Here is a 45,197-nt window from a genome sequence, read left to right on the forward strand (position 1 = left end):
GATGCCCGTGGACTCGACGAGGATCGTGTCGAAGCGGTTCGATCGCGCCAGCTCACCGACGCTGTCGAGCAGGTCCTCCCGCAACGTGCAGCAGATGCAGCCGTTGGTGAGCTCGACCAGCCGCTCGGTGGTGCGGTCGAGCGTGCCCTGGCCGGCGACCAGCGCGGCGTCGATGTTCACCTCGCTCATGTCGTTCACGATCACCGCCACCCGCCTGCCTTGGCGGTTGGCGAGCACGTGGTTGAGCAGGGTGGTCTTGCCCGAGCCGAGAAAGCCGGACAGCACGGTCACCGGGGTGCGCATCAGAGTTCCATCTCCTCGTGCCAGTCGGCGAAGGGGTCGGCGAAGTCGAGCTCGGCGATCAGCGCCAGCTCCTCGTCGGTCACGAGCGCGGTGCGCAGGGCGTCGGTGATCCGGCCGGGGTCGGCCGAGCTGGTGATCACGACGAGCTCCTGGTTGCGGTCTCCGTAGTACGGGTCCCACATCAGCGACGCGGCCGCACACCGGTTCGCGCCGGCCTCTGTCCAGTCGTCGGTCGCCGCGAGCCAGGGCCCGAGGTTGCCCACCCGCAGGCCGCCGCCCGCGGACTCGAGCCACAGCGCCGCATCGGGCTGGCTCGCGACCCACACCCGGCCGCGCGTGCGCACCACGCCGTCGAGCAGGACGTCGATCGCCTGGTGCAGGCGCGCGGGGTGGAACGGGCGTCGTTCGGTGAAGTGGACGACCGACACCCCGTGCGCCGGCTCCAGCGGGGGCTGCCCGTGCAACAGGGGTTCGAAGCCGTCGTCGATCCGGCCGCGACGAGAGCCGGCCGGCACCGCCGCGAGCAACGCCGTCACGTCCAGCCCGGCCAGTTCCTGGCGTGGCGCAAGGGGAGTGAGCCGGTCGAGCACGGCCGCGAGCTCCGGGTCCGCCCCGATCAGCACCAGTGCGTCGGCGACCTCCGCCTGGCCGACCACCACTTGCGCGACGGTCCGCTCGTCTCCCTCGGCAGCGCCCATTCCCCGGTCGGCCAGCGAGTCCGCGCCGGTCGCGTCGCTCAGCCAGGTGGCGCTGTCGATCACCGTGACGACCGCCTCGACCCGCACCTCGGTCTCGCTCAGCGCGAAGCAGACGGCCTCCGGTTCGAGCACGGGATCCAGGTGCACGATCACCCGGCCGTCCAGCCGTTCGAGCAGGGGGATGAGATCCAGGCGCAGGGTGCAGGACACACAACCGTGCGCCAGTTCGAGCACGGTGAGGACGCCGTCCGTCCAGCGCCGCACCACGCCGTCGGCCAGACTGCTCAGATCATGCCTGACCAGCACCGACTCCGGTGACGCACGCCAGAGCTCGTCGGCCACCTCGTGGTGGGTGAACCCCGCTACCAACACGACCCGCGCTGCCATGGCTCGCAGCCTACATGACAACGATTATCGTTTTAGGAGGTGGCCCCGGTGAGCACCGGGGCCACCTCGTCCGGTCAGGCTCCCGCCGGTTTGCCCGACCAGGCCTCCTGCGACGTCAACGGCCGCATGGTGATCGTGTATTCGTAGGTGCTGTCGGGACGGACCTGGTTGCGCTGCCGCACCGGGTTCGGCGTGTCACCGACACCGGTCACCGCGTGGTCGGCGTGCAGCGTGAAGTAGCCCTTGTTGCGCTGCAGCATGAACGGGTACGCGGCGCGCTCGATGTCGTCGTACTGCGTCACGCTGACCTCGGGGGCGCCCGACACCAGCAGGCCGGACGTGCGGCCGTCGGTGAGCAACGCCCACCGGGTGTCGGTGTGGTTGCCGTGGTCCTGCGGGCGGTGGTACTCGACGTACTGGTCGGCCACCGAGCTGGAGTGGACCCCGATCGGCGTGCCGTCCTTGCGGTCGACGTAACTCTCCGCCTTCCGGCCGTACCAGGAGAACTCGGAGTAACGGTCGGGCACGGACAGCTGGACGCCGATGCGCGGCAGGTACGGCAGCGTCCGCATCGAGCCCTGCGGCGTCACCCGATGCCCGAGCCGCAGCACACCGGACGAGTCCACGGCGTAGACCATCGTCTGGTCGAACCACGCCCCGCTGACACCGGGCGCGGCGACCTTGCTGTCGACGACGATCCGCGTGGCCTTCAGGCCGTCCTTCTCCATCCGCACACCGGTGACGGTCGTCTCCAGCCGGTCGAGGCCCGCCTTGCGCCAGTCCTCGCCCTCGGCGCGGCCCCACGTGTAGGTCTCGTTGCTGATCGGCGCTCGCCACGCGTCGAGCTTCGGCCCGCCGGCGAGCAGTTCCCGGCCCCACGACTTGATCGACGTCAGCACACCGCTCTTCTTGTCGACCGTGTAGGTGGCGCCGGCCGCGGTCGCCGTGACCTTGGCGGCGTCCTCCTGGGTGAAGACCAGACCCCAGTCGAGCGGCGCCTTGTCCAGTCCGGGAACCCGCTCGCCGCCCAGCGAGAACTGGTCGTGGGCGAGCACGTGGTCAGACGTAACCGCTTCGACGGTCAGGAACCGTTCGCGGCCGGCCTCGTTGGCCGGCACGGGCAGGGTGATCTGCGCAGTCGAAGCGCTTCCGACCCGCAGGGGCTGCTCACCGCTCCTGACCGTCCGCGAACCCTCGGTGACCCGCCATCGCAGCGTGAGGTCGTCGGTGCCGGTGAACTGCCGCTCGTTGGTCACCGACAGCACACCACCGGCGTAGGCGTACCGGATCGGCTGGTGCACCCACGCCAGCTGCGTGGTCTCGGGCTGGAGCGTCCGGTCGGTGCTGATCAGACCGTCCACACCGGACAGGGTCGACCCGTACGCGAAGTGCGTGCCCTTCTCCTGCACGCGGTCGAAGTCCAGCGCCAGCACCGCACCACCGGCCGGCGTCGAAGCGGTCAGCTCGGCGGCCGACAGCGCCCGGTCGTAGATCCGCACGTCGTCGACATCACCGCTGGCGAGCCGCCCGACGGTCGACGGGTCGTTCCACGACATCTCGAAGTCGCGGCCGATGTTCACGTCGGCCGCCGAGTAGTCGATCGCGCCGGTGAAAGGCAGGCTGCCGACCTCGGCGCCGTCGATGTACAGCTTCACCGCGGTGCCGTCGTAGGTGCCGCTGACCCGGTGCCAGTTGCCGTAGAAGTCGGCGGGCACCTTCGCCTGCACCGCGCGCCACGTGCCGCTGTGGATGAAGAACTCGAGCGTCGTCTCGTTCTTCATCTTGAGCGTCCACTGGTGGTCGCCCTTGGCGATGATCGGGAACTGCCCGGTCCACCTGCCCGGCTTCACCCAGGCGTCCAGCGTGAGCGCCGTGCCGGTGATGTCGAGCTTGCGGTCGCGGTAGACCTCCACGAAGTCGTCCAGTCCCGACAACGACAACGCCTTGCCGCGATGCCCGTCGACGAGTTTCGGCGCACCGGAGAGCAGCGCGGCGATGTCGTTGCCCGACGAGTCGGGGGTGAGGCGCGTCTTCCGCTTGATGTTCTGCTCGGCCCAGTCCCAGATGAACCCGCCCTGCGTCTGCGGGTTGGCGCGGATGATCTCCCAGAACTCGCGGAAGTTGCCGAGGCTGTTGCCCATCGCGTGCGCGTACTCACCGAAGATCAACGGTTTGGTCGTGCTCTTCGCCTGCTCCGCGAACCGCTCCGGCGACGGGTAGCGCGGCCCCCACACGTCGGCGAACGGCGCGTCGCCGTCCGGATTGTTCGACTGGTGGTAGACCGGGCGGGACGGGTCGTCGGCCTTGACCCACTTCGCCATCTCGTAGTGGTGCGCGCCGAGCCCGGCCTCGTTGCCGGTGTCCCACATGAAGACGCTCGGGTGGTTCTTGTCGCGCTCGACCATGGCGATCATGCGGTCCATGAACGCGTCGCGCCACTCCGGCTGGTTCGCCTCGCACCACCGGCCGCAGTTCTCGTGGTTGTGCGTCTCGATGTCGACCTCGTCGTCGATCCAGATGCCGTGCTCGTCCGCGAGGTCGTAGAAGTACGGGTCGCTCGGGTAGTGCGAGGTGCGGACGGCGTTGACGTTGAGCTGCTCCATCAGCGCGACGTCGCGTTCCTGCGCCTCGCGGGGCACGTGCCGGCCGTGCTCGGGGTCGGTCTCGGCGCGGTTGACGCCCTTGAACAGCACGCGTTTCCCGTTGACGAGCAAGGTCCTGTCCTTGATCTCGATCTTCCGGAAGCCGGTGGTGTCGCTGACGACGTGCTTGGTGCCGTCGGGCGCGGTGAGCGTCAGCACGACGGTGTAGAGGTTCGGCGTCTCGTCGGTCCACTTGGCCGGGTTGCGCACCGGCAGCGTCAGACGTGCCGTGCTGCCAGTGGTTTCCGTGCTCGTCGAACCGGCTTCCCCGCCCCTCGCGTCACGCAGGATGGCGTTGATCCGCTGGGTGCCTTGAGGGTTGTGGCCGAGCTCGACGTCCGCGGTCAGCGTCGCGTCGGTGTAGGTCGCGTCGAGGTCGGTCTTCAGCGTTACGTCCTGGATGAACGTCGTGGGCGTCGAGTACAGCGAGACCGAGCGGAAGATGCCCGAGTACCGCCACTGGTCGTAGTCCTCCAGGTAGGAACCGGCGCTCCAGCGGTGCACCTGCACGGCGATCTTGTTGCGGCCGGGCCGGAGCGCGGGGGAGATGTCGAACTCGGCCGGCGTGTAACCGCCCTGGTCGTAACCGATGTACTTCCCGTTGACCCACACGAAGTACGCGGACGTCACACCCTCGAAGCGCAGGAACGTCTCGCGCTTCGCCCAGCTGGCCGGTACGTCGAAGTCGCGGACGTACGCACCGGTCGGGTTGATGTCGCGCGGGACGTGGGGCGGGTCGTCCGGCTGCACCTCGGTCGCGATGTTGCGGAAGATCGGGTGGTCCAGTCCGTCGGTCTGCCAGGTGTGCGGCACGTTCACCGTGCGCCAGCTCGAAGTGTCGTAGTCCTCGGCGTAGAACCGCGCGGGCACCTCGGAAGGCTTGTCCGCCATGGCGATGCGCCACTTGCCGTCGAGCGTCTTCGTGAAGCCCGGCTGCTGGTCGAGCAACGCGTGGTGCGGCTCCTGCCCTTCTTCGACCCGGCGCGGATCTTCGAGGTACGTGTGAACGTCAGGCGGGGGATCGACGGCGGCGGCGATCGGTGTCATCGAACCTGCCGCAACCAACAGGACTGTCGCAAGAACAATCGCGCGCCGCACGCTGAACCTCCATGTTCAGACAGAAGTGCACACAAGTGAACAGTTGGTGCAGGAGAGCGACAAGGGGCCACGAGGTCCGACCCGTTCACACCCCGGCGCTGTTATCGAATGATCTGTCCCTTGCGTTCGATTTTGTTCGACAGCACGCTCCCCGGTCATGGCCAGGACGTTCGCTCATCTGCTGACCGCGGCAGTCGCCGCCGCTTCTCTGTCCGTGCCGGGGACCGCGCAGGCGGCACCGGGCGTGAGCCTCGTGGGCGACTCGCTGCTCGATCCGTCGGCGCTGTACTTCGTCTCCTACGACGGGTTGGTGAACAACAACTCGTTCCAGCAGGACGCGATCGTGACCTACCAGGGACATCAGTACGCCACGTGGTACACCGCGAGCCGCAACGCCGTGATCGCGCGCCGCAGCATCGGCAGCACCAAGTGGGAGACCGTGGTCCTGCCGCACCAGCTCGGCGTCGACGACTCGCACAACGTGATCTCGCTGGGGATTTCCCCGCAGGACAACACGATCCACGTCGCGATGGACACGCACAACACGCGCTTGTTCTACTTCCGCTCCAAGCCGGGCCTCGCGATCGGCGCGCAACGGTGGAACGCCGAGTCGTTCGGCGAGGTGCAGCGGACGCTCGGGAGCGTCGAGCTCGGATCCATGACCTACCCGCAGTTCCTGGTGACGCCGGAGGGCAGGCTCCAGTTCAGCTATCGCACCGGCGGTTCCGGCAACGGCGTCAACGAGCTCGCCGAGTACACAGGCGGCTCGTGGCGCAAGCTCGGCGGCTGGTCGTCCGCGACGGGTGAGTACACGGGACCGAACGGGGTCGTGTCGACCACGCGGAACATGTACCTGCACGGGCTCAGCTATGACCGAAGTGGACGGTTGCACGCCGCTTTCACCTGGCGTGAAGGCAACTCCGGCGTGCTCTGCAACTCGGGCGGGCTCACCAACCACGACACCGGCTACGTCTACAGCGACGATCGCGGCCGGACGTGGCGCAACGGTGCGGGAACCGTTGTCGGCACGACCGGTGGCATGCCGGTCGGCGTCACGTCACCGGGACTGGTGGCGGATCCGCTCGACCCGAACCACGGCCTGATGAACCAGGAGAGCCAGGCGGTGGACACGAACGGCCGGCCGCACGTGGTGATCAGCTACGTGCCCGGCCGCTTCACCCAGTGCGTCTCGAACTACGCCCAGCAGCGCGCGCAGTACGGCCGCACGTTCCACGTCTTCCGGGGCGCGGACGGCAAGTGGACCAAGATGGAGGTCCCGGTCGCGCCGAACCACACGCAGCGCACCAAGATCGTGCTCGACCGCAACGACAACGCGTACCTGGTGATGCCGCGCGGCAAGATCGTGGCGGCGAGCAGGGCAAGTGGGTGGACCGACTGGACGACGGTGTTCGACCGTCCGTCGCTGCAGGCGTTCGGCGAGGTCAACGTCGACACGTCCCGTGTTGCGTCGCAAGGGATTCTGTCGGTGCAGTACCAGCAGACCTCGACCGGCAGCACGCCGTCGCCGATCCGCGTCGCCGACTTCCGGCTGGGGGGCTGACGTGGCGAGACTCCTGCTGGCACTTGTCCTCGTCGTGGCCGGGCTCACCACCGCGAGAACGGCGAGCGCGGATCCTCCGCCGCACAACGGGGTCACGGTCCGCGTCGACCCGTCCTACCGGCAGCCCGAGTTCGAGGGCTGGGGCACGAGCCTGGTGTGGATGGCCAACGTCACCGGCGGCTATCCGGATCCCATCCGCCGACGGCTCGTCGACATGCTGTTCGGTGAGGACGGGCTGCGGCTGAACATCGCGCGCTACAACATCGGCGGCGGCAACGCGCCGGACGTCCGCAAGGACTACATGAAGGTCGGCGCGACGATGGAGGGCTTCTGGAAGGCTCCGCCCGGCACGACGCACGCCGACGTGGACTGGTGGAACGCTGAGAACCCCGACCACTGGAACTTCGGCGCGGACGCCAACCAGCGCTGGTGGGTCGACCAGGTCAAGCGCAAGGTCACGAAGTGGGAGGCGTTCAGCAACTCACCTCCGTGGTTCCAGACCGTCAGCGGGTACGTCTCGGGCGGGTTCGACGCGAACACCGACCAGATCCGCCGGGACCGCGTCGACGACTTCGCCACCTACCTCGCACGCGTGACGCAGCAGCTGGAACGCGCGCACGGCATCAAGTTCGACACGCTCGCGCCCCTGAACGAGCCCAACACGAACTACTGGGGCACGCAGCTCGGCGCCGACGGCCAGCCGACCGGTGGACGGCAGGAGGGCGCCCACGCCGGGCCGGAGCTGCAGCAGGAGGTTCTGCTCGCGGCGCGGCGGGCACTCGACCGGTTGAAGTCGAAGACCAAAGTGTCCGCAATGGACGAAACCAACCCGGGTACGTTCGTGCGCAACTGGAACGGCTACGGACCGGCGCGGGACGTGATCGACCAGCTCAACGTCCACACCTACGGCACCGGCCAGCGGACCAGCGCCCGTGACATCGCCAAGGGTGCCGGCGAGAAGCTCTGGATGAGCGAGGTCGAGGGCACCTGGGGCAACGGCACCACCGACTACACGGGCATGGAACCCGGCCTGGGCATGGCGACCAGGATGCTGGAGGACATCCGCGAGCTCGAACCGTCGGCGTGGGTGTTCTGGCAGCCGATCGAGGACGCGATCCCGCAGCAGGCCGCGGGCAAGAACTGGGGCAGCATCCACATCCCGTTCAACTGCAAGGCGACCGACACCGCCGAGACCTGTCCGATCAAGACCAACTCCAAGTTCGACACCATCCGCAACTTCACCCACTTCGTCCGGCCGGGAGACAGGTTCGTCAAGACCGACGACCCGTCGACGGTGGCCGCGGTGAAGCGTTTCGACCAGGGGGTCAGCGTCGTGCACGTCAACAACGGCTCAGCGGCCCGCGCGGTCACCCTCGACCTCACCCGGTTCCGAAACGTTTCGACGAACGCGCGGGTCACGCCGGTGGTGACCAGCGCGGATGGCGCTCTGGTGCGCGGTAAGCCGGTCAGGGTCTCCAGTGGGGCGGCGACGCTCGCCGTACCGGCGAAGTCGGTCACCACGTTCGAGGTCAGCGGTGTGTCCGGGGTTTCCCAGGACGCTGCCCTGGTCCAGTCCGGTCACGTGTACCGGCTGGCCATGGGCGAGAAGTCGCTGCAACCGTCCGACGACTGGTCCCGCGCGGTCGCCCGCACGACCGATGTCACCAGTGGACGGCAGCTGTGGTCCGTGCGCAAGCTCAGCCGTGGCAACGGGAACCGCGAGCGCTACGAGATCGTCAACGCGGTGTCCGGCACCAGGCTCGCCGCCAGTGGTGAGGCGGTGGTGTTGCAGTCCGCCGAGGACACCGCTGCGGAGTGGATCATGTCCACGACCGGTGACGGCAGCTGGACGTTCGTCAACGCGGCCACGGGTGCGTTGATCGACGCGACCGGCGAGGCCGTCCAGGCGAAGACTCCGACATCGGGGGCGAGCCAGCGGTGGACCGTGACCGACGAGACCGTGCTGCGGACCCGAGACGCCGCTGTCTTCACGGTTCCGAAGCTGCGTCCCGTGCTGCCGAACACCGTGACGCCGGTCTACCGCGATGGCCCGCGAGGCACTCTGCCGGTGGTGTGGGACCTGCCGGCCGACTCGCGGTGGAACCAGCCCGGCACGGTCCGGGTGCGCGGCACCGCGACGGATCCGCTGGGGCACAAGCTGGACGCGCTGGCCGTGGTCACCGTCGACACGATCACCTCGACGATTCCGGCACGTGCCGGCACCTACGTCGGCGGACGGCCGGATCTTCCCGCCACCGTCACGGGGATCGGCAAACGCGGTGGCACAGCCCAACTACCGGTCACGTGGGACGCCGGGGTGTTCGACCGGATCGGCACGGTGACCGTGAGCGGACGCGCCCAGGTCGTCGACGGCAGCACGGTCGCGGCCACGGCGGTCGTGGAGGTCACCGAGCCCGTCGAGGTCAACGTGGCGGCGGACGCGGCGGTCGCCGCGACCTACACCGAGCCCGGCTACTCCGCGGAACGACTGCGCAACGGCGTCACCGACGAAAAGGCGTGGTCGAACTGGAAGTCCGGCACCAAGAACCCGTCCGACACGATCACGTTCACCTTCCCGAAAGCCCGTGATCTCACGAAGATCGCCGTGCATTCCCACCGCGATGGCGACGGAGGAATCGCCCAGAGCGTCAAGGTGCAGGTGCGCGGGATCGACGGCACGTGGGTCGATTCGAGCGCCGAGATCGAGGTGACCGCACCGAGGACCGAAGTCGTGCTGAACCCGGCACCTCCGGCGACCGCGGTCCGCGTCGTGCTGACCGCGAAACCGTCCGGCTATCTGACGCTCGGCGAAATAGAGGTGTTCGCGAAGTCGAATCGAGTCGAAACCTGAGCCCTGTTTGAACTTCTGCGCGCGTGAGGGCGACCATCGCGGAAATCGGCGTGAAGGGATTCTCATGCGGAGAGCTCTCGCAGGCGCATTGGCAGTGGTGACGACGGCTGCGCTCGTCGTGGTGGCACACACGACGAGCGCGAGTCCGGCGGCGGCCGAGACCTACTCGTGGGGCAACGTCGAGATCGCCGGTGGCGGGTTCGTGCCCGGCATCGTGTTCAACCAGAGCGAACCGAACCTGGTCTACGCGCGCACGGACATCGGCGGCGCGTACCGGCTGAACCCGCAGACCAGCAGATGGATCCCGCTGCTCGACCACGTGGGCCTCGACAACTGGGGGCTGAACGGCGTCGCGAGCCTCGCGACCGACGCCGTCGACCCGAACCGCGTGTACGTCGCGGCGGGCATGTACACCAACAGCTGGGACCCCAACAACGGCGCGATCCTGCGTTCCACCGACCGCGGCACCACCTGGCAGACCACGCCGCTGCCGTTCAAGATCGGCGGCAACATGCCCGGCCGCGGCATGGGGGAGCGGCTCGCGATCGACCCGAACCGCGACAACGTCCTGTACTTCGGCGCGCCGAGCGGCAACGGCCTGTGGCGCAGCACCGACTTCGGTGCCACGTGGAGCAGGGTCACCGCGTTCCCGAACCCCGGCAACTACGCCCAGGATCCCAACGACCCCAACGGGTATCTCAACGACAACCAGGGAGTGTTGTGGGTGACGTTCGACCCGCGCACCGGAAACGCTTCGACGGCCACCCAGACGATCTACGTGGGCGTCGCGGACAAGGAGAACAACGTCTACCGCAGCAGCAACGGCGGCACGACGTGGGAACGCGTGGCCGGGCAACCAACAGGTTTCCTGCCGCACAAGGGAGTTCTCCAGGGTGACACGCTCTACCTCGCCACCAGCGACACCGGCGGCCCGTACGACGGCGCCAAGGGTGACGTCTGGAAGCTGAACACCGCGACGGGCGCCTGGACGCGGATCAGCCCGGTGCCGTCGACCAGCACCGACAACACGTTCGGCTACAGCGGCCTGACCGTCGACCGCAAGAAGCCCGGCACGCTCATGGTCGCCACGCAGATCGCGTGGTGGCCGGACGTGGTCTTCTTCCGCAGCACCGACTACGGCGCCACCTGGACGCGCGTCTGGGACTGGGCGAGCTACCCGAACCGCAGCTTCCGCTACCGGATGGACATCAGCGCGTCGCCGTGGCTCGACCTCGGCGCGAACCCCGCGCCGCCGGAGGTCTCCCCGAAGCTCGGCTGGATGACCGAGTCGATAGAGATCGACCCGTTCAACTCCGACCGGCTGATGTACGGCACGGGCGCCACGCTCTACGGCACCATGGACCTCACCGCGTGGGACCGCGGCACCCAGTTCACGATCAGGCCGATGGCCGCGGGACTGGAGGAAACCGCCGTGACGGACCTGATCAGCCCACCGTCCGGGCCGCCGTTGATCAGCGCACTCGGTGACATCGGCGGCTTCCGGCACGACCGGCTGGACGCGGTACCGGCCAGGACCTTCAACCAGCCGTACTTCACGTCGACGCGCGGCCTGGACTACGCCGAGCTCAGCCCCGCGACGATCGTGCGGGTCGGTGACTTCGACAGGACCAGCAGGCCCAACGACAACCGCGTGGCGTTCTCGACCGACGGCGGCGCGAACTGGTTCCAGGGCCAGGAACCGGGCGGTGTCACCGGCGGCGGCACGGTGGCCGCGGCAGCCGACGGCGGCAGGTTCGTCTGGAGCCCGGCGGGTACCGGGGTGCACCACGCGACCGGCTTCGGCAACTCGTGGACGGCGTCGACCGGCATTCCGGCGGGCGCGGTCGTCGAGTCGGACCGCGTCAACCCGATGAAGTTCTACGGGTTCTCCGCCGGGAAGTTCTACGTGAGCGCCAACGGCGGCGCGAGCTTCACCGCGACGGCCGCGACCGGCCTGCCCGATTCCGCGCACTTCAAAGCCGTGGCAGGCAAGGAAGGCGACATCTGGCTCGCGGGCACGGGCGGGCTGTGGCACTCCACGGACTCCGGTGCGAGCTTCGCGAAGGTCACCGGCGTGGCGAACTCGCTCAACATCGGGTTCGGCAAGGCAGCCGCGGGACGGACCTACCCGGCGCTGTACCTGATCGGCGAAACCGGTGGTGTCAAAGGCGTCTTCCGGTCCGACGACGCGGGAGCGAGCTGGGTGCGGATCAACGACGACCGCCACCAGTACGGCAACATCGGCGACGCCATCACCGGAGACCCGCGCGTGTACGGCCGCGTCTACCTCGGCACCAACGGACGCGGCATCGTGCTCGGCGAGATGACCGGAACCCCGCCCACCACCACGACCACAACGACCACGACCACGACGACCACCACGAACCAGCCCGGAACCGGGTGTTCGGTGAAGTACACCGTGCAGAACCAGTGGCAGGGCGGGTTCCAGGCAGCCGTCGACGTGACCAACACCGGTTCGACGGCGGTCAACGGCTGGACGGTGAAGTGGTCGTTCGCCAACGGCCAGGTGATCAACCAGCTGTGGAACGGCAAGCTCACCCAGACCGGTGCGGCGGTGACCGTCACCGACCAGGGCTACAACAAGGAGATCAAGCCGAACACCACCGTCGGTTTCGGGTTCACCGGGAGCTGGACTGGGACGAACGCGAACCCCGTGTCGTTCATGCTCAACGATCGGCCGTGCTCGGTGCCGTGACCGTGCTGCCCCGATCGGTGAGCTGAGGGGCGAGCAGCCTGACCTCGGCCGGCTGCTCGCCCGCCAGCCCGCGCATCAGCATCTCCACCGCGATCACGCCGACCTCGTCCGCCGGGATCGCGATCGACGTGAGAGGCACCGCCTGGGCGGCGGCGAGGGTGTCCGGGCACAGCGCGATGACGGAGATGTCCTCCGGCACCCGCTTGTCCCGCCGCTGCAGCTCCAGCACCACGTCGGCGAGGACGGCCTCGTTGTGCACCACCAGCCCGGTGATGCCGAGCTCGGGCCGCAGCAGAGCGTCCAGGCTCGCGCTGAGGGCTGTGTAGGACGGGGCGCACGGATGTACGTGGACGGTCACGCGGCGCTTGCGCGCGGTCTTGGTGATGCCGGACAGGAACCGCGTCGCATAGCCGGTCTTGCGTTCGTACACGGACGGCGGTGAGCCGATGAACCCGATCGAGCGATGCCCCAGGTCGGCCAGGTGCGTGACGGTGCTCGCGCCGCTCGTGGTGAAGTCGAGGTCGACACAGCTGAGCCCGGCCGGGTCGGCCGGCACGCCGATCAGCACCACCGGCACGTCCAGCTCGCGCAGCGCCGGCAGGCGCGGGTCGCGTGCCTCGACGTCCATCACGATCACCGCGTCCGCCCGCGCGGACGCGATCACCCGGTGGACCTCGTCGGCGCCGGACTCCTTGGTGAGCAACAGGACGTCGTGGTCGTGCTCGCGTGCCTCCGCGACGATCGACGACACGAACCGCATGATCACCGGCAGGTTCAGGTCCGTCCGGAGTGGAACGACGAGCGCCAGGACGTTCGTGCGGCTGCTCGCCAGTGCTCTCGCCCCGGCGTTGGGGTGGAAGCCCAGCTCGTGGATGCTGCGGCGCACGCGCTGCGAGGTCGTCGTCGAGATCGGCCTCTTGCCGCTGAGCACGTAGGACACCGTGCTGACGGAGACGCCCGCGTGCTTGGCGACGTCCTTGATGGTGATCAACCGGCCTCCCGGGCACCCGTCGTGGTGCCTGCGACTTTAGCGGCGGGGTCTGACAGTCCCTGGCGCCCACGTCGAACACAGGTCGAAGAATTGTGCGCGCCGCATTCGATTAATTCGACGCTAATGTTCTTGGAGTTGAAACGTTTCGATTTCCAGGAAGGAAAGCTCCATGAACAAGTTCACGCGAGCTGTCGGTGGTGGCGAGAACTTCACCACCAACAGCTGCTCGGTCTCGGGCGGGTGATGCGCGATGAAGCGGACAACGATGTCGGCACTCCTCGCGGCGATCCTGGTCGCGGGCGGCGTTCCCGCGGTCGCGCAACCGGCGGCCACCGCGGACCGCGGGCTCGTCAGCATCCGGTCGGTCCACGGCGACGGCAACTTCGTGTCGTGGCGGCTGCTCGGCTCCGATGCTCCTGACGTGGCGTTCGACGTCTACCGCGACGGGGTGAAGGTCAACCGCGCGCCGGTGACGACGGCGACGAGCTATCTCGACGCGGGTGCGCCCGCGACGGCGTCCTACTCGGTGCGCCAGGTGGGCGGAGGCGTGGAATCGGCGGCCACGCGATCCGTCGGCACCCTGGCGACGAGCAAGGACGTGCCGATCCAGAGCCCGGGATCCGGTTACGTGGCGAACGACGCGTCGGTCGGCGACCTGGACGGCGACGGTGAGTACGAGATCGTCCTGAAGTGGGATCCCGCGGACGCCAAGGACAACTCGCAGGCGGGCCGCACCGGCAACGTGTACCTGGACGCGTACGAACTCAACGGCACCCGGTTGTGGCGCATCGACCTCGGCCGCAACATCCGAGCGGGCGCGCACTACACCCAGTTCCAGGTCTTCGACTACGACGGTGACGGCAGGGCCGAGATCGCCGTGAAGACCGCGGACGGCACGCGGTCGGGCACCGGGCAGGTGATCGGCAACGCGAACGCCGACCACCGCAACGCCGACGGTTATGTGCTGGCCGGTCCGGAGTTCCTGTCGGTCTTCCGCGGCACGGACGGCGCGGTGCTCGACACCGAGAACTACGTGCCACCACGAGGAACCGTCTCGTCGTGGGGCGACAGCTACGGCAACCGGGTCGACCGCTTCCTGGCGGGAACGGCCTATTTGGACGGTTCGCGGCCGAGCATCGTGATGGCGCGCGGGTACTACACCCGCAGCGTGATCTCGGCGTGGGACTTCCGGAACGGCCAGCTGACCCAGCGCTGGACGTTCGACTCGGCGTCCCAGTCGAACCGCTCGGCGTGGGAGGGCAGGGGCAACCACCAGCTGTCGGTGGCCGACGTGGACGCCGACGGCCGCGACGAGATCATCTACGGCTCGATGGCGATCGACGACAACGGGCGCGGCCTGTGGCAGAACGGCACCCACCACGGTGACGCGCTGCACGTCGGCGACTTCATCCCGTCCCGCCCCGGCCTGGAGGTCTTCAAGCCGTCGGAGCACACGAACGAGGTCGCGGACTGGATGGGGGACGCCCGCACCGGCCAGATCCTGTGGAGCGCGCCGTCGTGCGGCTGCGACAACGGCCGGGCGGTGGCCGCGGACATCTGGGCGGGCAACCCCGGTGCCGAGGCGTGGTCGGCCGCGGTCGGCGGACTGAGGTCCGCCACGACGGGGGCGCAGGTCGCGGCCCGCAAGCCGGGTTCGACCAACTTCGTGATCTGGTGGGACGGCGACGCGCAGCGCGAGCTGTTGAACGGCACCACGATCGACAAGTACGGCCCCAACGGTGACACGCGGCTGCTCACCGGGTCGGGCGTGGCCTCCAACAACGGCACCAAGTCCACGCCGGCGTTGCAGGCGGACATCCTCGGCGACTGGCGCGAGGAGGTCATCTGGCGCACCTCGGACAGCCGGGCGCTGCGCATCTACTCGACCACCGAACCGACGTCGATCCGGCGTCCCTCGCTGATGCAGGACCGGCAGTACCGGGAAGCCGTGGCGTGGCAGAACACGGCCTACAACCAGCCACCGCACCCGAGCTTCGCCACTCCCTGATCTCCGCGGGGAACAACTGAAGATCGAATCCGCGGACGCGCCCGTCCGCGGATTCGGCATGCCCGCGGTCCGGGTCGTTTTCTATTTGTGAATTGCACGCTTTTCACCGTTGTGAATCTTTTCGGGCTTCGTTGCATTTCTTGAAGTGGGTGCGTTAACTTGCCTGGGAGCGCTCCCGGAAATCCTTTCGCACTCAGGGAGAAAATGATGAAGTCCACAGGTGTGGCGTTGGCCGTCGTCCTGGCGTTGCCATTACCCGCGTCCGCTGCCGACAGCGTGCTGTACGTGTCGCCGTCCGGACGTGACGGCGCGACCGGCACGATCTCCGACCCGACCACGCTGACCTCGGCGATCACCCGGATCGCGGCGGGCGGCACGATCTTCGTGCGCGGCGGCACGTACGGCCTGGCCAAGACGGTCACGATCGCCGCGGGCAACAACGGCACGGCGAGCGCCCGCAAGAAGCTGACCTCCTACCAGGGCGAGAAGCCGGTGCTGAACTTCTCGGCGCAGACCGAGGACCCGGCCAACCGCGGCCTGGCCGTGAACGGGTCGTACTGGCACGTCTACGGCCTGATCGTGGAACGCGCCGGCGACAACGGCATCTTCGTGGGCGGCAGCAACAACATCCTCGAACGCACGGTCACCCGTTACAACCGCGACACCGGCCTGCAGCTCTCGCGGATCGCGTCCAGCACGCCGAAGAGTCAGTGGCCGGCCAACAACCTCGTGCTGAGCGCCGAGTCCCACGACAACCGCGACTCCGACGGCGAGGACGCCGACGGGTTCGCCGCCAAGCTGACCGTCGGCTCCGGCAACGTCTTCCGGTACGCCGTGTCGCACAACAACATCGACGACGGCTGGGACCTCTACACCAAGTCCGACACCGGCGCGATCGGCCCGGTGACCATCGAGGACTCCCTGTCGTACCGGAACGGCACGCTCAGCAACGGCGGCCAGGCGGGCAACGGCGACCGCAACGGCTTCAAGCTCGGCGGCGAGGACATCGCCGTGCCGCACGTCGTCCGGCGCACCATCGCGTTCGACAACGGCAAGCACGGCTTCACGTACAACCGCAACCCCGGCGCCATGACCGTGTCGAACAACCTCAGCATCGACAACGACGAGCGCAACTTCTCGTTCGACGCGGGCAGCACGGTGTATCGCGGCAACACGTCGTGCCGCAGCAGCAAGGGTGCCAACGACAAGACCGTCGGCAACGCGGACAGCTCGAACCAGTTCTGGCTCGGCACCAACGGATCGAGGTGTTCCTCCTACACCGGCGCCCTCGGCTGGTCGTTCGCCTCGGACGGCAAGTTGCTGGTGACGCTGGGCGGCAAACCGGTCACGCTGTAGTCCTGACCGCGTCCGACGCCTCGCCCTCTGGACGGTTGATTCCAAGGTCGCGCTGCACGCCCGCCAGACGCCAGCAGGGCCAACGCCTTGGAAGCAACCGTTCAGCAGACCGTCGCTTCTACCCCAAAGGTCAGAAGCGACGGTCTACCAGATCTTCGCGGCGATGATCGGGGCGAGGCGGTCGGCGATCTTGCGGTGGCCCTGGTCGTTGGGGTGCACGTTGTCCGTCGTGTCGGTGGCCTCGTCGATCCAGCCCGTCGTGTCGACGAAGTACGCGTTGCTGTCGTTGAGCTCCCTGACCGCCGCCTGCGTCTCCGGCAGGAACCGCTTGCGGAACGTGCCCAGCGCGAAGATCGCCGCGGTCGGGTACTTCTGCCGGGCGCGTTGCAGCAGCGTCACGTAGGAAGCGCGGAACTGGTCCTTCGTGACGCCGTGCCCGACGTCGTTGGTACCGAGGTTGATCACGACGGCGTTCGCCTTGTACCGGCCGAAGTTCCACGCGGGCGCGTCCAGCGCGAGTCCGGTGCGCAGGAAGCCTTCGCGCATGCTCAGGCAGCCGTCAGCGGCCGGGTGCAGGCACGCGCCGCCCACCGCGATCTGCGTGTGGCCGGTCTTGAGCTTCTCGCCCGTGAGCCAGCCGTATGCCGTGAGCGCCTGCTTCGACGACTGCTGGCCGACGGTGATGGAGTCGCCGACGAACTCGATGATCTTCGACGGCACGGCGGGAGCGAACGTCTTCGCGCCGGTGTCGATTTCGATGCCCTGGTACACCGCGTCACCCTTGTAGGAGCCCGCGATCGGGCGGTAGGAAACGCGAAGGGTGTGGTCGCCCGCGGTCAATGGCGTGGGGGTGAGGTTCGCCGTGCCGGTCCGGTTCACATAGGACACGTCGGGACCGCCGTCGATGCTCACGAAGAAGTCGATCGCGCGGCGCTGCTTGAGCTTCACCGTCCGGCCGGTGAAGCCGACGGCGAGGTAGGCGCCGGCCCACTCGGAGACGTAGGCGCTCGACGTGGCCGTGTTCCAGCGACCGAAGTACCTGACGTTCGGGTCGGTCGGGGTGCTCGCGGCGGAGGCAGAGGGCGTTACGACGACGCTGCTGACGAGGACCGTTGCTGCGACCAGGAGTTTCACGGTGCGTCCTTCCGGTGCGAGGGCAGGGGAACGCGCGTCCAGTCGACGTCCGAGGCGAAGTAGAAGCCCGGGTGCGACGGCTGGTTGTAGGTGGTCTGCCGGCGGGCGGCCTCGACGCGGTACTGGCGGTCATGCATGAGCGTGTACATCTGTGGCCGGCCGGTTCCGTGCTGAGGTGGTAGCGCAACGCGGTGCTGCCCGGCGGGCGCAGGACGAGTTCCTCGCCCCAGTCGCCGAAGATGTCCGCCACGAGCGAGCTGGCGCCAGCTCAGGTGCACGCCGTCGCTGGCCGTTGCCGCGACGAGCCCGCGATCGAGGACGACTGTGACCACCAACGGGAGCAGAACGCATCGTCGCAGATCCACGGCGGCAACGATGAACCGTTCCAGCACGTGATGCAAGGGCCCAAATGTGTTGCGGCACAATGCGGAAAGCGTTTTCCAAGGCGAACCGTCGAATCGGGCGCGCCATTCGACAGAAAAAGTGTCGAACAAGTCGAAACGGGCTCACCCCTTCTTGACGCCCCATGTGAGTCGTGCCACGTTCACGAAGTCCGGTCGAAGCGATTCGATTCACCCTCGGTGACCAAGGAGGACGTGCCCGGCGCGCGGCTGGCGAGCACCGGGTTCGACTGTCGATCGTCGATGTGAACGGAGGTGCCAACGTGGTCACCATCGCGGATGTGGCGAGGCATGCCGGTGTCGCGCCGAGCACCGTCTCGTACGTGCTGACGGGCAAGCGGTCGATCTCACCGCAGACCCGCACCAAGGTCAGGGAGAGCATCCGGCTGCTGGGCTACCACCCGCACGCCGGTGCCAGGGCGCTCGCGACGAGCAGGACGAACGTGGTGGCGCTGGTGCTGCCGTTGCGCCCCGGCGTGCACCTGCCCGTCGTGATGCGGTTCGTGACGGCGGCGGTCACCACCGCCCGCAGGCACGACATGGACGTGCTGCTGGTGACGGCGGACCAAGGCGCCCAAGGTCTGCGCCGGGTGGCGGGCAGTGCCCAGGTCGACGGTTTCCTGGTGATGGACGTCGAACTGGACGACGACCGGGTGCCACTGCTGCGGCAGATGGCACAGCCGTCCGTCCTCATCGGACGCCCCGCCGCGGTCAAGGGACTGACCTGTGTGGACCTCGACTTCGAGTCCGCCGGGGCGCGGTGCGTCGACCACCTGGCCGACCTCGGTCATCGCTACATCGGGTTCCTCGGCGCTCCGAGCGTCGTGTACCAGCGCAACACCGGCTACGCGCAGCGCATGATGACCGGGTTCGGCGCGGCGGCCATGCGGCGGGGCATCGCGTCCACGGTGCTGCCCGCCGAGGACGACTACGAGTCGGTGCTGGCTTCGGTGCGCTCGTTGCTGCGCACGCAGCCGGCGATGACCGCGCTCGTCGTGCACAACGAGGCGGCGCTCGGCTGGGTCGCGGCGAGCCTGCGCGCGCTGGGGCGCCGGGTTCCCGACGACGTGGCCGTCGTGGCGATCTGCCCGGACGAGCTCGCCGAGCAGATGCAGCTCACCTCGGTGCAGCTGCCCGCGGAGGAGCTGGGACGGCAGGCGATGGAGCTGCTCGTCGCGAGGTTGAACGGCCGGCCGACGGCACCGCTGACCCTGTTGCCGCCGAAGCTCTCCGGCCGCGCGAGCACCGGCCCGCGCCTGCGCCGTGCCTGATCCACGCGTCAGACCTGCTCGCCCAGCTTGAACTCCCGCTCCTCCTTGTTCGTGTACGAGAAGCCGTCCGCGCCGATGGTGACCTCCGACTCCAGCGACTCGGTCCGCACGACGAGCGGCTGCGGGTTGCCGTCGAGGTCGAGCACCGCGGACGCCTCGGCGTACCAGCTCGGCACCACCGCGTTGCCCCACCAGTCACGCCGCTGGTTGTCGTGCACGTCCCAGGTGATCACCGGGTTGTCCGGGTCGCCCGTGTAGTAGTCGTGGGTGTACAGCTCGACGCGGTGGCCGTCGGGATCGCGCAGGTACAGGTAGAACGCGTTGGACACGCCGTGCCGGCCGGGACCGCGCTCGATCATGTCCGACTTCCGGACGGCGCCGAGATGATCGCAGACGTGCAGGATCTGGGTGCGTTCGTGGGCGGCGAACGCGATGTGGTGCAGGCGCGGGCCGTCGCCGCCGGTCAGTGCCACGTCGTGCACGGTCGGCTTGCGGAACATCCAGGCCGCGTACACCGTGCCCTCGTCGTCCTGGATGTCCTCGGAGACGCGGAAGTCCAGGCCCTCGTAGTACTTCCGGGCGGCTGGCACGTCCGGAGTGGCGAGGTTGAAGTGGTCGAGCCTCGCCAGCGCGCCCGCGCCGTGCAGGTCGTAGCGCTGGGTGAAGCGCGCGACGTGCTCGGCGTCGTGGAAGAACTCCACCGGGAAGCCGAGCGGGTCCTCGACGCGCACCGCCTCGCCGATGCCGCGGGTCGCACCGGCCGGGCGGCGTTCGACCCGGCAGCCCAGCGCCCCGTAGTACTCCTGGGCCAGGTCGAGGTCGTGGGGAGTGCGGACGCGGTAGGCGAGCACGGCCACCGCGGCTGTCGAACCCTTGCGCAGCACCAGGCAGTGGTGCAGATACTCCTCGAACGCGCGCAGGTACAACGCGTCGTCGTCCTCGTGCGTGACGACGAGGCCGAGCACGTCGACGTAGAACGCGCGTGAGGCGGCCAGATCGGTGACGACCAGCTCCGCGTAGGCGCAGCGGATGACGTCCGGCGGAGTGGTCATGACTGTCCTTTCTGGACTGTTCCGAAGCGAGGTGTGTGCACCGGCCCGAGCGTGACGTGGACCGCCTGCTGGTGGCTGTAGAAGTCGAGTGAGCGGTAGCCGCCCTCCTGGGCCAGCCCGGACGCCTTCACACCACCGAACGGCGTGCGCAGGTCGCGGACGTTGTGGGAGTTCAGCCAGACCATGCCCGCCTCGACCGACTGGGCGAACGCGTGGGCGCGCTCCAGCTTCGGCGTCCACACGTAGGCGGCGAGCCCGTACTTCACCTCGTTGGCCAGCGCGAGCGCTTCCTCGTCGGTGCCGAACGGGGTCAGCGCCACCACCGGGCCGAAGATCTCCTCCTGGAAGATCCGGGCGTCCGGTGCGACGTCGGCGAACACCGTCGGCGCCACGTAGTTGCCCGTGTCGAGGCCGGGTGGACGCCCGCCACCCGCGAGCAGCCTGCCCTCGGTCTTGCCCAGCTCGACGTAGCTCATCACCTTCGCGTAGTGCTCGGGGTGCACGAGAGCGCCGACCTCGGTGGCCGGGTCGAACGGATCACCGACGACGATCCGGCGGGCCCGCTCAGAAAAACGGGAGCAGAACTCGTCGTACACCGGCCGTTCGACGAGGATTCGGCTGCCCGCGGTGCACCGCTCGCCGTTGAGCGAGAACACGCCGAACAGCGTGGAGTCGATCGCGGCGTCGAGGTCGGCGTCGGCGAACACGATCGCGGGCGACTTGCCGCCGAGCTCCATCGACATGCCCTTGAGGCCCGCGGCGCAGTTGCGGAAGATCGTCTGCCCGGTCGTGCTCTCGCCGGTGAACGAGATCAGCGGCACGTCCGGGTGCTTGACCAGGGCGTCACCCGCCTCCTCGCCGAACCCGTTGACGAGGTTGAACACGCCGTCCGGCAGTCCCGCCTCGGCGAAGATCCCCGCCCACAGGCTCGCCGACAGCGGGGTGAACTCCGCGGGCTTGAGCACCACCGTGCAGCCGGAGGCCAGTGCGGGCGCGAGTTTCCAGCTCTCCAGCATGAACGGCGTGTTCCACGGCGTGATCAGCCCGGCGACGCCGACCGGCTTGCGGTGCACGTAGTTCAGTTGCCGGCCGGGCACCTGGTAGGTGTCGTCGGACTGCGCCACGACCAGGTCCGCGAAGAACCGGAAGTTCTCGGCGGCGCGGTGGGCCTGGCCGAGCGCCTGGGTGATCGGCAGCCCGGTGTCGAACGTCTCCAGCTCGGCGAGCCGCTCGTCCTGCGCTTCCACCGCGTCCGCGATCCTGTTCAGCACCTTGGCCCGTGCGCGAGCGGCCATCCGCGGCCAAGGCCCTTCCACGAACGCCTTGCGCGCCGCAGCCGCCGCGAGGTCGACGTCCTCGGCCTGACCTGCCGCAGCGGTGACGTACGGCGTGTTGGAGACCGGGTCGAGCACGTCGAACGTCTTGGCGGACAAGCTGTCGACCAGCTCACCGCCGATGAAGTGCTGGAGCTTCCCGGGAAGGTTGTCCGGAACGTGGTGCGTCGTCATCACTTTCCTTCCAAGGTGAAACCCTCGGCAGGGCTCAGGTAGTTCGCTCCCTCTGCCAGCAGCGCCTTCATGCGGTCGAGGCCGGACGGGGTCGGCTCGATGAGCGGAGGCCGGACGTGCCCGGACGCGATCAGGCCGCGCTCGGCGAGCACCCACTTGCCCGGCGCCGGGTTCGTCTCCACGAAAAGGAGGTCCACCAACGGATGCAGCCCGTAGTGGATCTCGCGAGCCCGTTCGTGGTCGCCCGACTCCCAGGCCGTGAACATCTCGGCGCAGGCGGCGGGCGCGATGTTCGCGGTGGCACTGACGAACCCGGCACCGCCGAGTGCCAGCAGCGGCAGGCACAACAGCTCGATGCCGGACCACACCAGCAGCTCCCGTCCGCACAGGTGCAGCACGCGGGAGAAGTGCTCGAAGTCCTTCGTGGTCTCCTTGACGCCGACGAAGTTGTCGAGGTCGCGGAACAACCGGGCGACGGTCTCCGGTGCGATGTCGACGGCGGTGCGGCTCGGCACGTTGTAGGCCACGATCGGCAGATCCGGGAACTCCAGCGCCACCGTGCGGTACCAGGTGTAGAGCGCTTCCTGGGTCGGCCGCGCGTAATAAGGCGTGATCACCAGCGCCGCGTCGGCTCCCGCGTCCTGCGCGGCGGCCGTCAGCTCCAGCGTCTCGTCCAGCTTCGCCGTGCCGGTACCGGGCACGAAGGGCACCCGGTCGGCCACCTCGGCGGCCACCGTGCGGATCGCCGCCGCCCGTTCGGTCACCGTCTGGGCACCGGGCTCACCGGTGGAACCTCCGATCGAGATGCCGTGCGTGCCGGACGCGAGCTGCCAGCGCACCAGGTTGATCAGGCCTTCGTGGTCGACAGCGCCGTCAGCGGTGAACGGGGTCATCACTGGTGCGATCGAGCCGCGGATCTGCTGGGGGTTGGAGCGGAAACGCATTGCTGTCCTTCCACGCGTAGTACTTTCCGAGCCAGTGCTCGCTCATCGGATAGAGCCCCTCGACCCGTTCGCCGGCCGCGACCTGCTCGGCGATGAACCTCTCCTGGAGCTCCTGCTCGATCGCCGCGCCGACGACCTCCTCCACCAGATCCGGCGGGATCACCAGCACGCCGTCGTCGTCTCCGACGATCACGTCGCCGGGGCACACGGTCGCGCCACCGCAGGAGATCGCGATGTCGACATCCCACGGCACGTGCCGGCGGCCGAGCACCGCCGGATGTGGGCCGGCGTGATAGGTCGGGATGGCCAGGGCCGTCACCGCGGCGATGTCGCGGACTCCGCCGTCGGTGACGATTCCGGCCGCGCCCGCGACCTGGGCCCGTAGAGCGAGGATGTCGCCGACCGTGCCGGTGCCGCGCTCGCCCCGTGCCTCCATCACCAGCACCTCGCCGGGACCGAGCGAGTCGATCACGCGTTTCTGTGCGTTGTACCCGTTGCCGTGCTTGCGGAAGAGGTCCTCGCGGTACGGCAGGTACCGCAACGTCCTGGCGAGGCCGGTGAGGCGGCCACCGGGCCGGGTCGAGGTCAGCCCGTCGATCGACACCGCGTTGTAGCCGCGCTTGCGGAGCTGGGACGACAGCGTCGCGGTGCTCACGGACTCGATCCGCGCGCGCAGCGAGTCCGTGAGGGCGAACCCTGGTTCCGTTGTGCCGTAAGCCTCCGCGCGTTGAAACTCGTCTGCTCGCGGCTGGGCGCCGAACGGTCCGAACGGGACTGTTCCCTCGCCGATGTGCGTGACCAGACGCCCGGTGGTGAGGCCACCGAGCGTGTCGACCTCGACCTCGACGACGTCGCCGGGCACCGCCACCGACGCGCCCGCGGGTGTCCCGGTGAGCACCACGTCTCCAGGTTCGAGCGTGATCAGCTGCGACAGGTCGGCGACCAGCCTGCCGAACCCGAACAACAGCCCGGCGGTCGTGTCCTCCTGGACCAGATCGCCGTTGTGCCACGTGCGGATCCGCAGAGCCGCGGGGTCCACGAACTCGGCCGGCAGCAGCACCGGGCCGAGCGGGGTGAACCCGTCGCCACCCTTCGAGCGGAGGTTGCTGCCCTTGTCGGCATGGCGCAGGTCGTAGACGCCGAAGTCGTTCGCGGCGGTGACCGCGGCGACGTGGGCCCAGCCGTCCTCCGGTGCCACCCGGCGGGCTGTTTTGCCGATGACCAGGGCGATCTCGCCCTCGAACCCGAGCAGTTCGGTTCCCGCCGGTTGCTCCAGCACGTCACCGCTGGAGGCGACCGAGGTCGGCGGCTTGAGGAAGTACGACGGCTGGTCCGGCACCCGCCCGCGTTGTGCCGCGCGCGACGGGTAGTTGAGGTGCAACGCGATGATCTTGCCCGGCCTGGGCACTGGCGTGGTCATCCGAAGTCCTGCCTGTGAAGGGGATCAGTAGCCGTAGTGCAGCCAGACCGACTTGGTCTCGGTGTAGGCGTCGATCGCCCACGGGCCCATCTCCCGCCCCCAGCCAGAAGCCTTGTAACCACCCCACGGCGCGGCCATGTCCGGAATCGGCGGCATGTTCACGAAGACCGCGCCCGCCCGGATGCCGTCGGCGTAGCGCTGCGCCGTGCGGATGTCGTGCGTCCACACCGTCGCGGCCAGGCCGTACTCGGTGTCGTTGGCCCGCCCGAGCAGGTCGTCCTCGCCGTCGTAGGACGTCACCGCGAGCACCGGGCCGAAGATCTCCTCGCGCATGATCGCCATGCCGTCGGTGACGCCGGCGAACAGCGTCGGCGCGTAGAAGTAACCGTCGCCGTCCACCTTGCCGCCACCGGTCACCAGCTCGGCGCCCTCGTCACGACCCGTGCGCACCAGCGCGTCCACGTGGTCACGGTGCTTCTGCGACACCAACGGGCCGAGCTGCGTGGACTCGTCGCTGCCCGGCCCGACCTTCAGGCTCTCCAGGCCGCGCGCCATCTTCTCGACGAACTCCTGCTCGCGCTTTTGATCCACGTAGAACCGCGTGTAGGCCGCGCACACCTGACCGGAGTTGAGGGTCGCGCCCGCGAGGTTGCCCGCGACGGCCGCGTCGACGTCGGCGTCGGCCGCCACGATGCTCGGCGCCTTGCCGCCCAGCTCCAGCGTGAGGCGCTTGAGGTTCGACGCCGCGCTCGCCGCCGTGATCAGCTTCCCGACCGCCGTGGAACCGGTGTAGGAGACGTGGTCGACGCCGAGATGACCGCTCAGCATCGCGCCGACCTCGCCGTCGCCGGTGACGAGGTTGACGACACCGGCGGGAATCCCGGCCTCCTGGGTGAGCTCGACGAGCCGGATGCTGGTCAGCGGGGTGACCTCGCTCGGCTTGATCACCACGGTGTTGCCGGTGGCGAGCGCCGGGGCGAGCTTCCAGGCGAGGATCATCAGCGGGAAGTTCCACGGCGTGATCAGCGCGTTCACCCCGACCGGCTCGCGGCGGGTGTAGTGCAGCGTGTCCGGGAACGAGACCGGGTTCGTGGTGCCCTGGATCTTGGTGACCCAGCCGGCGAAGTAGCGGAAGTGCTCGGCCGCGCCGGTGACGCTGACCTGGCGGGACACGCCGATCGGCTGCCCCTGGTCGCGGGTCTCCAGCGCGGCCAGTTCCTCGTGGTGCTCCTGGACCAGATCGGCCAGGCGGAACAGCAGTGCGGCGCGCTGGACGGGTAGCAGTCCCGCCCACTCGGGGCTGGTGAGTGCCCGGCGTGCCGCGGCGACGGCGGCGTCGACGTCGGCGCGTGAGGCGGTGCCGACCTCCTCGATCACCTGGCCGGTCGCCGGGTCCAGGGTCGGGATGCCGCCACCACCGGCCTCGGCCCACTGCCCGTCGATGAACAGTCGCGTCGCCATCCAGGTGCCTCCTCGGCTCGTCGTCGAGCCGAGTATCGAGCGGGGGAGGGCGTCCGGTCTTGTCGTCCGCGGCAGGGCGGTTGACTGCCGCGGAAGGGATCCTCTCAGTGGCAGCGGGAGGTGCCGGACGGCAGGTCGAGGCCGGGGTTGCGGTCGCAGAACCCGTAGGGCCGCAACACGAACCCGGACTTGTCGACCGGCATGACCGGCCAGTCCTCCGGCCGGGGCACGTGGGTGGGCCCGAACACGTGCCACAGCACGATGTCGGTGTCGACGAGGTCGCGGTCGGCCGCCGTCCACGCGGGCAGGCCGGCGCCACCGGGGTGGGCGTTGGGTTGTTCGCCGGCCGGATACCGCTCGTCCTCGCGGAACGGCGTCGCCCACAGATGCTTCGTCGCGAACTCCGCCCTGGCGCGCACGGTCGCCTCGGGCTGGGCCAGCAGCGTGGCGGACGGATGCGGCATCAGTTGATAGGCGGTCGGTTTGCCGAGCCGGTTGACCCGGTCCGCACTGCGGATCTCCCACACGCGGGCACGAGCGGGATCGGCCATCCGCATGGCCTCGCGTTCGGTGCGCAACGGGGTGCTCTGCCAGGTGAAGGCGTTGCCGTGCGGGTTGTCCGGCCCGGTCGGCACCCCGACGACGTCGATCTCGTGCAGGCTGTTGCGCGGACCGTCGATCTCCACGTCGAGCCGCGCGCAGAACAGGTGCTGATGCACGGGCGCGAACAGGCCGGGCGCGATCTCGGTGGCGTGCCGTTGTTCCTCGCCCTCGGTGCCCGCGCCGCAGAACACGATGCCGGTGGCCTTGGCCTCCAGCTCGATCGTGCCGTCGAGGTGGAGATACCAGTAGTGGCCGTAGTCGTAGTTGCCGATGGTGGAGATCGACGAGATGACCAGCCTTCTGGAACGGCGCACCTCGGGGTGCCCGTTCAGCGCGGTGTGCTTCCAGAAGATGCCGTCGTCCTCCTCGTGCAGGCAGATCGCCTGGGGGATCTCGACGGGGTCGCCGTGGTCGTTCGCCACCCACGCGGGGAAGTAGTGGATGACGCCGAGGCAGTCGCAGCCGTTGCGCAGGTTGTTGCCGTTCTTGCCGAACTGGTACTCACCCGCGTCGAAGTAGCTGATCCAGAACCGGCCGGGCGCGGTGTCGCCGTAGGGCACCACCATCTCCGGGACCGAGGCGCGATAGATGACCGGACGGCCCTGGAACGACAGCTGGTGCAGGGTGAGGCCTTCGCGCGAGTTGAAGCCGACCCGGACTTTCCAGCCCTCCCAGGTGATCTCCTGGCCCTCCACGGTGAAACTCGGCCCCTCGGGCTGGGTGATCTCCACCGGCTTGAGCGACGTCCGCGCGGTGACGCCGGTGTAGCGGCCGTGCTCAGCCGGCACCGGCACGTCGCCGTGGTCCTCGACCCGCAGCACGGTCCGGCTGGTGAGGTCGATGGTCGTGATCAGGCCTTCGACCGGGTGTGCCCACGGGCTGTCGGTGTCGTCCTCACGCAGGAAGGTCAGCGTGCGGATCACCCGGCCGGTCTCGTCCGGGCGGCCGAACCAGCCGGGAGCGAGCGGGGCGCAGAACGCGTGCTCGACTCGTTCCGCGAGCCCGCGTCGGGCCATCGCGGTGCGCCATTGCGGGCACGCCTTGGTGATCTCCTCGGCCAGCCCGTACTCCTCCAGCAGGTACGAGGGCTGCCCGTCGGTCTGCGCCCAGTCGTCCCACGACACCAGCTCGCTCCGGCTCACGGAGACCACGGCCTCCCCACGGCGGCCGGTGGCGGTGTCGAGCAGCGTGTAGCGGATCCTGCGGTCGGTCGCCCCACCCGCGCGCACCTCGTCCTTGGCCGGTTCGACGGGTAACACCTGCGGGAACCGGATCGTCGCGCCCGCGAGACCGGCGTCGGCGAGCACCGCGCGGCCTGCGGAGAGTTCGGCCGCGGTCAGCGGGTCGAGCGGGTGCGTTGTGCTCACGAAGGTCCTTCCGGTCGGCTCCCGGGCCAGTGTCGGTTGACGGTCGCGGGCACGGAACCGCTCGTGCGGTAGCTGACAACAACGGTGCACTCGCGGCCAACCTCGTGGTGCCGTTTCGGGTCAGAACGCGCGCAGGCGAACCGGGCCGTCCTGGTCCCGGTGACGGTGGTCGGCGTGCGGGCGGCTCAGATCGCCCGGCGAAGCTCGCTCGGCGCCTTGCCGAACGCCGCCTTGAACACCCGGCTGAAGTGGGCGGCGTCCACGAACCCCCAGCGCGCCGCGATCGCCGCCACCGGACGGCCCGCGTGCACCGGGTCGAGCAGGTCGCGGCGGCAGTGCTCAAGTCGCCGCGCACGGATCCAGCCCGCGACCGTCGTGCCCTGGTGCTGGAACAGCCCGTGCAGGTGGCGGGTGGAGATGAAGTGCTCCGTGGCGATCTTCGCCGGGGTGAGGTCGGGGGAGTGCAGGTTCGCGTCGATGTGCGCCCGGATGCGCCGCATCAGCTCGCGGTGCGGGTCGGTGTTGACGCGGCCCAGGTCGAGCTCCGTCGCCACCAGCGTGCTGAGCAGGTCGATCGCGCTGTGGGCGAGCCGCGTGCCGGCCGGTCCGTCGAGCTGCTCCAGGTTGCTGCCGAGCTGGGCGAGGAACGGCACGACGACGTTGCCGACGCCCTCCTTGCCCGACATCCGCACCGCCGTCAGCCGGCCCATCAGCTCGCCGGGTACGTCGAGCAGCCGCTGCGGGAACATCACCACGAGACTGCGGAAGTCCTCCTCGAAGACCAGCGAGTACGGCCGATGCGTGTCGTACAGCGCGACGTCGCCAGGCCGCAGCACGGCCTGGCGGTCGTCCTGCACGAGCATCCCGGTGCCCGAGAGGATCAGGCTGAGCTTGTAGAACCGCCGGTCCGCCCGCGCGATCAGCTCGGGCGTGCGTTCGACGACGTGTGCGGACGCGGTGATCTCGGAGATCTGCACCTCGTCGGCGGCCGACGTGCGGATGCGGCCGCGGAAGCCGTCGCCGCCGTTCGCGCTGACCCGCAGGGGGACGAACGACTCCGAGACGGCGGCCCGGAACTCGGTGAAGTCGCGGACGACCAGGGTTGTCGGAGCGCTCACCGGGCCCACACCTCTCGTCGGTGAAGTTTCAAACACGATAAGCGATCCGGCCCAAACGGCCTAGGCCGTGTCCTGCACGTCCGTTCGATGAGAGTCACGGGCGAGAGGCCCGGAGACGGTGCCGCCGGAGTGGCCTCATACCGGGCGTATTCGGGCACTTCGGCGGTGCCGTCTCCGGGCCCCTCGGCCGCGACTATCGCGGACGAGACCCGCAGGAGGCGGCCTGGTGTCTCGTTTCGCGCGGTGAGGGGCAACGGTTGTGCACTGCGACGCAAGACCGGGGCGGTGCGGGAGAGCACGATTCCGGGCACCTGTCTCGGAGGGAGAAATGCTCATGGCCGCACCGGAACCGGGCGTCCTGCGTCGCGACGCGCTCGGCACCGCGGGCGTCGTGTTCCTCGTCCTGGCCGCGGTCGCGCCGCTGACCGGGATCATCGTCATCGCGTCGCTGGGCATCGCGCTCGGCAACGGCGGCGGCATGCCCGGCGCGTTCCTGCTCGCCGCCGTCGTCCTGGTGCTCTTCGGCATCGGGTACGCCCAGATGAGCAAGGTGATCGTCGGCGCGGGCGGGTTCTACGTCTACGTCACGCACGGTCTCGGCCGTCCACTCGGGATGGTCGCGGCGATGGTCGCGCTGGTGGGTTACAACTGCTTCGTCGCGGGCGCGGTCGGCACCAGCGGCTTCTTCACCGCGAACGTGGTGGAGCAGGTGCTCGGCCCGCACACCCCGTGGCAGCTCTGGAGCCTGCTATCGGCGATAGCGGTCTTCGCGCTGGGCCGCCGGGGCGTGGACGTGAGCGCGAAGGTGCTCGGGGTGTCATTGGTGCTGGAGGTGTCGATCCTGCTGGTGCTGGACGTGGCGGTGGCCGTGCGCACCGGTCTGGACGTGAGCGCGTTCGCTCCCGGCGTGGTGTTCTCCGGGTCGGCCGGCATCGCGTTCCTGTTCGCCTTCAACGCTTTCGTCGGCTTCGAGGCGACCGGCCTCTTCAGCGAGGAGGCCCGCGACCCGCGGCGGACGATCCCGCGCGCGACCTACGCGGCGATCGTGCTGATCGGTGTCTTCGCGGCCTTCACCACGTGGGCGGTCGTCAGCGCCATCGGCGTGACGCGGGCGGGCACGGCCGCGCAGGAGCATCTCAAGGCCGGTGACCTGGTGTTCTCGATCAGCCAGACGTACCTCGGCACGGTCCTCACCGACGTGATGATGCTGCTCCTGGTGGTGAGCTTGTTCGCCGCCTTGCTGGCACTGCACAACTCCGCGACCCGCTACCTGTTCGCTCTCGGCCGGGCACGCGTGCTGCCCCCGGCACTCGGCCGCACGAACCCGCGCAACGGCGCACCGCACGTGGCGAGCGGCGTGCAGATCGGGTTCGCCACGCTGGTCGCCGCGAGCTACGCCGCGGCCGGGCTCGACCCGCTGGCCGACCTCACCGCCAGCATGACCGGCATCGGCACGCTGGGCGTGATCACGTTGCAGGCCATGGCGGGCATCGCCGTGGTGGCCTACTTCCGGCGCCGCCGCGACCCGCGGATCTGGCGCACCGCCGTCGCTCCCGGTCTCGGCGGACTGGGGTTGGTCGCCGTCACCGTGCTGGCGGTGGCGAACTTCCCGACGCTCGCGGGTTCCGGCGCGCCGGCGATCGCGTTGCTGCCGTGGCTGCTGGCGGTCGCGGTCGCGATCGGCCTGGGTGTCTCGTACCGGTTGAGGGTCGGCAGGCCGGAGGTGTACGCCGCACTGGACCGACTCAGTGTGTCCACTGTGGACCAGGATCTGCCGGACGTGAATCGGACGGGGTGAACGTTCGCACCGATCTGTCGACCGATTGTCGACGAACTGTCGACGGGCCTCGCCATGGTGATCCGCACAGGGCGGCCTTCCGGCGCCCGGGTTCAGGGGAGGTACCGAATGAGAAAGTGGATCGCCTCGTCGGCGTTCGCCGTGACGACCGCTGTGGCCGGTTTGGTGGCCACAGCGGCGCCGGCACTCGCCGACGACCACTTCGACGTGACCGTCCGGAGCACGGTGAGCGGCAAGTGCCTGGCGCCGCTGGGCAACTCGTTCGACGACGGCGCGCCGATCGTGCAGACCACCTGCAACGGCAACCCGTTCCAGCGGTGGGACTTCGTCGACCACGACAACTCCAACTTCCAGATCCGCAACGCGGTCACGTTGAAGTGCATGGACGCGCTGGGCGGCGCCACCAACGGCACGCCGGTGGTCCAGTGGCCGTGTGCCAACATCAGCAACCAGCGGTTCCACGCGAACCGGAGCCTGCCCGACTTCGTCGAGCTCCGGTCGCGGGTCGCCGGCACGAACACCCACTGCCTCGACGTTCCCGGTGGACGGTCCGACGAGAACCTCGCGTTGCAGCTCTGGGTCTGCAACAACACCGCCGCGCAGCGCTACGGCGTGTTCCCCGTCTGACCGTCAGCGGCAGTTTGCCCACCTCCGCGCCTTCGCCGTATCCCCGTGCCCGATGATTGCTCTCTCATTGCGGGGCATCAGGGACGGGCGGAGGCCGGATGGCTGGGCAATGGATGCCGGACGACGGTGTTCGCGTGCTCGGGCCGTTCGAGGTCGAAGCCGGTGGGCGGCTGCTCGATCCCGGCGGTCCGAGGTTGCGGGCGATGCTGGCGTTGCTGGCGGCCTACGCGGGCCGGCCGGTGAGCGTCGCGACGTTCGTCTCGGAACTGTGGGGCCCGCAGGCGCCGCCGGACGCCGAGCGGACAGTTCGGACATATTCGTCCAGGCTCCGCAGGGGTGTCGGTCCGCTGGCTGTGCTGATCGCCACGCGCGCGCCGGGGTACGTGTTGCTGGAACCGGACGTTGTGGACATCGTGCGGTTCCAGCGGCTCGCCAGGGAGGGACACGCGGCGCTGGCCGACGGAACCGTTGTGGTGGCTCGCGAACGGCTGACCTCCGCGCTGGAACTGTGGCGGGGCAGGCCCTTCGACGAGTTCGACGGAATCGCCGCGCTCGAAGCGGAACGGATCCGGCTGGCCGGAGTGCGTCTCGGCGTCGTGCAGGACCGCGTCGACGCCGACCTGGCCGCCGGGTCCGGAGCGGAGCTGGTCGCCGAGCTCTCTGACCTCACCGCTGCTCATCCAGGCCACGAACGGTTGTGGGGCCAGCTGATGACGGCCCTGTACCGGGCTGGACGGCAAGCTGAGGCCCTCGAAGCGTTTCAACGGGCTCGGCGCGGGCTCGTCGAGCACGCGGGCGTGGAGCCGTCGCCGGTGCTGGCGGACATCCAGGAACGAGTGCTCGCGCACGATCCGCTGCTGCTGCCGTCGCCCGCGCCGATCCGGGTCGCGGATCCGCGACCGGCGCAGCTGCCGCCGCTGGTGCGCGGATTCACCGGCCGTCAGGCCGAGCTCGCCGAACTCGACACCGCTGTCAGGGCGAAGGACACGGTCGCTCTCGTGGCGGTGTGCGGCACGGCGGGCGTGGGCAAGACGACTTTGGCTGTGCGCTGGGCGCACCGCGTTGCCGACCAGTTCCCGGACGGGCAGCTCTACGTCAACCTGCGCGGCTTCGACCCCGAGGGGGTGTTGGCACCGGAGGAAGCCCTGCACGGGTTCCTGACCGCGTTCGGTGTCACCGCCGACCGCGTGCCGCAGGTCCTGCAGGCTCAGATCGCGCTCTACCGGAGCCTGACCGCCGGAAAGCGCGTGCTGGTGGTGCTGGACAACGCGCGCGACGCCGCTCACGCCCGGCCGTTGCTCCCGGCTGAGCCCGGCAGTGCCGTCGTGATCACCAGTCGCGACGACCTCGTCGGGCTGGTGGCGCGGGACGGCGCGCATCGGGTCGGGCTCGACGTGCTCAGCCCCGTCGAAGCGGTTCAACTGTTGCGCCTGCTCATCGGCGACGAGGTGGCGACCGCTGCCGAGCTCGAAGATCTCGCGGTGCACTGCGCCCGGCTACCACTCGCGCTGCGAATCGCGGCCGAGCTCGTCGCGCGGCGCGGGCGGGTGGGCCTCGACGACCTCGCCGACGAACGCCACCGCCTCGACCTCCTGGAGGCCGGGGCCGATGCCGGCACGGCCGTGCGGGCGGTGTTCTCGTGGTCGGAACGGCACCTGCCACCCGCGGCCAACCGGCTGTTCTGGTTGCTGGGACTGCATCCCGGCCGCGACACCGACGCCGACGCGGTGGCCGCTCTCGCGGGGGTGTCCGCACGCGTAGGCCGGAACCTGCTCGACGTGCTCCAGCAGGCTCACCTCGTGGAGAGCTCGGGGCCGGGGCGTTGGGCGATGCACGACCTTCTGCGCGCCTTCGCCCGTGAGCGAGCGCAACAGCGGCTCTCGGAGTCCGACCGCCATGATGCGTTGAAGTACCTCTACGAGCACTACCTCACCGGTGCGCTCGACGCGATGGACGCCCTGTACCCGTACACGAAACGTTGGCGTCGCGGCGAATCCGGGCTCGGCGAGCCGTCGACGATGACCGCGTCCGCCGCGAAGACGTGGCTGAACACCGAGCGCCTCACCCTCGTCACGATCACCGGAACCGCGGCAGGTGACCTCGCCGGATATGCCGTGAAGATCGCGCGCGTGATCGACCAGCACCTGAACGTCGGCTACCACAACGACGACGCCTTCTCGTTGCACCAGAACGCGCTCTCGGCGGCCGAGGACCTCGGCGACGCAGCGGGCCGGGCGCGGTCGTTGCTGGAGCTGGGACGCTCGCACGCCCGGTCAGGCGCCTACAGCGAGGCCGACGAGCACTACCACCGGGCGTTGCGGCTGTACCGGCGGCTCGGTGACCTCGCGGGGGAGGCGCGGACGCTGCACGCGTTGGGGAACAACGAGGGCAGGGCCCGCCGCTACCACGACGCGCTCGCCTCCTACCGCCTCGCGCTGACGCTGAGCCAGGAAGCCGGCGACCGCGGCCAGGAAGCCGTGGAACTGGCCAGCATCGGGCAGGTGCAGCACGGCCTCGGCCGGCACGAGGAGGCCATGACGTGCTACCGGCAGGCGGCCGCGATCTACGCGGAGATCGGCCAGCGGGTGGGGCAGGGGCGGATCCTCAACGACCTCGGCAGCGCCCTGCAGAGCTACGGGCGGCTGGACGAAGCGCAGGACCACCACCGGCGAGCGTTGAAGATCCTGCACGACGTCGGTGACCGTGCGGCCGAGGCGATCGCGCACACGGATCTGGGCCGGATCTGCTCGCGGCAGGGCCGGCATGGTGAGGCGCTCGAACACCACCGGCAGGCGATCGAGGTGTTCCGCGAGATCGGTGATCCCGTCGGTGAGGCAGAGGTGCTCATCAACCTCGGCACCGCCCACGAGCGCATGGGGCGGCACGAGGAAGCGGCCGACCTGCACCAGCAAGCCGAGTTGCTCGCGGTGAAACTGGGCGACCGCCTCCTCGAGTGCTCGGCTCTCAACGGGCGCGGCCGGGCAGCTCGTGCGGCCGGCCGCCACGCCGAGGCACTGGCGTACCACCGGGACGCGCTGGCGCACGCCGAGGAGATGGAAGATCGCGAGCAGGTGGCCAGGTCGCTGGACGACCTCGCGGCGGCGCGGGTGGACATCGGCGAGGTCGCGGAGGCTCGCCGGTTGTGGGAGGCCGCCCTGCCGATCTACGACTCGCTGCACATGCCGGAGGCCGAAGTGGTGCGGCAGCGGCTCGCCGAACCACGCGGGAAGCGTTGACGCCACCGTGTGCGCGCCCTATGTTAGCGCTCACATTTTGAGGCGTGAGGAGCAGGCGCATGGCGGACGGGTTCGCACGGCGGGACTTCCTCAAGGCGACCTCCCTGGCCGCCGCCGTGCCTCTGCTCGGTGCGACGGCGGGTGAGGCCATGGCTGCTCCGAACGCCGTCGCGCCCGGAAACCTGAGCCCGTTCGCGCTGTCCGAGGTCGCGCTGACCGAGGGTGTGTTCTCGAAGAAGCGCGACCTCGTCCTGGCTTACGCCCGCGGTTACGACGTGAACCGGCTGCTGCAGGTGTTCCGGGCCAACGCGGGCCTGGACACGTTGGGCGCCATCGCACCTGGTGGCTGGGAAGGCCTCGACGGCGAGGCGAACGGCAACCTCCGCGGCCATTACACCGGGCACTTCCTGTCGATGCTGTCCCAGGCGTACGGCAGCACCGGCGACTCCGTGTACCTGGAGAAGATCCGCACGATGCTGGGCGCCCTCACGGCATGCCGGGCCGCGTTGCGCAGCGATCCGCAGGTGCTGAGCGTGCCGGGGAAGCTGGGCCGGGCGGTGGAACAAGTGCGCGGCTCCTACCAGTTCGTCGACCTGCCGGCCGAACCATTGCCCGCGATGTTCACGTTCACAGCGTGGGTGCGCCCGTCGCACCAGGCGAACTGGGCGCGGATCTTCGACTTCGGCAACGACAACACCCGCTACCTGTACCTGGCCGCCCGCAACGGCGACGGCGTGCCGCGCTTCGCCATCACGTCGAACGGTCCGGGAGCCGAACAGGGCATCAACGCCACCACGCCGCTGCCGTTGAACGAGTGGAGCCACATCGCGGTGACGATCGCGGGCGCCACCGGCACGCTGTACGTCAACGGTGTGCGGGTGGGCGTGAACACGGCGATGTCGTTGAACCCCGCCGCGCTGGGAGCGTTGGCACACCACTGGCTGGGGCGGTCGCACTTCGGTGGCGACCCGGTGTTCGCGGGTGCGCTCGAGGACGTGCACCTGTTCTCCCGCGCGTTGACCGAGGCCGAGATCAGCTTGCCGCTCAAGGGAGACCTGGCTTCCTACGCGTTCGACGAGACGGCTGGCGGAACCTTCGCCGACGCGTCCGGACGTGGGCGGCACGCGACGCTGAAACGCACGTGGGGCGGCCCGAGCCATCCCGGTTTCCTGGCCGCCTACCCGGAAACCCAGTTCATCGCGCTGGAAACGATGACGCGCCCGGACTACCTCACCGTGTGGGCGCCCTACTACACCGCGCACAAGATCCTCAAGGGTCTGCTGGACGCCTACCGCAACACCCGGGACGCGCGGGCGCTGGATCTCGCGGACGGGCTGTGCGACTGGATGTACTCGCGGCTGGGCAAGCTGTCCGCCGAGGTGCGGCAGCGGATGTGGGGCATCTTCTCCAGCGGCGAGTACGGCGGCGTCGTCGAGGCGATCACGGATCTGCACACGATCACCGGGAAGCACCTGGAGCTGGCCCGGCTGTTCGACCTCGACTCGTTGATCACCGCGTGTGCCGAGAACCGGGACGTGCTCGACGGTTTGCACGCCAACCAGCACATCCCGATCTTCACCGGCCTCGTCCGGCTGTACGAGGCCACCGGTGAGCAGCGGTACTGGCTGGCGGCCAAGAACTTCTGGGGCATGGTCGTGCCGCCGCGCATGTTCGGCATCGGCGGGACCAGTACGGGTGAGTTCTGGAAGGCGCGCGGTGTCATCGCGGGATCGCTGACCGACGCCACGGCCGAGACCTGCTGTGCGCACAACATGCTGAAGCTCAGCCGGCAGCTCTTCCTGCACGAGCAGTCGCCGAAGTACTTCGACTACTACGAACGCGCGCTGTACAACCAGGTCCTGGGGTCCAAACAGGACCGTGCCGACGCCGAGCTGCCGCTGATGACCTACTTCATCGGCCTCACGCCGGGTGCCGTGCGGGACTTCACGCCGAAGCAGGGCACGACGTGCTGCGAGGGCACGGGCATGGAGAGCGCGACGAAGTATCAGGACTCGGTGTACTTCCGCGCATCGGACGACTCGCGGCTGTACGTGAACCTCTACAGCCCGTCGGTGCTGAAGTGGAAGGGCGTCACCCTCACCCAGACCACCGGGTTCCCGTTCGAACAGGGCACCACCCTGCGGATCACCGGTCGAGCGCGGTTCGACCTGTCGCTGCGGGTGCCGGCGTGGGCGGGGGAGTTCACCGTGACGGTCAACGGCGAACGGCAGCGGCTCAACGCCCTGCCCGGCACCTACGTCACGCTGTCCCGGTGGTGGCGCGACGGGGATGTTGTGCGCGTGCGGATGCCGTTCGCGCTGCAGGCCGAGCGGACGCCCGACCAGCCGCTCGTGCAGTCGCTGAGGTACGGCCCGATCACCCTGGTGGCCCGGGACGCACGGCGGGAGTTCCTGGAGCTCGGCCTGCTGGGCCGCGCGGCGCTGTCCGGTGACCTGGCGGGCAACCTCCAGCCGATCGCGGGCAGCCCGCTGCACTTCCGGCTCGGCGAGGTCGAGCTCGCGCCGTTCTTCGAGGGCACCGAACACCCCTTCCACGCGTACTTCCGCCGCGCGGAGCCGAGAATCGTGTTCGCGGGCGTGGACTCCGGCGTCGCGAACCCGGCGCGCGCGGACGGATCGACGTTCCTCGACGAGGTGTGGGTGGCCGCGCCGTTCTCGGCCAAGAGCGTGTTCGTGGACCGGGTGACCGCGGTGGCACGGCGCTGGGTGGGTGAGGGGCTGATGTCCGTGGCCGACCACGACCGTGTGATCCGCACGGCTCGCAACGCGCCTGTCCGCTAGCGGCCAACCCGTCGAGAACCCTGTCCAGTTCCCACACGAACCGTTCTGTCGGCGCGCCGAGCAGCAACCGCGTGGCCCTCGGACGGTGGCGATCGTCCGCGCCCGTTGGACGTGCCGGGCGCGGACGTCGTCAACTTCGCCGGCCATCTCCTCTGGAGCGTGATGGTCGGCGTGCGGTCACCGAGGAGCGAAGATCGCACCCAGACGGTCGACCTCGTCGCCTGACCTGCCGGTGAACCCGGCGATGCGCCACCCGGCGGGCGCGGTGACGGTGAGCGTCTCACCGGTCTGCTGCCCCGCTGAGAGGGTGCGTCCCCGGTCCGTGGTGAACGCCGCCGAGAACACCCGCGTGTGGCCGTCGTACTTGCCCTGGCTCAGTTTCGCGGACACGAGGTGCTCGCCGGGTTCGAGCGTCAGGGTCGACGCGGAGCCGCCGTTGCCGCCGTGGCTGAACGTCGTGCCGTTGGCCGTCGTGAACGCGATCTGGTCGAGTCTGCTGCCACCACGCAATGTGAGCGTGCGCACGGCACCCAGATCAACCGCCGCGAGATCGGTGAACGGGGTGCCGTGCGGGCCACCGGCCTCAGCGCTGAGCTTGATCGAGTCGCTGGCCGTCCAGTCGAACCTCGTGGCGATCGGGTAGTGGTCGGACAGCGGCTTGCCCTGGGCGTCCACGAAAGCCGCGTTCTCGTTGCGGTAGTCCCGTGCGGTCAGGGTGATCTGCCGGTTGCCCCGGTAGAGGATCTTGTCGACGACCTCGCACTGGTCGTTGAGCGCCGCCGGGTCGCACACCAGCGCCGGGCTGCCCGCCGCCGGTGCCTGGCCGCCGCGTTCGAGCTGCACCCACGCGTCGGTGAGACCGTTGGTGCTGACCAGTTCGCGGATGTTGTCGTCCGCGCGGGTGTAGCGGGTGTTGGTGTCACCCATGACGATGACCGCGTTGCCCGCGGAGTTCGCCGCGATGAACCGCGACAGCTGGCTGATGTTCGACCGGCGCGCGGCGAGGTCGGCGGTCTCGGTGCCGGCGTTGGGGTGCAGGTTGTAGAGGTCGACGGACACTCCGTCGGCCAGGCTGATCCGCTTGTACGAGAAGCCCTTCGGCGTCAGGCAGTCGGTGCCGTTGCAGGACGACCACTTCGTGCGTTCGAGGTCGCTGTAGGGCAGGTGGGACAGCGTGTTCAGACCGCTGCCGAACGGCACCCCGCCGCTCGTGGGCGTGCGGTACGCGTGGTTGTCACCTGCGTACAGGGCCGCGTGGTAGTTGAAGTCCTCCTGAACGTTGATCACGTCGTACGGCGCCAGCCGGGGGCTGATCAACGGCGTGTTCACCGCGGGGTGGCCAGAGGACAGGCCTTCTGGCAGCCCCGCCACGTTGTAGCTCAGCACCTCGAAGGTGCCGCCGGGAGCGGCGGTGGCCGTGGGTGGCGCGAGTGTCGCCAGCACGACCGGGATGACCAGCAGGGTGGATCGTCGCATGTCGCTCCTAAGCCAGCGCGCGCACGAGGTAGGTCGTGCCGCGGGTGGCGTCAATGGTGATTTCCTCGCCCACGCCACGAACTTCGACCCGCTGGCCGGTCCGGGCGTGGAACACCTCGTAGCGGCCTTCGAAGACCGCGTTCGACACCGTCAGCGGCCCGCTCCGGCCCGCCGTGAGCTGGATGCTCGTCGGTTTTCCGTTGAGCCACTTGATGTCCACCGTCACGTCGCCACGCGCCCGCAGGCCGGTGACCGAGCCGGTGTCCCAGAAGCCCGGCAGTGCGGGCAGGATGTCCACGACGCCGCGGTGGCTCTGCAGGAGCATCTCCGCGATTCCGGCCGTGGCACCGAAGTTGCCGTCGATCTGGAACGGCGGGTGGGTGTCCCACAGGTTGTTCAGCGTGCTGGTCGCGAGCAGCTCGGTCAGCATCTTGTGGGAGTGGTCGCCGTCCAGCAGCCGTGCCCAGAAGTTGATCTTCCAGGCCTTGCTCCACCCGGTACCGCCGTCGCCGCGCGCGGTGAGCGACACCCGTGCCGCCTTGACCAGCGCGGGATCCTGCCGCGGCGTGATCTGCCGTCCGGGGTGCAGCGCGAACAGGTGGGACACGTGCCGGTGGGTGTTCGTCTGGTCGTCCCAGTCCGATTTCCACTCCTGCAGCTGACCCCAGGAGCCCACGCGGAGTCCGGGATCGAGCTTGTCCACAGTGGACTTGACCTGCGCGGCGAACTCGCGGTCGCCCAGGACGGTCGCGGCCTCTGCGGTGTTGGTCAGCAGGTCGTGCACGATCTGCTGCGACATCGACGCGCCCGCGGAGAACGGTCCCTGTTCGGGGGAGTAGCTCGGGTTCACCACGAGCCTGCCGTCTCGCGGGTCCGCCACGAGCTCGTCGATCCAGAACTGCGAGAGCGACCTCAGCAGCGGATAGGCCCGCACCCGCAGGAACCACTCGTCCTCGGTGAAGAGGTAGTGCTCGTAGTAGTGCTGGGCCAGCCAGGCGCCTGCTTCCGGGAACCAGAACGCCGTAGCCCAGTCGTGCACACCGGTGAAGCCGAACGGCGTGGTCTCGTTGTGCACCACCCAGCCGCGGTTGCCGAACATCTCCCGCGCGGTCACCTCACCGGGCGGCACCAGCGAGTCCACGTAGTCGAACAGAGGTGCCGTGGTCTCGGACAGGTTCGTGGTCTCGGCCGGCCAGTAGTTCATCTGCAGGTTGATGTTCGTGTGGTAGTCGGCACTCCACGGCGGTGTCGCCGAGTTGTTCCACACGCCCTGCAGGTTCGCGGGCAGTGATCCGGCCCGTGAAGACGCGATCAGCAGGTAGCGGCCGTACTGGAAGTACAGCGTCTCCAACGCTTTGCGGTGTGCGGCCGGGGTGTTCGCGTCGCGGTAGCCGCGCAGCAGCTCGTCGGTCGGGAGGTCCGGCATCTGCTGGCCCACGTCGAGGCGCACCCGGTCGAACAGCTCGCGGTGGTCCGAGACGTGGTCGGCGCGCAGCCGGTCGAATCCCTTGGCCGCCGCCCGGTCCACCCTTTGCGTGACCGCGTTGTGCGGGTGCACGCCGGACCGGTACGTGGGGTGGCGGAGGGCGTAGTCGGTGCCCGCGGCCAGGATCAGCAGCACGGAGTCGGCGCCGCGCACGGTCACGGAGCCGTCCGCGTTGTCGGTGCGGGTGCCGCCGTGGTTGATCACCTTGACCTGCGACTCGAACCGGAGCCCGTTGTCGTTGAGACGCCCGGCCAGGGTGATCCGGCCGGACCGCGCGGTGATCGTCGCGGTGCGGTTCGACGGCGGGCGAACCGCCGTGGTGAAGCTGAGCCGGCCCGGCTTGGCCGCGGTCAGCCGGGCCACGATCACGTTGTCCGGTGCGGTGGCGAAGTACTCGCGCGTGTAGCGCACTCCGCCGGAGGTGTAGCTCACCGCGGCGACGGCGTCGGCGATGTCGAGGTGCCGCCGGTAGCCGCTCACCGTGCCGGGGTCGTTCGCGAGCGTCAGCACGAGATCGCCGAACGACTGGTATGCGCCGTAACCGTTGCGGGACTGGCCGAGCTTGCCCGCGACCCATTTCGGTTCGGCCTGGCCGTCGACGTCGATTCGACGCTGGACCTCTTCGATCGCGCCGGGCCGCGGAGTCCTCCAGTTCCCGAAGTCGTACCCCGGCGATCCCGGCCCACCGGTCCAGAGCGTCTTCTCGTTGAACTGCAGCAGCTCGCTCGCCACGCCGCCGAACACACTCGCACCGAGCGCGCCGTTGCCGATGGGCAGTGACTCCGACTCCCAGTCGGTCGCCGGCTTGGTGTACCAGAGCATCAAGCCCGCCTCGGTCTCCGCTCGTGCCTGATCGGTCGTGGTCGCGGTGAACGCCACCGCCGCGGTCCCGGCGACGAACGCACGGCGGGACACGTGTTTCGACTTGCTCGCCACAGCTGGCTCCTCGTTGGCAGGGAAGGAACTTCCCCAGCCTGGTGGTGGGCGCGCGTGCGGATCAAGTAGCCGTCAGTCGCGTGTCCACCTCTGGTTCGTGGCGCCGTTGCACGACCACAGCACGAGCTTCGTGCCGTTGACCGTGGCCGCGTTGTAGGCGTCTAGGCACAGGCCGGACTGCACACCGGTGATGGTGCCGTCGGCGTTGAAGTCCCACTGCTGGTTGGCGCCGCCGGTGCAGTCGTAGATCGCGACCATGGTGCCGTTCGTGGTGCCGTGATCCCACGCGTCGAGGCACTTGTTGCCGTACACCACGAGCTCCTTGCGGGCGTTGTAGGTGAACGTCTGCGCCTGTCCGCCGTTGCAGTCCCACAGCTGTGCCTGCGTGCCGTTGGTGATGGTGTTGCGGTTGATGTCCGCACAACGGCCGGAATGCGCGCCGATCACCTCGGTTCCGGCGGTGCCGGGGAGTTCCCGGATCTCGACGGCCGTGGCTCCGGGCACGGTCAGGGAGTTGATGCCCCTGGCCAGCGAGATGATCAACGACACTGTGCCGCGGGCCGTGGGAGGCAACGCGACCGCGGTGGGGACCTGTCCGCCGTTTACCTGCAGAGTGGTCTTGCGGGCGGTCCGGTCACCGTTGGCGTACTCGATCGTGGCGACTGCGAGCCCACCCGCCTTGGCGTTGACGCCGGTGACGCGGCCGTTCTCGACGGGGTAGGTGGTGGCGCTCGCTTCCACGCCCGCCACGGACAGCAGGACCGCGTCGCCCGCCGGCACGCTGACGCGGTAGCTGCCGGTGGTGACCGGAGTGGCGGCACCCGTCCACAGGTTGCGCACCGCGGCCATCCGGCCGGACAGTCCCAGATCGGCCAGCCGCACCGTCATGGTCGCGTTCGACGACGTTCGATTGAGCAGTGCGACCGCCCGTCGTCCGTTGCCGGACAACACCTTCGCGTAGACCTGCTGGTCGCGGACGTCCTCGGCGACCTCGACGGCGGGCAGCCCGCGCGGGTCCTGGCCCACGGCGACCACCTCGCGGTTGGTCAGCACGGAGATCGTCTGATCGTCCATTTTGGTCAGGTCGTTGCCGAGCAGCATCGGTGACCCGCCGACCGCCCACAGGCTCATGTGCACGCGGCTCGCCGTCGCGGACAGCCCCGGCATGCCGATCATCATCATGTCCGGGTCGTTGTAGTACCCCGTGTGCTGCGCGGTCGGCCGCAGGTTCTTGTCGAAGTTGTTGTAGACCATGCCGATCGACGGCGTCTCGTGCGAGTAGATGATGTCCGTGCCGGTGCGCCACAACGGAGCCATGCCCGGCGCCCAGTTCCACGGGTCGTTCTTGCCCCACTCGCAGATCGACAGCACCAGTTCCCGCCCGGTGGCCGCGCTCGCCTTCGTCACGGCGTCGCTGAGCGCCTGGTAGGTGCTGGGCGCGTCGAGCTTCTCGACGTCCGCGCCGCACCAGTCGATCTTGACGTAGTCGAAGCCCCACTTCGAGAACTGCAGCATGTCCTGGTCGTAGTGGCCCTCGCTGCCGGTGCCCGCGTGCGGCGGTCCGGGCGTGGGGAAGTAGTAACCGCAGCCGTTGCGGCCCGCGTCGGTGTAGATGCCGGCCTTGAGCCCCTTGCCGTGGATGTAGTCGGCGATCGCCTTCATGCCGCCGGGCCACTGGGCCTCGTCGATCGTGATGTTGCCGCCCGCGTCCCGGGTTCCCTGCCACCAGCCCGAATCGATGTTGATGTACTGGTAGCCGGCGGCGGCGAGCCCGGACGAGGTCATGGCGTCGGCCTGCGCCTTGATCACCGTGTGGTCGATCTTCTCGAAGAAGGTGTTCCACGAGGCCCAGCCCATGGGCGCGGACGGCACGGTGACCTGGTTCTGCGTGACGGGCGCGGCGAGGGCAGGGGTCTCGCCGACTGCGGTCACCGAGCTGAGAGCAAGGGTCAGAACCAGCGTGCGTGTGAACGTTAACATCGTTGTTTTCGGCTCACTTTCCAGCTAGCAGGGGGGACTGGAGGGGGAAGAGGGGCGCAGATGTGAGCGTTGACATCTTGGAGTGGCGAGGCTGCGGAGTCAACGGGTCGTTGTTCACGCAGTGTGGCCGGACCTGAGTGGGCCGCGTACGTGTTTGACGCGGCAAACATCCTGGTGAGCGCATCGATAACACTTCTGCTGACCGTTGAAAGAACCTCTTCAAAAACCAATGAAGATCACGTACTGTGCCCGATCGGAGCGCGGTACGAGGAACAGGTTCATGCGACTGAGGCATTCGGGCGATCTGCGGCGGGCACACCGCGTCGAGGTCGTGCGGTGCTTCTACGGTGGCGAGCCGCGGACCCGGCAGGAGTTGGCGAGCCGGCTCGGCCTGTCCGTCGCCACGATCGGCACCATCACCGGTGAGTTGACGAAAGCCGGATTCCTCAAGGAAACGGCGGGCCCGCGCACCGGTGGGCGTCCTGCCGCGCAGCTGACGTTGCGCGGCGGCGGTTCGCTGGTCGTGGGGGTGGACGTCACCGAGACGCACGTGACGGCGGAGTTGTTCGACCAGGCGATGGCGCGGCTGGCCCGGAAACGGGTGCCAGTGCTGGAGAGCGCGCCGGACGCTGTGGCGGAGCGGGTTCTCGAGGCTGTCGGCGCGGTTCGGCGGCAGGTCTACGAGGCGCCGGTCCGCGCGGTCGGGGTCAGTCTGCCGGAGCACGGCTTCCGGGCGCTGCTCGAACGACGTTGTGACGTGCCAGTGGTGTTCGATCAGCCGGTGAAGGCGCTGACGCTGGCCGAGCAGACGTTCGGCGCGGCGCGGGACCAGGACGACGTGATCGTGGCCGACCTGGGCACCGGAGCCGGACTGGGAGTGGTGTCCGGCGGCCGGTTGCTGCGCGGCGCGACGAACAGCGCGGGGGAGTGGGACACACCGTCCTGCACGCCGACGCACTGGTGGGCCTGCTCGACGGCAGCCCGCATCTCGTGCCCGGTGACCGGGAGGCAACGGTGGCACGGTTCGCGGAAGCCGTGCGGCAAGGCGACTCCACGGCGCTGGAGACGCTCGGCCGGTTCTGCCGTCCGCTCGGTCAGGCCCTCGCCGACGCCGTTGCCCTGCTCGACCCCGGGCTGATCGTGTTCGGCGGCTGGGTCAGTGCCGCGCTCGGTGAGCCACTCGTGGCAGCGGTCATCCCGGTGATCAAGGAGTACGCGTTCGGCACCTGTTTCGAAGCGACGACCACCGCGCTGGGCGGGCACCAGGACAACCCGGTGTCCCTCGGCATGGCCGTGCTCGCCTTCGAAACCCATTTGCTCGACTGAACTTCCGAGGGGATCGGATTCCATGGGGCAACTTCGCCCGTGCAGAGCCATGTCCGCAGTCGTGGCGTGTCTGGTCGCGTCCGCTTGTGCCACCAGCGCACCGCCGCCCACGCCCGAACCCGAGGTGACGGTCGCGGTGTGGGGCAGTGACCAGGACGCCAGGACCTACCAGCAGCGCGTCGACCTCGCGAGCGACCGCGTCGCCGGCGTGAACGTCAAGCTGTTGCACGTCAAGGACGGCGACTACGGCACGAAGATCGGCAAGATGATCGCGGACGGCAACCCGCCCGACCTCATCGAGGTCGCCGAGTCCGTGCACAGCTACAGCAGCAAGAACCAGCTGCTGCCGCTCGACAACTTCATCGGCGGCGAGAAGCTCGACCTCGCCGGGAGGTTCGGCGAGCGGGCCGCGCACTCCTACGACCGCGACGGCAAGACGTGGGCGCTGCCGGACCGCACCGGCCCGATGGTCCTGTACTACAACAAGGATCTGTTCGACAAGGACGGTGTCGCCTACCCGACCGCGGACTGGAAGTGGCCGGACTTCCACCGAGCAGCGAATACCCATCGGTCGTGACCACCAGCGCCGCCGTCAGGTTAGGCAGTGCCACCACGAAGTCGGTGTCCCGCCACGTGGCAGC

The 45,197-nt window shown here is 69.1% G+C and carries 29 protein-coding genes; 13 read left to right on the forward strand and 16 right to left on the reverse strand.

Annotated features, from left to right (window positions below):
- The 3 genes from ABZX92_RS23105 to ABZX92_RS23115 all read right to left on the reverse strand — a co-directional run.
- Positions 1–303: GTP-binding protein (locus ABZX92_RS23105; RefSeq protein ID WP_355562862.1), on the reverse strand; the 303-nt coding region annotated here is incomplete at its 3' end.
- Positions 303–1,388: a GTP-binding protein gene (locus ABZX92_RS23110; RefSeq protein WP_355562865.1), complete on the reverse strand. Its 1,086-nt coding sequence runs from the start codon at positions 1,386–1,388 to the stop codon at positions 303–305. The genes ABZX92_RS23110 and ABZX92_RS23105, both read right to left, overlap by 1 nt.
- Before the next feature lie 74 nt (positions 1,389–1,462).
- The gene (locus ABZX92_RS23115; protein ID WP_355562868.1) at positions 1,463–5,077 is read right to left on the reverse strand and encodes a glycoside hydrolase family 2 TIM barrel-domain containing protein; all 3,615 of its coding nucleotides are present in this window, start codon (positions 5,075–5,077) and stop codon (positions 1,463–1,465) included.
- Positions 5,078–5,285: 208 nt separating this feature from the next.
- Between ABZX92_RS23115 and ABZX92_RS23120 the strand changes: the two genes are divergently transcribed.
- The 3 genes from ABZX92_RS23120 (at position 5,286) to ABZX92_RS23130 (ending at position 12,256) form a co-directional block, all read left to right on the forward strand.
- On the forward strand, positions 5,286–6,689 hold the full coding sequence (locus tag ABZX92_RS23120; RefSeq protein WP_355562870.1) for a BNR repeat-containing protein: 1,404 nt from the start codon (positions 5,286–5,288) through the stop codon (positions 6,687–6,689).
- 1 nt (position 6,690) lies between these two features.
- Positions 6,691–9,540, forward strand: a complete 2,850-nt coding sequence (locus ABZX92_RS23125) for a glycoside hydrolase (RefSeq protein ID WP_355562873.1) — start codon at positions 6,691–6,693, stop codon at positions 9,538–9,540.
- A 64-nt stretch (positions 9,541–9,604) separates the two neighbouring features.
- Positions 9,605–12,256 (forward strand): cellulose binding domain-containing protein, encoded by a 2,652-nt coding sequence (locus tag ABZX92_RS23130; protein ID WP_355562876.1) that lies wholly within the window; start codon positions 9,605–9,607, stop codon positions 12,254–12,256.
- Here ABZX92_RS23130 and ABZX92_RS23135 read toward each other — a convergent pair.
- On the reverse strand, positions 12,228–13,247 hold the full coding sequence (locus ABZX92_RS23135; protein WP_355562879.1) for a LacI family DNA-binding transcriptional regulator: 1,020 nt from the start codon (positions 13,245–13,247) through the stop codon (positions 12,228–12,230). The two genes, ABZX92_RS23130 and ABZX92_RS23135, sit on opposite strands and share 29 nt — an antisense overlap.
- A gap of 250 nt (positions 13,248–13,497) precedes the next feature.
- Between ABZX92_RS23135 and ABZX92_RS23140 the strand changes: the two genes are divergently transcribed.
- Positions 13,498–15,255, forward strand: a complete 1,758-nt coding sequence (locus tag ABZX92_RS23140; protein WP_355562881.1) for a rhamnogalacturonan lyase — start codon at positions 13,498–13,500, stop codon at positions 15,253–15,255.
- Positions 15,256–15,462: 207 nt separating this feature from the next.
- Positions 15,463–16,611 (forward strand): right-handed parallel beta-helix repeat-containing protein, encoded by a 1,149-nt coding sequence (locus ABZX92_RS23145; protein ID WP_355562884.1) that lies wholly within the window; start codon positions 15,463–15,465, stop codon positions 16,609–16,611.
- A gap of 144 nt (positions 16,612–16,755) precedes the next feature.
- Here the strand turns inward: ABZX92_RS23145 and ABZX92_RS23150 are convergent, their stop codons facing one another.
- Together ABZX92_RS23150 and ABZX92_RS23155 are read right to left on the reverse strand one after the other, a co-directional pair.
- The gene (locus tag ABZX92_RS23150; protein ID WP_355562886.1) at positions 16,756–17,745 is read right to left on the reverse strand and encodes a GDSL-type esterase/lipase family protein; all 990 of its coding nucleotides are present in this window, start codon (positions 17,743–17,745) and stop codon (positions 16,756–16,758) included.
- Positions 17,742–18,110, reverse strand: a complete 369-nt coding sequence (locus ABZX92_RS23155) for a hypothetical protein (RefSeq protein WP_355562889.1) — start codon at positions 18,108–18,110, stop codon at positions 17,742–17,744. Before ABZX92_RS23155 ends, ABZX92_RS23150 begins: the two co-directional genes overlap by 4 nt.
- Positions 18,111–18,409: 299 nt before the next feature.
- Here ABZX92_RS23155 and ABZX92_RS23160 point away from each other — a divergent pair, with 299 nt between their 5' ends.
- Positions 18,410–19,417, forward strand: coding sequence for a LacI family DNA-binding transcriptional regulator (locus tag ABZX92_RS23160; protein ID WP_355562892.1), 1,008 nt, complete (start codon positions 18,410–18,412; stop codon positions 19,415–19,417).
- 8 nt (positions 19,418–19,425) lie between these two features.
- Here ABZX92_RS23160 and hpaD read toward each other — a convergent pair whose 3' ends face one another.
- The 7 genes from hpaD to ABZX92_RS23195 form a co-directional block, all read right to left on the reverse strand.
- Positions 19,426–20,469, reverse strand: a complete 1,044-nt coding sequence (gene hpaD, locus ABZX92_RS23165; RefSeq protein WP_355562895.1) for a 3,4-dihydroxyphenylacetate 2,3-dioxygenase — start codon at positions 20,467–20,469, stop codon at positions 19,426–19,428.
- Positions 20,466–21,977 carry a 5-carboxymethyl-2-hydroxymuconate semialdehyde dehydrogenase gene (gene hpaE / locus ABZX92_RS23170; RefSeq protein WP_355562898.1) on the reverse strand — a complete coding sequence of 504 codons (1,512 nt, stop codon included), beginning with the start codon at positions 21,975–21,977 and terminating at the stop codon, positions 20,466–20,468. Before hpaE ends, hpaD begins: the two co-directional genes overlap by 4 nt.
- The gene (dapA, locus tag ABZX92_RS23175; RefSeq protein ID WP_355562900.1) at positions 21,977–22,921 is read right to left on the reverse strand and encodes a 4-hydroxy-tetrahydrodipicolinate synthase; all 945 of its coding nucleotides are present in this window, start codon (positions 22,919–22,921) and stop codon (positions 21,977–21,979) included. Before dapA ends, hpaE begins: the two co-directional genes overlap by 1 nt.
- The gene (locus tag ABZX92_RS23180; RefSeq protein WP_355562903.1) at positions 22,851–24,341 is read right to left on the reverse strand and encodes a fumarylacetoacetate hydrolase family protein; all 1,491 of its coding nucleotides are present in this window, start codon (positions 24,339–24,341) and stop codon (positions 22,851–22,853) included. Before ABZX92_RS23180 ends, dapA begins: the two co-directional genes overlap by 71 nt.
- A 24-nt stretch (positions 24,342–24,365) precedes the next feature.
- Complete coding sequence (locus ABZX92_RS23185; protein WP_355562906.1) at positions 24,366–25,802, reverse strand: aldehyde dehydrogenase family protein; 1,437 nt, start codon at positions 25,800–25,802, stop codon at positions 24,366–24,368.
- A gap of 104 nt (positions 25,803–25,906) precedes the next feature.
- Positions 25,907–27,772, reverse strand: a complete 1,866-nt coding sequence (locus ABZX92_RS23190) for a primary-amine oxidase (protein ID WP_355562909.1) — start codon at positions 27,770–27,772, stop codon at positions 25,907–25,909.
- 185 nt (positions 27,773–27,957) lie between these two features.
- Positions 27,958–28,890: a helix-turn-helix domain-containing protein gene (locus ABZX92_RS23195; protein WP_355562912.1), complete on the reverse strand. Its 933-nt coding sequence runs from the start codon at positions 28,888–28,890 to the stop codon at positions 27,958–27,960.
- A gap of 334 nt (positions 28,891–29,224) precedes the next feature.
- On the opposite strand from ABZX92_RS23195, the gene ABZX92_RS23200 reads away from it, so the two are divergent.
- The 4 genes from ABZX92_RS23200 (at position 29,225) to ABZX92_RS23215 (ending at position 37,352) form a co-directional block, all read left to right on the forward strand.
- Positions 29,225–30,688 carry an APC family permease gene (locus ABZX92_RS23200; RefSeq protein ID WP_355562915.1) on the forward strand — a complete coding sequence of 488 codons (1,464 nt, stop codon included), beginning with the start codon at positions 29,225–29,227 and terminating at the stop codon, positions 30,686–30,688.
- A gap of 108 nt (positions 30,689–30,796) precedes the next feature.
- The gene (locus ABZX92_RS23205) at positions 30,797–31,315 is read left to right on the forward strand and encodes an RICIN domain-containing protein (RefSeq protein WP_355562918.1); all 519 of its coding nucleotides are present in this window, start codon (positions 30,797–30,799) and stop codon (positions 31,313–31,315) included.
- Between the two features lie 98 nt (positions 31,316–31,413).
- Positions 31,414–34,551, forward strand: a complete 3,138-nt coding sequence (locus ABZX92_RS23210; RefSeq protein WP_355562921.1) for a tetratricopeptide repeat protein — start codon at positions 31,414–31,416, stop codon at positions 34,549–34,551.
- Between the two features lie 59 nt (positions 34,552–34,610).
- Positions 34,611–37,352, forward strand: a complete 2,742-nt coding sequence (locus tag ABZX92_RS23215) for a beta-L-arabinofuranosidase domain-containing protein (RefSeq protein ID WP_355562924.1) — start codon at positions 34,611–34,613, stop codon at positions 37,350–37,352.
- Positions 37,353–37,529: 177 nt separating this feature from the next.
- On the opposite strand, the gene ABZX92_RS23220 is transcribed toward ABZX92_RS23215, so the two are convergent.
- The 3 genes from ABZX92_RS23220 to ABZX92_RS23230 form a co-directional block, all read right to left on the reverse strand.
- Positions 37,530–38,828 (reverse strand): jacalin-like lectin, encoded by a 1,299-nt coding sequence (locus ABZX92_RS23220; protein ID WP_355562927.1) that lies wholly within the window; start codon positions 38,826–38,828, stop codon positions 37,530–37,532.
- Between the two features lie 7 nt (positions 38,829–38,835).
- The gene (locus ABZX92_RS23225; RefSeq protein ID WP_355562929.1) at positions 38,836–41,250 is read right to left on the reverse strand and encodes a glycoside hydrolase family 95 protein; all 2,415 of its coding nucleotides are present in this window, start codon (positions 41,248–41,250) and stop codon (positions 38,836–38,838) included.
- Positions 41,251–41,322: 72 nt separating this feature from the next.
- Positions 41,323–43,182 (reverse strand): ricin-type beta-trefoil lectin domain protein, encoded by a 1,860-nt coding sequence (locus tag ABZX92_RS23230; RefSeq protein ID WP_355562932.1) that lies wholly within the window; start codon positions 43,180–43,182, stop codon positions 41,323–41,325.
- Between the two features lie 328 nt (positions 43,183–43,510).
- On the opposite strand from ABZX92_RS23230, the gene ABZX92_RS23235 reads away from it, so the two are divergent.
- From ABZX92_RS23235 to ABZX92_RS23245, 3 genes are read left to right on the forward strand one after another with little or no spacing between them, the layout of a single operon-like run.
- Positions 43,511–44,368: an ROK family protein gene (locus tag ABZX92_RS23235; RefSeq protein ID WP_355562935.1), complete on the forward strand. Its 858-nt coding sequence runs from the start codon at positions 43,511–43,513 to the stop codon at positions 44,366–44,368.
- On the forward strand, positions 44,266–44,556 hold the full coding sequence (locus tag ABZX92_RS23240) for an ROK family protein (RefSeq protein WP_355562938.1): 291 nt from the start codon (positions 44,266–44,268) through the stop codon (positions 44,554–44,556). Before ABZX92_RS23235 ends, ABZX92_RS23240 begins: the two co-directional genes overlap by 103 nt.
- Positions 44,557–44,605: 49 nt before the next feature.
- Positions 44,606–45,133, forward strand: coding sequence for an extracellular solute-binding protein (locus ABZX92_RS23245; protein ID WP_355562940.1), 528 nt, complete (start codon positions 44,606–44,608; stop codon positions 45,131–45,133).
- Positions 45,134–45,197 lie beyond the last annotated feature (64 nt).

The organism is Lentzea sp. NPDC006480, from assembly GCF_040611995.1.
Lineage (GTDB): Bacteria > Actinomycetota > Actinomycetes > Mycobacteriales > Pseudonocardiaceae > Lentzea.

Coding starts and splice junctions, on each gene's coding strand:
- ABZX92_RS23110 (WP_355562865.1), bottom strand. CDS start 1,388: ATGGCAGCGCGGGTCGTGTTGGTAGCGGGGTTCACCCACCACGAGGTG.
- ABZX92_RS23115 (WP_355562868.1), bottom strand. CDS start 5,077: ATGACACCGATCGCCGCCGCCGTCGATCCCCCGCCTGACGTTCACACG.
- ABZX92_RS23120 (WP_355562870.1), top strand. CDS start 5,286: ATGGCCAGGACGTTCGCTCATCTGCTGACCGCGGCAGTCGCCGCCGCT.
- ABZX92_RS23130 (WP_355562876.1), top strand. CDS start 9,605: ATGCGGAGAGCTCTCGCAGGCGCATTGGCAGTGGTGACGACGGCTGCG.
- ABZX92_RS23140 (WP_355562881.1), top strand. CDS start 13,498: ATGAAGCGGACAACGATGTCGGCACTCCTCGCGGCGATCCTGGTCGCG.
- ABZX92_RS23145 (WP_355562884.1), top strand. CDS start 15,463: ATGAAGTCCACAGGTGTGGCGTTGGCCGTCGTCCTGGCGTTGCCATTA.
- hpaD (WP_355562895.1), bottom strand. CDS start 20,469: ATGACCACTCCGCCGGACGTCATCCGCTGCGCCTACGCGGAGCTGGTC.
- hpaE (WP_355562898.1), bottom strand. CDS start 21,977: ATGACGACGCACCACGTTCCGGACAACCTTCCCGGGAAGCTCCAGCAC.
- dapA (WP_355562900.1), bottom strand. CDS start 22,921: ATGCGTTTCCGCTCCAACCCCCAGCAGATCCGCGGCTCGATCGCACCA.
- ABZX92_RS23180 (WP_355562903.1), bottom strand. CDS start 24,341: ATGACCACGCCAGTGCCCAGGCCGGGCAAGATCATCGCGTTGCACCTC.
- ABZX92_RS23185 (WP_355562906.1), bottom strand. CDS start 25,802: ATGGCGACGCGACTGTTCATCGACGGGCAGTGGGCCGAGGCCGGTGGT.
- ABZX92_RS23200 (WP_355562915.1), top strand. CDS start 29,225: ATGGCCGCACCGGAACCGGGCGTCCTGCGTCGCGACGCGCTCGGCACC.
- ABZX92_RS23205 (WP_355562918.1), top strand. CDS start 30,797: ATGAGAAAGTGGATCGCCTCGTCGGCGTTCGCCGTGACGACCGCTGTG.
- ABZX92_RS23210 (WP_355562921.1), top strand. CDS start 31,414: ATGGCTGGGCAATGGATGCCGGACGACGGTGTTCGCGTGCTCGGGCCG.
- ABZX92_RS23215 (WP_355562924.1), top strand. CDS start 34,611: ATGGCGGACGGGTTCGCACGGCGGGACTTCCTCAAGGCGACCTCCCTG.
- ABZX92_RS23220 (WP_355562927.1), bottom strand. CDS start 38,828: ATGCGACGATCCACCCTGCTGGTCATCCCGGTCGTGCTGGCGACACTC.
- ABZX92_RS23235 (WP_355562935.1), top strand. CDS start 43,511: ATGCGACTGAGGCATTCGGGCGATCTGCGGCGGGCACACCGCGTCGAG.
- ABZX92_RS23245 (WP_355562940.1), top strand. CDS start 44,606: ATGTCCGCAGTCGTGGCGTGTCTGGTCGCGTCCGCTTGTGCCACCAGC.